Below are 56,280 nucleotides of genomic sequence, written 5' to 3'. Positions count from 1 at the left end.
TGGGTATGGATTGGTGTTCGGCCAAACCGAACGCAAGGCGATCTCCATGGCGCTCGTGGACCGGGCGTTGCGTTGGGAAGAGTTGGGCGAAGACTTCGTCGGCGCACCCGCGCAGGACGCCGAATTCGTGCTCTATCACGCGGACAACATCCAAGCGACAGGGTTCTTGGAGCATATCAAACTGCCCCATTACGTCGACTTTCAGTCGGAGTTGGAATTGGTGCGCAAACTGCGCCGTGAGGCCGAAACGGGCCACGTGCAGGAGGCTGCGGAATGAAACATGTCGTTTTTGACATCGGCGCGGTCCTTGTGGATTGGAACCCGATGCTCGCATGGAGCCATGAGATGGGAGAGGCCGAGACGCAGGCCTTTTTAACCCGCATCAACTTCGACAAATTGAACTTTGCCTGTGACGCAGGGGCCTCCTTTCTGGGTGCCGCGGATGCCTTGCCCGATGCCGAGGATGGCAAGCGGCTGGCCCAATACGTTGAGCGGTACGCGCAAACCGTCCCCAACAAAATCACGGGCACATGGGATATCCTCTATGCGTTGAAACAGGCCGGGGTCCGTGTTTTTGCGATCACCAATTGGTCTGCCGAAACATGGCCAGAAGGGTGCAAGGCGCACCCCGAATTGGCCGAGGTGTTTGAAACCACAGTGGTGTCCGGCCAAATCGGCATGGTGAAGCCAAGCGTGGCGATTTACCGGCATTTTTGTTCCGTGGCCGGGGTCGCGGCGGAGGACTGTGTTTTCACCGATGATGGTTTGCACAATTGCATCGGCGCGCAGGCTGCGGGCATGGATGCGATCCGCTTTACCGGCCCCGACGCGCTGGAACGTGGTTTGAAAGCAAGGGGGCTTCTATGACCGATCAGGCATACAACTTCGCCTATCTGGACGAACAGACAAAGCGGATGATTCGCCGCGCGATCCTCAAGGGGCTTGCGATCCCCGGCTATCAGGTGCCCTTTGCGTCGCGCGAAATGCCAATGCCCTATGGCTGGGGCACGGGTGGCGTGCAGGTTTCTGCGGCAGTGCTGACCCCCGATGACACGTTCAAGGTTATCGATCAGGGCGCGGATGACACCACCAATGCGGTGTCCATCCGGACCTTTTTTGAGCGGACAGCCGGGGTTGCGACAACCACCGCCACGGCGGACGCCTCTGTCATTCAGACGCGCCACCGCATCCCCGAGGATCAGCTGAGCGAGGAGCAAATCCTCGTCTATCAGGTGCCCATCCCAGAGCCCCTACGGTTTCTGGAGCCGCGCGAAAGCGAGACGCGCAAGATGCACAGTCTTGAGGAATATGGGCTGATGCACGTGAAGCTCTATGAAGATATCAGCTGCCACGGACATATCGCGACCTCCTATGCCTATCCGGTCAGGGTTGAGGGTCGCTATGTGATGGACCCTTCGCCCATTCCAAAATTCGATAACCCCAAGATGGCCGATATGGCCGCCATCCAACTTTTTGGCGCGGGGCGGGAACAGCGGATCTACGCGCTTCCCCCCTATACGAAAGTGGTGAGTTTGGACTTCGAGGATCATCCTTTTGAGGCGTCCAAGGCCGATCACCCCTGCGGGATGTGCGGGGCTGAGGATAGCTATCTGGATGAGTTGATTGTCGATGACACGGGCGGGCGGATGTTCGTTTGCTCCGATACGGATTATTGCGAGGCACGTCAGGCGGCGGGCCACAAAGGAAAGGACGCAGCATGACACCTTTGCTGTCAGTCAAAGGCATCACCAAACGCTACGGCGCGCATATCGGCTGTGCGGATGTGTCGTTCGACCTGTACCCCGGTGAAGTAATGGGGATCGTGGGCGAAAGTGGGTCCGGCAAATCCACCTTGCTGAACTGTATGGCCGGGCACCTGGTGCCCGACGCGGGACAGGTCGTGTTCGACACGCGTGTGGCTGGTCCAACGGACACCGTCACCATGTCAGAGCCCGAACGCCGCATGCTCAGCCGGACGGATTGGGCCTTTGTCCATCAACACGCGCGGGACGGTCTGCGCATGGGGGTGAGTGCCGGCGGCAATGTGGGAGAGCGGCTTATGGCCGTGGGAGAGCGTCATTACGGCGATATCCGCGGCAAGGCGGCCGATTGGCTTGAGCGGGTTGAGATTGACGCTGGGCGCATCGATGACCGCCCCACGACGTTTTCGGGCGGGATGCAGCAGCGGCTCCAGATCGCGCGCAATCTCGTTACCGGCCCTCGATTGGTGTTTATGGATGAGCCGACGGGCGGTTTGGACGTCTCGGTCCAGGCGCGGCTGTTGGACTTGGTGCGCGGTTTGGTGCGCGACATGGGGCTGTCGGCGATCATCGTGACCCATGATCTTGCGGTGGTGCGATTGTTGGCAGATCGCCTGATGGTTATGAAATCGGGCCACGTGATTGAGGCGGGCCTGACGGACCAAGTTCTAGATGACCCGCAGCACGCCTATAGCCAACTCCTCGTCAGCTCCGTTTTGCAGGTTTGAGCCATGATTGACCTTAAGAATGTTTCCAAGACCTTTACACTGCACAACCAAGGCAGCGCCGTGATTGAGGTGTTGAACAACGTCTCCTTCAGCGTGGCTGCGGGGGAATGTGTCGCCCTGACCGGCAATTCGGGCGCGGGAAAATCCACCCTGATGCGTATGATTTACGGCAATTATCTGACCCAAGCGGGCGAGATCCGGATTGGCGGCGTTGATCTGGTACAGGCGGAGCCGCGTGACGTGATTGCCCTGCGCCGTGAGGTGTTGGGCTATGTCAGCCAGTTTTTGCGCGTGGTCCCGCGCGTCTCGACGCTGGATGTGGTGGCTGAGCCGCTGCGCGTGGTGGGCGAGTCGGCGCAGGATGCGCAGGCGCGGGCCGAGACGTTGCTGGAGCAACTCAACATCCCCCAGCGGCTGTGGAGCCTCTCGCCCACGACGTTTTCCGGCGGGGAACAGCAGCGCGTCAACATAGCGCGCGGTTTTGCCCATACCTATCCCGCGATGCTGTTGGATGAACCCACGGCCAGCTTGGATGCCACCAACCGTGAGGTCGTGCTGTCACTGATTGAAGAGGCCAAGGCGCGCGGTGCGGCAATCATCGGGATTTTCCACGATGAGGCCGCGCGCGCCCGCGTCTGCGACCGAGAGATCGATGTGCGCACATTCACGCCGGGGATGGTTGCATGACACAGGGACGTCTCATTGCGGTTGTTGGCCCCTCTGGCGTCGGCAAGGACAGCGTTATGCTTGGCATCCATGAAAGCCGCCCGCGCACCCATTTGGTGCGCCGAGTTATTACGCGCGCACCCGACTTGGGCGGGGAAGATTTTGACGCGGTTTCCGAGGCTGAGTTTGAGGCCATGAAAGAAAACGGCGCGTTTACGATCAGTTGGGGCGCACATGGGCTGTTCTACGGTGTGCCCGTGATCGTGAAATATCACCTCAAGCGAGGCAAGGACTGTCTCGTGAACTTCTCACGCAAAGCCTTGCCTGAAGCGGCTGAGTTGTTCCCCAATATGGTGGTGCTGAACATCACCGCGCTGCCTGAAACTTTGGCCCAGAGGCTCACCGCCCGTGGCCGTGAGACGCCAGAGCAGATTGCGGGCCGCTTGGCGCAGGCGGCAAGACCATTGCCCATGGGGCTTGAGGTCATTCACGTATCAAACGACGGCGCGCTGTCGGACACGGTGACATGTGCTGTCACGGCTCTTCAACCGGTGAGTGTGTAGCGTTGGATCACCTCAAAACGTCCGTCTGCCCGTTCTCCACACAGGGCGATTTGATCAATTGTAAAGGGCTGGGGCAGGTGGGGCAGGTGGCTTTTGATGGTGTCCTGCCACGCAGGCACGTCGTCTGCGGGCAATTGCCCCGTCAGCGTCAGGTGAAAGCGGAATTCCTCCATCACGTATGGATAACCCCACTGGATGAGCAGCGCATCTTGGCGCGCGCTCAGGCCCGATTTGCGGCGGCGTTCCAGTTCGGCCACCGTCGCCGGGGCGCGAAACGGGTCAAGATCAATCACACAACGCTCGGCCAAGTGTCGCAGCGCCGCCATCGCGCCATAGGGCGTCAGTGCCAGAAACCGACCCAGCGCGTTCAACTCCAGCCCCTCGCAGGTCGTGGGGTGCAGACGGTCCGCCAGAACAGAGGCCGCAGCCATCAGGCCCGCTTGGTCCCGCCCCTCAGCCAGCCGAAAGGGGGGCTTCAGCGTTCCATGAAACCCATATTTGCGCGGTGTCATAGTGATGTCATGCAAACCGGGCACATCACGCAAACGGGTCTCAGCGCCCTGCACACAATCCCATCCCAGCCACGTGGCACCGAAGTCTGCCAATTGGCCCTCGGGTGGCACATAATAAATCGCAAATCGAGTGTATGACATGAACTCTCCCTTTTCTCCGCCGTCTTTGGCAAAGACTTATGACAGCGATATGTCAGGCAGCCTTATCCTTGCCAATGCTCAGGTTGTTTTGGACGATCAGGTCATCACCGGCGCGGTCACCATCGAACAGGGTATCATCGCTGATGTGGCCGAGGGGGATGCGATGCCCGAAGGCGCAATTGACTGCGGCGGTGATTATGTGATGCCCGGCTTGGTTGAGCTGCACACTGACAACGTAGAGCGGCATATCGAACCCCGCCCCGAAGTCGATTGGCCCCACCTTGCCGCTTTGATTGCCCATGACGCGGAATTGGCGTCCACGGGGATCACGACGGTGTTTGATGCGATGCGCGTGGGCTCCATCCATAGCGGTAAGGGGCGCTATGTCGATTATGCACGCAAATTGGCCGATGAGTTGTTGGCGGCCCGTGCGGCAGGCTATTTCAAGATCAGCCATTTCCTCCATCTACGGGCTGAGGTGTGCTCCGAGACGTTGTTGGAGGAACTCGCCGCCTTCGGGCCCGAGGACCGCGTCGGTATCGTCAGCCTGATGGACCACACACCGGGACAGCGGCAATTCCGCGATTTGACCGCCCTCAAGACCTATGTGACCAAAAAGCGCGGCATGAACGATGTAGAATTCGCGGCCCACGTGGACAACCTGCTTGATTTGCAAAAGCGGTATGGGGCCAAGCATGAGACCGGTGCTGTGGCGGAGGCCAATCGCCTTGGGGCTGTTTTGGCCAGCCACGATGATACCACGTCGGAGCATGTCGCCATATCCGCGCAAAACGGCGTGGGCTTTGCTGAATTTCCGACCACCGTTGAGGCGGCTGAGGCATGTCGCGCGAAAGGGATCGCCGTGATGATGGGGGCCCCGAACTTGATCCGCGGCGGATCGCATTCCGGCAATGTCGCTGCTGAAGATCTGGCGCGATTGGGCCTGTTGGACATTGTGTCCTCTGACTATGTGCCTGCCGCCTTGCTGTTGTCCGCGTTTCGACTGGCCGCAATCTGGGATGATCTGCCGCGCGCGATTGCGACAGTAACCAAAAATCCAGCAAATGCGGTGTTGTTGTCGGACCGTGGTATGTTGCAAAAGGGGCTTCGCGGCGATGTGTTACGGGTACGGCCAGTCGAGAGCACACCACTTTTGCGCGGCGCCTGGAGCCAAGGTCGGCGGGTCGGGTAAAGCTAGGCTGCACTGTCAGACAACACGAGCTAGAGGCGGGCAGGGTGGTTTCGTAGTTTTGCTGAACAACAAAACGCTCTCCATTTCGCGATTACCAATCCAGCCCTGAGACGATCTGCTTGGCGGTCATGCTGTACCTTCGGTGTCCGCTCTCACTGCGCAATGTCGAAGGCGTGCTGCATGAGCGCGGGATCAAGATCAGCCTCGAAATGGTCGGGTTTTGTTGGAGCAGATTTGGTGCCATGCTCGCGGCTGAGACCCAAAGAGGCCGGATGAGTAGAATGCGCTCCTACTCAAACAGGTAGAGGCACCTAGACGGGGTTTTCGTACAGATCAACGGCGAGACGCACTCTCTCTGGCGGGCGGTTGATCATGAAAGCGAGCTGCTAGAAAGCGATGTCACCAAGCGCCCAGACCGTAAAACGGGGTTCTTATGGTCCCGCAATGAAAGTGATCGGCGTCGCGGATATGTCGGAAAAGGACCGATGGGGCAATAATCGGGCTCAGAATTCCCACCTGCCATTTGGAGGACCAGAACGGATGGTGCTGCGCTTCAAGCAAATGCGATCTCTGCAAAAATTTGTCTCAGTGCGGTCATCCGTCCAAAACCATTTCAATCAGGAACGCCATCTCTGCTCACGCGACAATTTCAAGCTCAACCAAACCACAGCTCTCTCAGAGTGGCGCCCGCATTGTTCTGGATAAGGTCACGCATTCCGCAGTGAACTGCGACGGGTTTGAATTGGTCCAACAGCACAAGGGCGGCATCTTTTTGATGCACAGTCCAAGCAAGACGCAAAGTGTATCTTGAGCTGTATCTGTCAACTTTGTGAAATTCGGATTTCAAAATAAAAACAACGACTTGCGAAGTTTATATGGCGGAGACTGAGGGATTCGAACCCTCGGACCGCGTGAACGGTCGCCGGTTTTCAAGACCGGTGCATTCGACCACTCTGCCAAGTCTCCGCACTGTGGTGAGAACGAGTTACGGCAGCGCGTCCGATTCTGCCAGAGGTGCAATGGCCCATTCCGACACCAAGATTTTGTCACACTTGCGTGTGTCCATCTTGCCTTGTGCGCGTGGCCGTTGCACACCGGACGCCCAACGTGCCTCCAACCATAGGACGTCCCATGTTTGACGCCCAAATCCGTCCGCTGATCGATCCGCCGCTCAATCGTTTGGGGCAGGGGTTGGCGCGGGCAGGCGTTGGGGCTGATACGGTCACTCTGGTTGGGCTGGGGTTGGGGCTTTTGTCGGCTGTTCTGATCGCGATCGGTACGCCGGGTATGGCGCTGGTGCCTCTGCTGCTGAGCCGGATCGCAGATGGTCTGGATGGCGCGGTTGCTCGCGCTACGCGGAAAACTGACTTTGGCGGCTACCTCGATATCACGAGTGATTTTCTGTTCTACGGGGCGGTGCCTTTGGCGTTTGTCCTTGCGGACCCAGGTACGAACGGCGCGGCAGGGGCCTTTTTGCTGACCAGTTTCTATATCAATGGGGCCTCGTTTCTGGGCTACGCGATCCTCGCGGAAAAACGCGGGATGCAGACCACAAAACGCGGCGCCAAATCGTTGTACTTTACGGGCGGGCTGCTTGAGGGATTTGAAACCATCGCGTTCTTCGTCGCCCTATGCCTGTTCCCTTCATATTTCGCGCCACTCGCTTGGGTGTTTGGCGCGCTTTGCTTCATCACCGCCGGATCACGCGTTTTGCTTGCGCGCGCGGTGTTCACTGACTGAAAGGACCTACATGAAACATCTTCTTGGCGTCACAGCCGCGCTCGCGCTGACCAGCCCCGCCTTCGCTGATCCGGACCCTACAAATTGGGATGCAGTCACGGCCGAAGCTCGTGGCCAGACCGTCTATTGGAACGCTTGGGGCGGTTCTACCACGACGAATGATTTCATCGCCTGGATCGGTGATAAGGTGCAGGCCGACTACGGCGTGACACTGGAACACGTCAAGCTGACGGACACCGCCGACGCCGTCAGCCGGGTGTTGGCCGAGCAAGCCGCGAACCAAGACACCGATGGTGCGGTCGATATGATCTGGATCAACGGGGCCAATTTCGCCTCGATGAAACAGGCGGGCCTGCTGTTCGGTCCCTTCGCCGAAGATTTGCCGAACTGGTCGTTGGTGGATGTGGACGGCAAGACAGTCCAAACCGATTTCACCGTTCCGACCGAAGGCTATGAGAGTCCATGGGCCATGGCGCAGGTGGTGTTTATCCACGACACAGAGACCCTGCCAGAGCCGCCAAAATCCGCTGAAGCTTTGTTGGCGTGGGCCGCAGCCAACCCCGGTCGGTTCACTTTTCCGCAACCGCCCGATTTCCTCGGAACAACGTTCCTTAAGCAAATGTTGATTGAGCTGGTCGACGACGCATCCGTCCTACAATCCCCTGCGGGCGATGATTTTGACGCTGTGACCGCGCCGATGTGGGCATTCCTCGAGGAGTTGACCCCGCATCTATGGCGTCAGGGGCGGGCCTACCCGCAAACAGGTCCACGTCAGTTACAGCTGATCAATGATGGCGAAACAGACCTCGCGATTTCCTTCTCACCGGGTGAGGCCTCGGCCGCTATCGCCAATGATCAGCTGCCCGAAACCGTGCGCACCTATGTGCTGGACGGCGGCACACTGGGCAACGCGTCGTTTGTTGCGATCCCGTACAACTCTGGCTCCAAGGCAGGGGCAATGGTCGTTGCGAACACGCTTTTGTCGGCCGAGGCGCAGTTGCGCGCCCAAGATCCAAACATTCTTGGCTACGGCACGGTGCTGGACATGGACAAACTGACGCCCGCGCAGGCCGATGCGTTTGAGGCGCTAGATTTGGGTATCGCGACCCTGTCGCCCGCTGAATTGGGGCAGGTTCTGGCCGAGCCGCATCCATCGTGGATGACCAAGATTGAGGCCGAATGGATCGATCGCTACGGCGTCGCCAACTAAAAGCGTGTCGGCCAACATTTCAAATAACGCGAAGGGGCGGCCCAATGGGCGGCCCCTTTTCGCAAGCGGTCGTCGCCTAAGGGCGGTGCCGTTTATCACGGTTCTGGCTTTATTGGTGCCGGTGGCGGCGGGTCTTTGGGGCACGGTGATGCCTGCGTTTGGGCATTTGCCTGCCGCAGGCCACGTGGGCATGTCGCTCATCGCGTGGGAGGCATTGTTTGACTGGCCGGGACTTGGGCGCGCGGTTTGGCTGTCCGTGTCAGTGGGTGTGATCAGCACGCTTGTGGCGCTTTTGCTTGTGATCTTGATTGTTGCGGGGTGGCACGGCACGCGCAGCTTTCAATGGCTTGAGCGATTGTTGTCGCCGCTGTTGTCGGTGCCCCATGCGGCGGCGGCCTTTGGCTTGGCTTTTCTGGTGGCTCCCTCGGGCTGGCTTTCGCGGTTGATGTCCCCATGGGCCACAGGCTGGACACGCCCGCCTGACCTGTTGATCGTGCAAGACCCTTGGGGCGCGACATTGATGGCGGGGATGATCGCCAAGGAGATGCCGTTTTTGCTGCTAATGACCTTGGCCGCGCTGAGCCAAGTGCATCATGTGGAATACGCCCGGGTGACGCGTGCCTTGGGGTATGGCCGTATCAAGGGGTGGCTGATCGCGGTGTTTCCGGCGGTTTATGCGCAAATTCGCCTGCCAGTTTATGTTGTGCTCGCTTATGGGATGAGTGTGGTTGATGTCGCGGTGATCCTTGGGCCCAACACGCCGCCCACGCTTTCGGTGCAAATTGTACGTTGGATGAGCGATCCTGATTTGATGCTAAGGATGCAGGCGGCGGCCGGGGCATTGTTGCAACTGGGCCTTGTTGGGGCTGCCTTGGGGGCGTGGCGCGTGGCTGAGTGGGCAGTAGCCAAATGGGGGCAGGCGTGGGCCACCAGTGGAGGACGCCTGCGTCGCGATTGGCCGCTGCGCGTGGTGGGGCAGTTCGCTGCCGTGGCCTGTAGTGCGGCGGTTTTGGCCGGGCTTGCGGGCCTTGCTGTGTGGTCGTTCGCGGGGCGCTGGCGCTTTCCGGAAGCTTGGCCTCAAACAATCAAATTCTCCAGCTGGATGCGCCATGGGCCAGAGGCAATTGAGGTGGCGGGCGTGACACTATTCATCGCGGCAGTTGCGGTTTTGATCGCGCTTGTGCTGGTCATCGGCTGCCTTGAGGCGGAGCACCGAGAGGGTCGCCCGATGAACCCCGCCGCCCTTTGGGTGCTATATCTGCCCCTGATCGTGCCGCAGGTGGCCTTCTTGCCGGGGCTACAGGGGCTGTTGCTTTGGCTGGGGTGGGACAAAGGGCTGTGGCCTGTGATCGCGGCGCATTTGGTTTTTGTGTTGCCTTACGTGTTCCTCGCGTTCGCAGACCCGTTCCGCGCATGGGATACACGGCAGGCGACAGTTGCGGCTAGCCTTGGGGCCTCGCCTAATGGGGTTTTGTGGCGGGTCCGTATGCCGATGCTGTTGGCGCCGCTTTTGACCGCTGCAGCCGTTGGGATTGCGGTCAGCGTGGGGCAATACCTGCCCACACTTTTGGTCGGAGGTGGCCGTGTCTCGACCCTCGCGACCGAAGCCGTTGCTCTGGCCGCCGGTGGGGATCGGCGCGCTATCGGAGTTTGGGGTCTGGCACAAACCGGGGCGGCCTTGTTGCCCTTTGCGCTTGCCTTGGCCTTGCCCGCGATGATCTATGCGCGGCGCAGGGGCATGCGGGGGGGCTAAAATGGGGCTCAAACTAACAGATGTGACGATCACAGCACCGGGCGCGGATGCGCCGATGTTGGCCGTGTCCGCGGACGTCGCCCCCGGTGCAGTCCTATCGATCATGGGGCCCTCTGGCGTTGGGAAATCAACGTTGCTTGCGTGGCTGACAGGGACGCTGCCCGTTGGGTTTCAAGCGACCGGCAGGGCCGAGCTCGCGGGGCGCGATATCACCAACCTTGCGCCAGAGGCCCGGCGTTTGGGCATTCTGTTCCAGGACCACCTGTTGTTTCCACATTTGTCGGTTGGGGCCAATCTGGCCTTTGGCCTGGCGGCTGGGGTGTCCAACCGCCGCGATGTTGTGGACCAAGCGTTGGTTGAGATCGACCTTGCCGGCTACGCAGATCGTGACCCCGCGACCCTTTCGGGCGGTCAACGTGCGCGCGTGGCATTGATGCGGATGCTCCTATCGGAGCCTGAGGCGCTGTTGCTGGATGAGCCGTTTTCGCGCCTTGATGCCGCACTGCGCGATCAGATGCGGGACCTTGTGTTTTCCCGCGCGCGGGCCAAGCAATTGCCCGTCATTATGGTCACGCATGACGCGCAGGATGCGGAGGCCGCCGGGGGTGAGGTCCTGCATCTCAGGAGCGGCCAAGCAGCTCGGTAATCAGCGGATTGGGAAACCGACGTTCCAACGTGACCGCATAGAAATCCTCCCGCAGCGTCAGATCGCCTGCAACTTGCAGCCGTCCGTCGCGAATTTCCTGCTCGACCACGATGGGCGGGATGACTGCCAAGCCAACGTCTTGGCGGACCAACAGTCGGATCATTGCCATATCATCGGCCTCTGCTGCGATCAGGGGGCGAATGTTCCATTGCTCCATTAGGGCGTCGAACCCGGGGCGGATCGAGCTTTCGAAGGTGGGCAAGATCACCGGATGCTCTGCCAGCAAATCGCGGATATCACAGCCTGTGCCCACACGGGCATGGCTACCCACCAGGACCACATTCTGGCTATCTAGCTTATGTGCCAAATACTTGGTCGCCGCGTCGCGCGATGGCGGAGTGGTGGTGAGAACAACGTCGAGGTTCAACGCCTCTAGGGCAGGGTACAGTTCAGCCGCGCCCCCTGATCGTAGGATAATCTCAACGTCGGGGCGCCCCAGAAGGGGCCGCAAAAACTGTAACTGAAAGTTCCGCGAGAGCGTGGACAAAGCCCCCACGCGCAGCACCTGCTGCGATGCGCCTGCGCCCTTGAGAGTGCTCAAAAGTTCTTCGCCGGCACCAAAAATCGTATCGGCATGTTCAAGTGAAATGCGCCCCGCTTCGGTCAGTAACAACTGTCGTCCGCGCCGTTCAAACAGCTTGTGGCCCAAGCGGGCCTCAAGAGATTTGATCTGCGTCGAAAGCGCGGATTGCGACAGGTTCAACCGCTCCGCCGTGCGGGTGAGGTTGCCATCGTGTGCCACGGCCCAAAAATATCGCAAGTGGTGGTAGTTGAGTTCAGCCATCATTCTATTAAACAGAATGATATCTGATAAACAATGTATTTATTAAATGATATGGCTGCCGCTACATCCTCTCCCAAGCACCAGTGAGGAGAGCGTCCATGTCCAGTGTCATCCTATTCGGTCTCGCGCCGTTGATCTTACTTGCAGGGGGCGGGTTGATGTTTGCGCGCCCACCGGCACGCGGGGGCCAAAGCCTGCGCGTGGTTGAGAGTGCGGCATTGGCGGCTTTGACCGTATGTGTTGTGGGGGCCGCTATCGTGATCGGGCAGGGCCCGCAGACCTCGGCGTTGTTGGGCTTTGCGGAGTTGGGCTTTTCGATCCGGTTGGATGCGGTGTCGCTGACGATGGCCCTGTTGGTCAGCTTTATCGGCTGGGTCGTGTCGCGCTACGCCCGCACCTACATGGACGGAGAGAAAACACAGGCCGCCTTCATGGGCTGGCTCGGTGTGGCCCTCGGGTCTGTCCTTCTGCTGGTGACGGCGGGCAATATCGTACAGTTGATTGTGGGCTGGATTGGGGCAGGGGTCGCGGTACAGCGGCTGCTTCTGACCTATGCCACACGGACCGGCGCGCAACTGGCTGGCCGCAAGAAGGCAATGGTTAACAAAGGTTCAAATGGGGCGTTGGTTCTGGCGGGGGTCATGCTTTACGCGGCTGCTGGCACAGGTGATATCGCCACGCTGTTGGCGGAGGCTGAGACCACATGGATGTGGACCTTTGCCGCGATCCTTTTGGCGATTTCGGCGATGTTGGCCTCGGCGCAGGTCCCTTTTCACGGCTGGCTGACCGAAGTGATGGAGGCGCCCACACCGGTGTCCGCCTTGCTGCACGCAGGTGTCGTGAACGCGGGCGGTTTCTTATTGATCCGCTTTGCCGACCTGATCTTGCTGAACCCGGTTTTGCTCTCGGCGCTGGTGTTCTTGGGCGGTGCGTCAGCCCTGATTGGGTCCATCGTGATGCTGACCCAGCCCGCGATCAAAACAGCACTGGCATGGTCCACGATCGCACAAATGGGCTTTATGATCCTGCAATGTGGTCTGGGTCTTTTTGCTCTCGCGCTTTTGCACATTGTCGCGCACTCGCTCTACAAGGCGCACGCCTTTTTGTCCTCGGGCGGGGCGGTCGGTGCGGTTGCCGCCATCCCGCGGCCCGGTCCGGTGGCTGTGCCCAACGGGCGTGCGGTGCTGCGGGCCTTTGGAATTGCGGTGGTGATTTTCGCCGCCATCGCAACGCTCTTTGGGTTGGGCGGCAAGTCGCCCCAGGCCCTCGCGATGGGTGCGGTCCTCGTGTTTGGCGTGGCCTATATGCTGGCCCAAGGCTTGGCGGATACCGCGCCCAAAGCCCTGACCCGGCGGATGGCCATCGCGTCGCTTGCGACCACGATTGGCTACTTTACACTCCAAACATTGGCTGTGTGGATCACCGCGGGTACGCTTCCGCCTGCGCCGATCCCCGGTGCATTGGGGTGGTTTCTGATCGGGATCACGGTGATCTCATTCGGGCTTCTTGCGATGGCGCAGGCGTGTTTCCCGCTGTGGGTTCATCACCCGGCGGCACAGGGCCTGCGGGTTCATATTTCCAACGGCTTCTACCTCAACGCTGTTCTTGATCGGATGATCGGCAGCTGGTCCAAATCTGACGCGAAAGGTGCCTAAGATATGCTGGTTCAAAACACACAATTTGACGGCCCAACGCTGGAACTGTTTGCAAAAGCGGACATCGCATCGCGCGCCATCCCGCCCATGTGGGCCTTGGCGGAAACCGTCGCGGTGAACCCTTTTCTGGGCCAAACCTCTGAGCCTTTGATGCTGACGGCGGCACGGTTGGAAAAGGTCGCAGGTGTCCGGGTCACGCAACTGCGCGCGGATCTGGTCGCCAAGATCGACAAGGGCGACATTACGCTGGCGGATTTGGATGCCGCCATCGCAGCCAACCCCGACGGGCTGCCCGCGACGGCCGCAGACTTGTATGAGGCCGCGTCGTCACATACCTCCCCGGCGCCTGTCGCTTTGCCAACTATAGCGGGCCTAGCGGCGGATGTGTCTGGCATTGATTGGCCGCGCCTGATCGAAGAGCGGATCGGCCATTGGGCCGCGAGCCACTTTGACGCCGGCCAAGCCCTTTGGCCCGCTCCTGCGATGGCTGCGTTTCCGGCGTGGCACGGGTTTGCCAAACGGGACATCACCCCGGAGATCCAAGGTCTTAAGGGGTTCTCTGAGTACGTCTCGAACCTGCCCCCGTCGGGCGCGCTTGCACTGGCGTATTCGGCTGAAACGCTGGGCGTGATGCCACAAGAGGCGGAGCTGTACTTCCACCGGCTCCTTTCGACCCTCGGCGGTTGGGCGCAACTCGCGCGGCGGGACGCTTGGGCGGCTGAGCAATCGGGCGCGCGGGATGAGGCTGTGACGGACCTTTTGTGCATTCGGATCGTGTGGGAGGCCGCGTTGTTTGAGATGTACCGCGCAGAAATCGGTGCAGTCTGGCTGGATGCTTTGGCTGAATATGCCAAGCCGCTGGCACCAACGGCAGATCATCGGATCGACTGTGCCCTGCAACTCGCGGCGGAACTGGCGGCGCAACGCAAGCTGGTCGCGCAAATGGCAAGCCGCACTCCTGTTGCGGGGCCTGAGCGGGCGGCGGTTCAGGCCGCGTTCTGCATCGACGTGCGGTCCGAGGTGTTCCGGCGTGCCCTCGAAAATCAAAGCGATGAGGTCGAAACCGTTGGCTTCGCGGGCTTCTTTGGGCTGACAATCACCCACCAACCGGTCGCGTCGGATGTGACCCAAGCGCTTGCGCCGGTTCTGTTGTCCCCCGCGCTTAGGGCCAAAAGCGGCCATTCCGCCGAGCAAGACACGGAGCTGAGGCTTGCGGCGCGGGCCAAACGGGCGTGGGGCCGGTTTCGGCAGGCGGCTGTAGGGTCCTTTGCCTTTGTTGAGGCCGCAGGGCCACTATACCTGCCCAAATTGATCAAAGACACCTTTGGTGCGCCTGCCAAGGTCGCAGGGGGTCCGGTCCCGGTTCTGACTACGGATTTGTCCCTTGAGGACAAGGTGACAGCGGCCAAGACGGTCCTTGGTGCAATGTCATTACGCGCGCCCTTTGCGCGGGTGGTCATGATCACGGGGCATGGGGCCGAAGTCGTGAACACCCCCTTTGAGAGCGCGATGCATTGCGGTGCTTGCGGTGGCAACACGGGGGAGGTCAACGTCCGGATCCTCGCCCAACTACTGAACGATCCAGAGGTGCGGGCGCAGATCGATGTGCCGGCCGACACACTGTTCGTGGGTGCGCTACATCACACAACCTCTGACCGGGTGGATATGTTCGACGCGGATATCGACGCGGGTATGCACAGCGACGACATCAAGCGGCTTAAGCTCTGGCTCAAGGCTGCGGGGGCAGAGGCACGCGCAGAGCGGGCAGGTAGCCTGCCGGGTGCCAAAACGCAGGCCGATTTGATTGCGCGCGGTTTGGACTGGGCGCAGGTCCGGCCCGAATGGGGGCTTGCCGGATGTTCCAAGTTTATCGCAGCCCCACGGGAATTGACGCGCGGTTTAGATCTTGGGGGGCAGGCGTTTCTGCATACCTACAACCACCATGCGGATACTGAAAAAGGGGTGCTAGAACTGATCCTGACCGCGCCCGTTGTCGTCGCGAGCTGGATATCGCTCCAGTACTACGGGTCGGCGGTCGCACCTGAGGCGTTTGGTGGTGGCAACAAGTTGGTGCACAATATCACCGGCGGTGTTGGCGTGGTCGAAGGCAACGGCGGAAACCTACGCGCCGGACTGCCCCTGCAATCGGTGCATGATGGCGACACGCTCAGGCATGAACCGCTTCGGCTGTCGGTCGTGATTGCGGCCCCGATCGAGGATATGAACGCGGTGCTGGAAAAACATCCCAGCGTCGCAGACCTGTTCGATAACCAGTGGCTGCACCTCTTGGCCATGGATGATGAGGGGCAGATCACGGCCCGCTACGATGGCCATGGGAATTGGAGCCAGATAGGCGGGCAGGCGGCTTTGATGGCGGCCGAATAAGCCTGAGAGGCTTTCGGATTGGGGGCGGTCTTTGACTGCCCCCTTTTGCTGTCTTGGTGGGTGTTTAAGAGCGCTCGGTGGGATGCGATCGTTGTGCCCTTGCGTGATTGTAGATCTAGAAAGTTACGTTTTGATCTATGGTTTTTATCTTAAGATATGTTTCGGTCGGTTGGTGAGACCACTCGTGCTCCGAAAATACGCGGAGCGTAAAATTTGGCGGCTGTGAGTTGAATTGAAGGTGAAATCGGCGCCAGAATTTGCAGTCAAACCGCCTCATCTATGCAACTTTGGTTAATGTGATACTCCCGAGAAAGCGGAGGTATCTACGTTAATTATTCATGATATAGTGTTGTTAATATTTGTTAAAAAATAAATTATGCTGTCTTTGTGTCTCTGAAGTCAGAGTCTTTCAAAGTATGTTGATCTGTCAGCGTCCGTGGAAGTTCCGTGAAAATTGATTCTAATTTTGGAAACGGCTTAGTGATTTGTTAACCTACATTTACAGCGAATCGGCCTTTTGTGAGTTCGCGTGATTAGTAATTGGAAGGTGGTCTTATGAATTTTAGCATATCTTTAGTGCGCGGGGGAGTGCTCGCCCTAGCGCTGACAACATTTGGGGCCGCCGCTCATGCGGCGGGTTCTGTCGGGTGGCTTAACCCGGCCAATGGGGCGTCGTTTCCTGTCGGAACGATGACAATGCCCGACGGGCAAGCCAACGCGTCCGGCGTTGTTGGTGGCGGTCTTGATCTCGTGCTCGCGCTCGATGGGTCAGGCTCTATGGGGGCTTTCGTTAACTTGCCCGATGGCAGCTCGGTCCGGCGCGACATTCTTCAGCAGCAAGCAGCGAACGCCTTGGTGAACAGTTTGCCTGCTGGATCCAATGTTGGCGTGGTTGAGTTCCAAAGTTCCGGCTTTGTGCGGCAAACGCTGACACCAATTCCAGACGCGGGCGTGACCAGCGCGATCAATGCCATCGTGGCGAGCGGCGGCACCGATATTCGCGACGGGATCGTTACTGCGGATGGAGAGCTTGATGCAAACGGTCGTGCGGGAACCAGCAAGCAAATCTTGCTGATTTCGGACGGAGGCAGCACACAGTCGGTGGCAGTCGCGGCTGCAGCGGCTGCGCTGGCAGATGGCTACACGGTGAATACAGTAGGCTTCCCTGGGGCTGCCAACTCGACACTGGCCGCAGTCGCAACCGCTGGTGGCGGGACGTTCGTTAACTTCTCCAACAATCCTCAGGACATCGTCGATATTTTTGGCGGAAATTCTGGCGGCGTTCTGGTTGGTGTTGATGGGGTTGAGATCACTGATCCCGATGGCAACACCTTTGCGGGGACGGTTGACGCACTGGGTAACTTCAAGGTGCCTGCGTATAACCTGAAGCTTGGTGCCAACACCTGGACGGCTGTGGCAACATTCTCTGATCAAACAACGGCGACCTCTTCGTTGACCCTGTTTGGGACAACCAATGGCGGCGGGGGTAACCCAACTGCGCCAATCCCACTTCCTGCTTCTGGCCTGCTCTTGGGGCTGGCTCTGGCGGGTTTTGGCGTTGCGCGGCGTCGTCGCGGCTAAGCCACGTGGATAACTAAGCAAATGAACCGTCCGTGTGGCTTTCACGCGGGCGGTTTTTGATGTTACGCTTTGATTATTTTATAAAGTTAGGAATTTTCATGCCGCGTCGTGCCGCCCTTCGTTTCGTAATATCAACGTTTCTGCTGTCTTCTGCGTGGCAGCCTGCGACGGCCGGGATTGTTGATCCACTGATGTGGAAGAACGCTCAGCCCTTTGATGGTGCGACGCAGGGACCGGCGTTTCAAACACGGTTGAACAGCGATATTTTGGCCGAGCGCTTGCGCAGCCGGGCGGACTTGGGTGGCATCGAAGCCCGCGCAACAGAATTGCTGCAACTCAATCCCGCTGACGGCATGGCGCGGGTCTTGCTCGCTATCCTGAGGGCGGTGCAATCCGACGTCGAAGCCGCGCGCGCGTTGTTGGAGCCTGATGCGGTGGGCGATGCGCGCCTTCCTGAGGTGGAGTTGTTGATCGCACGAGCCTTGATCGCCCGCGAGGAGGGTACACTGGAGCGCGCATTGATGGCGGCTCGCCGTGCCGTCGCGCTTGATGGATCGCACCCCTACGCGCACAACGTGTTGGCGACAGTTGTGTATCGCCGCGATGGTCCTGCAGCGGCTTTGACACATATGGAGCGGGCCGCAGAACTGGCGCCCGACGGCGCGACCTATTGGGCCAATTTCGGCGCGACCTTAGCGGAGGCGGGCTTTCTTGATCGCGCCCAAAGCGCGCTGACCCGCGCGGTTGAGATCAATCCTGTCGCTTGCGATGTGCTGCTTGGCTTGGGGCGGTTAGATATGTTGCGGGTACAACCTGTGGATGCGGCGCAAAGCTTTTCAAAGTGTTTAGCTGTGCAGCCCGATAACGCAGATGCCGCGCGTGGTCTTGCTGTGGCGCTGATTGAGGCTCGGGATTTTGAAAATACGCGGGCTGTGCTGGATCGTTACGCGGGCTTAATTCCGGACGCGGCAATGCTTCGGGTTGAAGCGGCTCTCCGAGCGGGCAATGCTGATGCGGCTCAGGCGGGTATCCTTAAGATGGAGGAGGGGACCTCGCGGTATCTTGCACGTGGGCGTCTCGCGCTGATGCAGTCGGATGCCGAAGCGGCGTTGTCCGCATTCGAGAGGATTGCAGAAACACCGGCCGGGCGCTTGGGCGTCGCGGCAGCAACGCTGGCGTTGGGCGGTGATGCTCCCGAAGGGCTCGTGGAGGAGGGCGCTGAGCAAGCCTTATTCGCGGCCTACGGGCACCTTGCGAACGGCGCCCCTGAGCAAGCTTTGGCTGCGCTAAATATGGCGTCCTACGCCGTGCCGGGCTTTGCGATTGATGGTCTGAGCGAAGCTGACTTGGCCACCATTGCACCGGAAACTGCGCGTGCCATGGCGGGGCCGTTGTTTTTGCGTCTGTCCCTCACGGGCGGGGCGGCCCCGCAATTGCGCCAGATCGCTGAGGCCAATCCTAATGACGTTTTGGCGGCATTTTTCGCCGCAGAGTCGGCTGCACGTGTGGGCGCGCCTTCGATTGATCTGCTAGATAGTGCGGCCCGCATTGCGCCCGATTTCGTGGTGGTTCAGGTCATGCGCGGTAATCATTTCTTTGCGCAACGTGAGGCGCGCGACGCGTTTGAGGCCTATGGGGCTGCCGCCAAAATCCGTAAGGACCCCGATGTCTTGGTTAGGCTAGGCCTTTTGGGTGAAACGCTGGGTGAGGACGCAGCCGCTGAGGCCGCGTACCGTGCGTTTTTATCCGTGCAGCCAGACAGCTACATCGCGCTGAACCAATTGGCTTGGTTCTTGGCAGTCCGCGCTGACGACCTGTCCGAGGCGAAAGACCTGGCGCAAAAGGCACTGGCGTTTCAACCGGGCAACGCGGCCATTCTTGATACATTGGGATGGATCGCCCTGCGCGAGGGGGATGTGGAATTAGCATTGGAACGGTTGGAAGCCGCCGCACTTGCCGCCGACGGTGGCGCACCTGAGATTGAGTTGAACTTGGTGGAAGCTCTGATTGTAGCGGGTCAAATGGACCGTGCTCGAGCGCAACTCGCGCCAATCGTCATGCGTGTCAAAGACACGCCGCTACAACAGCGTGCAGACGCGCTAACATCGCGCGTAACGCCGTAGTTTTATTTCTGTGCGATTATTTTATGGCTCCGGCGGTAGGGATCGAACCTACGACCAATTGATTAACAGGTATCTTGGTGTTTAATAATGTCAATGGCTTAGGATATAGTTTATAGGTAGGGTATATAACTTTGATTTTGGCTTTTAATAATGTCTAAAGCACCTTCAGCTATCAAGCTTTACAAAGGCTTATCCCTTTATCGTGTTGAGCGTTCAGCCAAGTGGTATGTTCGTGTTTGGGATAAGAAGACCAAGAAATACCTGGTTAAGTCAACTGGTGAAGACACGGTTATACGGGCGAGGGAGGTAGCACAGGAACTTGCTCTATCATTGTTGAAGTCCGAAAAGCCCGTTGAGCGTGAATACACCTTTAGCCATTTTGCTCTCAAGCTGCTGCACAGGTCGAGGCTTCAGTCTCAGACGGGTGAACGTAGCCAAGGCTACATCAAAGCATTGCATTGGGCGGTCCAGAATGAAGATTGGGGCTTGGTCCGCTTTTTTGGCGATCGTGATGTAAGGCAGATCCGGACCCATACTTACCAAGAATATGTTGCCGATCTGACTAAGCGACGGACTGACTTAGCTGCTTCGACTAAGAACACTCTGATGGCAGCGTTTAGGAATGTGATGAAGATCGCCAGAGATGAAGGCGTGATCGACGTTGTCCCGCAAACACCAAGGGTGAAAACAAAGGACAACCCACGACCATTCTTTAGGTTTCACCCATTGGTTGCAAAGGAGGATGATAACTATCAAAAACTCCTATCCACGGTGAAGCGAGCAACGAAAGAGGGCGTAAGCGTCCGGGGCTTTGCGGTAACCGATGAATTCTATGATATGATCTTATTCCTGACGCATTCTTTCGTCCGACCTATCTCTTCAGAGCTATACGCAATCAAGCACAGTGACGTTACTATTGCTGATGATCCTAAGCGGCTCATTGTGACCGTTAGAGATGGCAAGACTGGTTTTAGGGGGGCTAACACGATGCCTGCTGCTGTGTCCGTCTACGAACGCATTCAGAAGCGTTACCCGAATGCAAAACCTGAAGACTATATCTTCTACCCACAGTACACCAACCGAACAACGGCATCAGCAATGGTTCAAAGATTATTTACCGAGGTGCTGAGGTTCGGCGAGCTTCAGACCGATACACCGACAGGCAAAACGCATACGCTGTACTCCTTGCGCCATACAGCGATTTGTATGAGGATTATTAACAGTGAGGGTAAGGTGAACATTTTTAATCTTGCGAAGAACGCTGGGACATCTGTTGATCAGATCGAACGTTTTTATGCTCGGTTCTTACCGCTATCAAAAGAGATGGCGAAGAACCTGCAAAGCTTTGGAGAATAACTTATGTATCAGATTAAACGGAATTTGAATAATATTGTTCAACTTCAAGAATGTTCTTTCTCCGAGCTTGGCTTTCGTGAGAGAGAGCATTTGCAGGAATGGATTGCCAAAAATCCAGATGTTCTGGGCGAAGACCTCCTCATATTACAAAAAGAATTTAATGGGTTTAGTCAAACTAACGAACGCCTAGATTTACTTGCTTTAGATAAAGAAGGTAGCCTCGTTATAATTGAAAATAAGTTAGATGATACTGGGCGTGATGTGGTTTGGCAGTCACTTAAATATGTCTCATATTGCTCAACATTATCAACTTCTCAAATTGTGAAAATTTTTCAGGACTATCTGGATGGTAGTTCATCAGGTGTAAGTGCAAAAACAACAATACTAGATTTCTTAGAAACAGAGGATGATGAATCCTTAGTTCTAAATCGTAAAGATCAAAGAATAATTTTAGTTGCTAATAATTTTAGAAAAGAAGTTACATCAACTGTCTTATGGCTTCGTGACCATGATATTCAGGTTCAATGCTTCAGAGCAAAACCTTTCAGTCTTGATGATGATATATTTTTGCAGGTTGAGCAAATTATACCGGTTCCAGAAATCAGTGAATTTATTGTTGATATTCGAGAAAAAGATAAGGAAGACAAAGGCAAAAGCGCCGTAGTCGCTCAAACTGAAGCAGATCTTTTAGATTTTTGGAAAATGGTAAAGGCTCGACTTAAAGAGCGTCAGATCAACTACTTTGATAACGTCAAAGCACAACCACGTTGGTATTTAGGCTTTAACAAGGGGCGTGGACGATTTGGAATGGTTATTGGGCGAAATGCACTGAGAGTTGAGCTTTATTTTAATAATGATGCCGACAAACAACTTTTCGATGCGATGGATCAATTTTCTTCAGAACTCAACAGTGCATTTAATAACGAACTTGAGTGGCAGCGGCTGGATGAAAAGAAGGCATCAAGAATTAAATTTGAATTATCCAAAGCTGAGCTTGAGAAATTTGGCAATTGGGATGAACCCGAGTCTATAAAATCCAGGGTTGAGTGGTTTTCCATCGAAATAGAAAGATTCTATGAAACAATGTTTCCTTACTGGGAAAAGGCGCAACGTTCGAAGTAAGATACATGATCATCTTGTTTTTTTTAGGGGTAATACTTGTGAGAACTGTTGTCCTAATTTTATGAGTTCATTTGAGTTATTCTAATTTTATCAGAAAGTAAAAAAAAGGAATGATAAAATGAATAATCAAGTAATCGTCAATGAGATCAGAGAAATTGAATCCCAAGTGGGTGTTATGATTGAAAGTGTATTGTCTTTATTGAAGACACGTGCTGAAAAAATTCTTGAAGATCATCAAGAATTTATGCCGGCTGGATTGTATGAAGATATGAAGGATAATCAAGATAAACGATATGCTGAGATCAAAGAGTGGTTGTTTAATGAGTATATCATTCGCTTCAATCACGAGCTATTCTTGGGGCACACTAAATCAGTTCCGATCATCCCTACGCAAACCGATAGCTATGTCGATCAAAGTATCATTGCCGATAATCGTAAGAACTTTGCACAGTATTTCTTTGATGAAGCAATGTTTGGATAAATTATAATATAAATTGAAAAAAAGGCGGGCTTTTGTCCGCCTTTTTTTTGTATGGTTGGTTGTATCTTGTATAAATAAACATGTCAGACAAAGACATTACATACATTGAGGACGTCAAACCTGTTGAGCAACCGAGTAACTTGAGTGGAGCCGGGTGTGGATAATCTCAGTTAGGACCCAGTTTTTATTATTATGCAGCAAAGGCGGATTGGCTGCTTAAATATTTCTGTCACGATGAAGGCGCTGCAACACTGTAACCTTCGATGATTGATCTAAGTCGTCCCATTGGCTGATCGATTATACCGCTGGCATGAAGCGGAGCATAAAAGGAGACCGGCTAACCGCCCTTTCCCGAACTTATCGGGTTGCTCTAATGGGATGTGGACGAAGGCGATAGACACAAGCTTTTTGGACATACCTCACCTGTCGGAAGGTGAAGTGTGTCCAATAACAATTCCACAATAAATCATGATTAAAAAAACATTAGATTGAATGATCCAAAGGATCATTCGTCCCGCAGGGACAGATTAATCAACTCTTATAAATAACTTCAATATTTACATGATTTATTAATCAAGGAGATCAAGATGAACCAAGAAGTATTCCTGATGAATTTCAGGATCCCATCAGGGCTCAAGATGCAATTTGAAGAAACCTGTCATCAGCTAAGGACCAATATGACAGCTGAAATGAATAGGATGATAAGAGACTTTGTTAAACAGTCCAAAGAGGATCTTTATGAGCCTGTAGGATGGTTTTACGGCGATGGAGGTAACGATGATATCTAGCCTTGCAATGCCGAAGACCAAACATGAGCTGATCAGGAACTTGAACAAGATCAGGATTAGCCAAATTGAAGTGATTGAACCTTATGATTTATCGATGGCTGATACATTATCCAAAACCGCTAAAGCCATGGCAGCTAAGTCGGGACAAGTTTCAATCATCATCTTGAGGATGCCATGAAAAGCTTCAAGACGTTTATGATAGAGCAGGAACAGCTTGAGGAAGCCATTGTCAAAAAAGGTGCTGTCGCTGCCTATGCTCTGCAAGGACGAAAGCATGGCAATAATGCGGTCCGATCTTACAACAAAGCCAAGCAGACATTGAGGGCAGCCGTACACGCAAAAAGCACCGACCAGAAGGTCGATGCTGTCGTTATTGGGTTAATTGACTTATTGGATGGGTTGGTTGCTCAACGGCGGCAGATTGGATCTGTGTCTGCTCAAGTGACAGCAAATGCGACATTCAAGTAATTATGATCCGAGGCTAACGAACAGAATATTCCCGTCCAATGCTATGTCTTCAAGATAAATTTCATTCGGATTTTCAAGCTCTGGAATGAGTTCGTCTGTAATTTGGAATATTTCTTTCCAAGAGCAACATGAACCATGTACTTGGGTCGAAACTTGTGAACCTTTTATTTTAATCTTTTTTATGTGTGGAAACGGCACATCGTTGAAATCATTCATGTACGAATGTTTGCGATTGAAATGTACAATTTCATGAGAATACGAGAGACGATTTAGTGTGCGTTCAAATTTTAAAAGGTCGGATAGTTTCATTGATATTTCCTTTCGATTGTTGTGTAAATTGATTGTACGAGTTGAGAGTTTATAAGTTAGGACGAAGGTAGGGTCCTTATTTGTCCGAGGATTTTGATGAAGCAGCCAAAAATCAAGTCAAACAAGCAGTTGTATCGACTCTGGTTCGAGTTCCTAAAGATGGCGCACAAGGAGCCAAACTTGCAGGCTGGTCTTGCTGCTTCAAACGGGTTCTATGAGCAGTGGGGCGACGTTCGTGACCAGTTGTTCGATCCTTGGTGGAGAGAGCACAAACATCTATTTGGCACTACATATGTGCAAGAAGTGCAAAGTGTGTCGGCTGCTGACAACGTTATGTACGTCGCAATACCTCTAAATCAGCCTGCAACCAGGTCAGTGTCAGATGTCAAAGCGCTCATTGAAGATAAGCAAAGAGCCAAGCTGATAGAGCAAGGACAAGATCCTGAGACCGTAAAGTCCTTGAGTGCGGCGTTTGGCAAATACAGTTTTACGCAAGGCGTGGAGATACGAGGTAAGGTTCTTTATGAAATACAGCTCATGTATGGAATTTGGCAGGAGCTCGGTAAGCCGGCTGTTAATACGGCATTTATCACAGAGGTGGTAGATCGCCTAAAAGATCGACCGAGATCCAAATGGACGCCTTATTTACTGCAAATCGATCCAATGCCTGATAAAAAAGGAAACCTCCGCTATGACGAAGGACAAATTCGCCAAGTGCGGAGGTATTTGAAAAAAGGTTATGCAGTTTGTGAAGCGGTTTCTAAATCTCACTTTCCTGGAGCGTCTCGCCTGTGATGTGATTGATTATCTCTCCGGTCATAGGATCGATATCGTAGCCTTGGTTGTAGCACGCTTTCAATAGATTTGATTGTTTGTAATCCCAATATTTATCAAGCGAGCATGGTTCGTGAACATAACCTTTAATTTGAATATGTAACCCATGCGCTTCAAGTTGGATTGCAGACTCCATACCCTCCGGAGTTATAAAATTCGGGTCAGTAATTTCGTTAAATCGGTCCATAACTTCATTTATGTCTGTATCCGAGCAGTATTCTGTTTCGTTTTCTTCTTTTAATAAGCCATACAAAATCGAGAGTACCTTTGAATTACAAAGAAGATCATCAAATAATTTTTCAAAATTGATTTCCATAAGATCCCAGAAATCATCAGGAAGAATGCCTTTTTCAAAGATCGGTTGATCGGGGTAATCTGAAAAATATATTTTCTGATCTTCGATGATGATGTCGAAGTCTAATTTCTTGGTAGTTTCTGAATATTGGAAGGTCATATCTATCTCCTTTTAATTAACCTCTAGATATTCAGAATACTTTGATAACTGCACCAAATTTAGGACGAACTTTGGTATGAGATCTGTCTGACATCACTGATTATTCAATAGATATTTAATAACCAGTAACCCTAACCAATTGATTTGAATCTAACTTTTTTATGCACTTTGCGGTGTCCGTATGTAACTGATTTTATTAATATAAATCAGATATATAACAACATCAGAGGTGCCAAATGGCTCTAGGTAAACAAGCAAAAATTCTGACTAAGGGTCAAGTGGATTCACTGACTGCATTTCTCCTCACACGCCGACATGGTATTCGTGACCAAACTGTTTTTCTGCTGTCTGTACGAGCAGGGCTACGGGCAAAGGAGGTCGCCAACCTTCGCTGGGCGATGGTCCTCACACCGGAGGGCGAAGTCGGTAACGCAATTCATTTGACAGATAATGCATCCAAGGGTCGGTCGGGACGGGTTATACCCTTGAACAAGCAACTTCGTCTTAACTTGGTGAAGCTGTTAGAGGTTGCCAAGCAGGGTCGAGGGTTTGATTTTGAAAAATCCTATGTAATTACTACGGAACGGTCAGCTCAGACATCGCCTCAGGCTGTCGTGAATATGTTTAAGAGGTGGTACAATGACGTAGGTTTACTGGGCTGCTCATCTCATAGTGGACGACGAACATTTATCACCAACGCTGCTCGTAAAATCAGCACGGTCGGTGGGTCGTTACGTGATGTACAAATGCTGGCAGGGCATGCCTCACTGGCGGTCACTCAACGCTATATTGAAGGTGATAGTGAGGCGAGACAGAAGATTGTGGATCTGATCTAGGCTTTCGATATCATCTTAGAAATTAAATTTTGTTTTCGGCTATAAGAAGAAATTCAGCATCGCCACTAATGAATTCAGCGATTTCGAGCTTTGGAAACAGGTCTCGTTTTATACGTGTAAGTTTCGTGCGAACGTCTTGTGTGCTTGGTACTCGGTGGGGCGTAAAGACTGGTTTCTTTGCAGCATTATCTACATCGGTTTTTGTACATGGAACGCCTATCTCGTCGTTTAGAATTTCCGCCATTTCCTTTGCCTTGAGCCTGTAGGTAGGGAAAATACTCTTTCTGCCAAAGGCATGTGGCTTCAGATCATGAGTGCCAGCCTTGCGCAATTTCCATGCGATTAATAACTCCTGACGCAGCCGTTTGAGGTCGCCCTGATCCTTGCGCAGGTATTTCGAGGCATCGCCTTCGGTGCTCAAACTGCTTTCATGAAAACTGGCGAAGGCTTCCAGATCTTCGACCGTTTTCAGGCAATGCCGCTCCGACAGATTGTATTGCTCCCATAACTGACGAGTCTTTTGAAACTGCTCAATGGTCTCCCAAGGTTCAGTCTGAAATTGAAGGTGTCGGTAGCCTTGTCCTTCAGCCATGACAGGCTTGCTTGGTCGCCTTTTCCAGTCGAATTCCATGGAGAGGACTTTTTCCATCTCACGATCCACGAAGTCTGCGCCGAGTACATACATATCACGAATACCGAGACCTAGTTTCATCATCATGGTGTCTGTTGGTTGGCGATTGAAGAACAGATCAATTATTTGACTGTTTTCGGCTGGCTTTGATGCTGGATCAGGTAGTTTGATACCGCCTTTGGCAAGCACATAACGCTCGTCTTCCTTAGGCGTAATGCCCGTGTCTTGCCAGTCTAACATTTCGCTTGGGACAAGAGTGGCTTGAGCCCGTGTTCGCCAGCCAAGCGGCTTTCTGATGATGTGCTTGATTTCGTAAACGTCTTCTTCTCCAGCGGGAACATCTGTGAGAAGACGCCGTGATGATCGATAAAACTTTGCTAATGTCCCCTGTGATGCTGTTGCCATTTGCTCGGCAGTCGCCGTCGTCAAGAAGCCATCCGTCGTCACGTTAAAAATGGCAACATCACGGGGGAGGGCGTTCATGATCTCGCCTAGCACGCCTCGGCAAAATGCCGTTATGAAAGCCGCATAGGCTGGATTGGTGATCGGGCTTTCTGCAAGAGGCTTGGTATCTTGATCCCGTAGGTCATAAATTCGCCGTTCCCGAAGACCCTGTGCCGTCTTCCCATAGGTCGAGTTAACCAGCTCTTTCCAGAACAGGTTATTCAACGTCTTTTTGGGGAATCTCTTGCGCTGCTCAATACAGTATCGGGTAAACCCATCAAAAGGGCGGATTGGACGATCGATACCTTCTTTGAAGTTTCCATGTCGCCCAGAGGGGATGAAACGCCCCTCAATCAAAGTGATCTTTGCGCCAAGGCGATGTGCCAACAGAATCTCGCTGACGTGGGTCGTGCTGTTGCCCTTGCGAGGGAAGATCAAACCGTTCTCGGTTCTGACTGGTAGCACTGGATAAGCAACATCAGCAGGGAATTCAAAGTCGACATTAGCAAACGCCAACTCGGCTGATCCAAAATTAATCAATTCTTCGGTGTCACGAATTGGACGGCATTTGTCCCAATCTGGGCGACCGATCAATGCCATCGCCGATGGGTAGGCGCTGGACAGGTCATAGTCATACCAGACACCGTCAAACGCTGGACCGAACCAAAATTGCTCGTTGCGTCCGCCGTGGTAGCATTCGGTGAAAAAGTCGAGCGACCAATGGATCTTCTTGAGGTAAGTTACCTTTTTCTTTGTCTGGTATCGCCCGAAGCGCTTGCTCCAGTATTTCTCTTTGATCTCTTCTTTGCCGACGATCTCAAGCGGGTTGACGCCTTGGTCCTTCCAGAACTGGCGGATCAGGTCGACGCCAATGGAGGTCAGCGTCACTGGCATACGAAACTTGCCTGTGCGCTCCTGATAGAGCCGGATCATTTTGAGGGTGTATTGGGTGCAAATTTCGGCGTCTCGGATAGCGTATTTTCGGAACGTGTTCCAATCTCGCTCCATGAATGACTTCATGTTTTGCTTAATCGACAGCTCTTCCTGCGGCGTTGCGCCAAGCTCGATTTTCTCGAAGCCAAGGATGTCACCAATCGCTGCAAGGCTCTTTGCACCAGCAGGGGCGAGGGTCATCGTATCTCGGATCTTAACGCTGATAGGGATGAGATCACCTGAGCCTGGATCACCAAGATCCAACCTGATGTCGTTGGCAACGTTCATGAACAGGTTGCGAATATTGTCCAGCTTTAGGGCTGATCGGGTCGCTTCGTCTTTGAAATCAGCAAAGCCTGGCACATCTGCCCGAGTGAAGTGGGCGACAAGGTAGATCGTGCTTGGTATCTTTAGGTTAGGGAAGCGGGTACAGCCGTCTTCAAAAACAGATGTCAGGAACTCTTCAAGCGAAAGGCGGTCCTCAACCTTCGGACCCTTGGGCTTCAACAGCCCTGACCAAACTGGGGCAGAGGTATCATCGCCGTACTGTTCGATTGCGGTACAGCAGTATTGATAGCTGAGTACTTCGTTGTTTAAGGTGCGGGTGTCTTCGTCAGTATATCGCTGATACTCGGTGTCAAAACCAATGATTAGGTAACGGCTGGGGTCAGCACGTCCTGTGTGGATTGGATCAAATTGTGACTGTGAAAAGCGCATGTGGAGTCGTAAATGTTTTTCCTAATTACCCATACCAAACTATTACTACTTAACGACTTAAGCAATATGCTTGTCGATTGTGTGAACATATCACCTTTACGTTTGAATTAAACTGTTTGGTTACTCGATGACTCTCACGTTTACATCGTCGAACATAACTGCTGATTTTTTGTTATTAGAGCCACCCGGACGGTAAATGCCCATTTTCATGTGGGGCTTTGCGCATGATGCATACTCTACAGATGTATTTTCCACTACTGGCTCGCCATTTACATAGACTGATAAATTACCGCCTTTACGGGTGTCAAATTGGATTTCGAAAAGTGTCGTTCGTCCAATCAATTGGTTGATTTTAACAATACGTTTCTGAACAGAACGATGGCTTCCTTGCGACGAGCTCATCCACTCTTTGCCAGCCTCTTGATCTACACCCCTGAGTGCCCAGATATTTAGGGTACCACCACTAAAATGCATCATAACAGGCGGGTATGCGTGACAATCACCATTCCAGCCGTGTATTTGAAAAAAGGTCTCCTGACGTCCCTTGAAGCCCTCCATAAAAGTTGCTTCGAAACTAATGTTGTAAGCCTTACCCAGTTTTAGGTGATCTCGCTGTCTGACTTCTGCACGCTCCCAATATGGAGCAGAATGTCTTTCCATATTGTCTGTTGAGCAGGGTCCAACCTGACCCTTTTCAAGGCTAAACATTAGCTTTTTATCACCTTCAATTTTGACCATGCGAGCAGGTTTCGTACCGTTAACTCTTTTTGGCATGCCGCAATTTGCCCACAAGTTTACATTCCAGTCCTTGTCTCGAAAAGATTGAGCTAGTGTGCTCTGTGAGGATAGGATGAAAATTAAAGCCGAGATGGTAAGAGTTCTTTTAATTTTTATATAACTTGTATCGTGTGTATCAGACATTTTCTGCTTCATTCTAATAAGCCATTTCGAACTCTGAAATAACTTCAGCCTGCCGCAAAACCATTTTTACAGCATCTTTCGATTGATCAGGTGGATATTTGTACTTTCGTAATAGTGTCCGGATAACAATGCGGAGTTTTGCACGAACGCTATCACGAACCGCCCAATCAACTGTTAGGTTTTCTCTGAGCTTTTTGGCAACTTCTCGTGCCATCTCGACGAGCACTTCCTCACCCATCGCCTGCTGTGCAGATTCATTCTTGGCTAAAGCGTCATAAAAAGCTTCTTCTTCGTCACTCAGATTGTGGCTATCTCGCCGAGCTAGATCCTCTCGGAACGCCTTCGCCATTGCGATTAGCTCTTCGATCACCTGTGCAGCCTCAATCGCTCTATTAGCATACTTCCCAAGGGATGCTTGAAGCAGGTCACTGAACTTTCGCTGTTTGACTACGTTAGTTTTAAATTTCGATTTGATCTCGTCTTTGATGAGCTTTTGAAGCAGCTCCACCGCCAGGTTCTTGTGCGGCATCTTCATGACTTCCGACAAGAAATCCTCGGATAGGATAGAAATGTCAGGACTATCCAAGCCCGCAAGTTTGAAGATGTCGGATACACCCTCACCAACCACGGCTTGTGAAACCAACTGGCGTAGTTCGTACTTTACATCCCGAGGAGGCTTGTCGGGATTATCACCTTTGATCAGCGGTGCCCGTACAGCTTGATGGAAAGCAACCTCTGGTGATAGTTCGAGCGCTTCATCAAGGGTGCCACACAAAGCAAAAGCCTTGGTCATCTGAAGCACGGTATCCGCATATCGGCGCTTGCCGTCTTCCTGTCCAAGAACGTGATCCATGCAGTCAGGGATAAGCGCCAAAGCTTTTGTTCGGAATTCGGACCAATCAACGGGGTGGAGGATGTCTCTGGCGACTTGGATCTTCTCTTTTAAGATCCGCAAAGCCTCGCTGCTATCGATTGTTGGACGCCCCTTGCCCTTGGCGGCGCTGTAGGTCGCAAGGGCTTCCTTGAGCTGCGGCGCAATCCCAATGTAGTCGACGACCAAGCCACCGGGTTTGTCCTTAAAAACACGGTTTACTCGGGCAATAGCCTGCGCAAGGTTCGCTCCCTGCATTGGTTTGTCGATATACATCGTTGCAAGGCAGGGGGCATCAAAGCCCGTTAGCCACATGTCACGGACAATCACCAGCTTTAGAGGATCGTCAGGGTTTTTGAACCGCTTCTCTAAGTCCTTCTTCTGCGCTTTGTTCGTGTGGTGCGGCTGTAGGTACGCCTTGTCAGACGCCGAGGCTGTCATCACTACCTTAATTGCGCCCTGCATATGGTCGTCAGAGTGCCAATCAGGCTTCAACTTGATGATCTGGTCGTAGAGCCGAACACAAATGTCACGAGACATGGTGACAATCATCGCCTTGCCCGGTTGGGTCTGGCTTCGGGTCTCGTAGTGCGCAATCAGGTCTTCAGCTATTTCTTGAAGGCGTGCGTCTGTCCCAACAATGGCTTCGAGTGCGGACCATTGTGACTTCGCTTTTTCTTTCTCACGCTCATCTGCCGTTTCGCTATCAAGAATGTCTTCGACTTCGTCATCGATGGTTGGTAGCGCTTCTTGGTTCAGGTTGATCTTCGCAAGCCGGGACTCATAGTAGATTGGAACCGTTGCACCATCTTCGACCGCCTGCTGGATGTCATAGATCGACACATAGTTGCCAAAGACCGCCTGTGTATCTCGATCATCCTGCGAAATCGGTGTACCCGTAAACGCAAGAAACGTGGCATTGGGCAAGGCATCACGAAGTGATTTGGCGAGACCGTATTTGATCACACCCGTTTCACCGTCGATCTTCGCCTTAAACCCGTATTGCGTCCTATGTGCTTCGTCGGCGATGACGACTACGTTGTGTCGATCAGACAGGACCGGAAATTTGTCTTCGTCAGCGTCCAACCCGAATTTCTGGATCGTCGTAAAAATTATCCCACCCGATGGTCGGTTGCGGAGGTGGTCTCGTAGTTCTGACCGTGAATTCGCTTGCTTAGGCGCTTCACCCAACAAGTCGCCAGCACCCGCAAAAACGCCGAACAGCTGACCATCCAGATCTTGTCGGTCTGTCACCATTACTAGAGTCGGGTTTTCCAGCCGTGGGTCGGCAATCAGGCGTCCGGCTAGGCAAGCCATTTCAATGCTCTTGCCCGCACCTTGGGTATGCCAGACAACGCCACCCTTTTTGTTGCCGTCCCAAGACGACGCTTTCACGACGCTCTCCACGGCAGCTTGGACAGCGTGGAACTGGTGATATCCTGCAATCTTCTTGATGACGGTCTTGTCGTCTTCAAACAGGCAGAAGTACCGAAGGTAGTTGAGGAAGACATCCTTGTTGAAAAGCCCCTTGATCAGGGTTTCCAATTCTCGGTGCTTACCCAGCGGATCAACCTCTACGCCGTCAATCGTGCGCCAGTTCATAAACCGCTCTTCATTGGCTGAGAGCGAGCCAAGCCGTGCAAAGATCCCGTCTGAGATCACCATACATGTGTTGTAGTTGAAGAGGTCGGGAATATCCGTCTTGTAAGTCTGAAGCTGATTATAGGCTGCCCAGATGTCAGCGTTTTCGTCGGCAACGTTCTTTAGCTCGATCACCGACAGCGGCAGACCATTGACGAAAACCAGAACATCGGGTCGGCGATTCTGCTTTTGACCGTGGATCGTGAATTGATTGACGACCAGCCAGTCGTTGTTGCTTGGGTTATCAACATCAATGACCTTGAGTTGCCTTCCGACCTCTTGGGTGCCTTCATGGAAGGTTACTTTAACCCCTTTGGTCAGCCATGAATGAACTTGCCTGTTGGCGGACATCAGGGCGGGTATGTTAGGGTTTACAAGCTGCGCAAGCGCTGTGTTGATCGCAGATTTTGGGATATCGGGGTTGATCCGAGTGAGAGCGGAAAGAAGACGGTCTTTGAGAATAACAGAGCGATAGTCATGGCGCTCTGGCGTTTCACCATCTGGTGCAATGTCGTATCCGCAAACGTAGGTATAACCGAGGTCTTTGAACCACTCGATGCTCTGCTGCTCAACAAGATCCTCGGATACCAACGCCATCAGATACCCGCCTCTTCAAGGAACTTCTCAACATCAGGTATGCGGAGTTCACCGGAGATGAGTTTGGGTAGGAGTGTGTCTCTGAGTTCGGCGAGGGTTTCCATTTCTTTTGATGCCACTAATACCCGCTCGTAAATTGGCGATACAATTTGGTGGAATTTCTGCATTGCGCTGTTGCTGGGTTCGATAGCGGGTATGGGGCGAAACGCTGCCTTGCTAATTTCTGCGAAAGTAGTGCCAGATGCCCTGTTTTTGATTTCATCAAGGTTAGTTTCGCACCAGTGGAGTAAGAAATAATTTGAGATTCTACTCTTTGGTTTAAGTGCGATGTAACCTTGGTTTATCGCTGTGGGTTCGGTTGTTAGTGCTAGGTACCCAACTGGCGCTCTTGAGGAAAGAAGGACTGTTCCAACGGGTAACAGTCCAGAGGAGATTTTCTTCAGACCTGCCTCGGTAATTTTTCTGTCTGTCTTGAGAAGATGGATAGTCTTTGAGTCTGACAAATCTTTGGGGGATGTCCATGTATGTTTACCACCTTCCCAGAACTCGGGGTTCTTGGTCGATGGGGTGGCGCCGCCTACGCAATCCGCAAGGTCAGAAATGGTTTTTACTTCCCACCCCCTCGGCGTCTCCCCCATCTCTGAATCCACCAATTCAGCAGGAAACAGATCACAAATCTCAGGGGGAAGACCTGTGGGGCGACCCTCTGCCTTTGCTCGCACAGGATCAAAGTTCACGAACCATGACTTGAAGATTGCTTTGGCTATCCCTTCAAGGGTTTGGTTCATCTTTTGATTATTTCTAATGCGCCCTTCTATGGCATCTAAAAAAGAAGAAACCGCCAACTGCTCTGATTTGGACGGAACCATCAGTTCCAAATGAGCAATAGAGTCAAACGTAATCTGGGGGAACGTTCCGGAGCGTGATTCTGCGATCAACTTCATTGCGTTTTGTAGTTCGGGTGACGTGATCACGTGGTATAGGTACTTGGGTAGGATGGATTTGCCCGCCTCAATGACCATGAACTTCGTGGACACAACCGCATTTGGATACTGCTGCTCTACAAATGCATAACGACCATTACCCGGTCTAATTTCGCTGTAAAGAATATCCCCTTCGACAACTGCCTTTTTCGCTTGCCCCGGTAGACCGTCCCAATCGCTCAGATCGTTGTGAGTAAACCTTCCACCCTCAACATCGCCAGTATTAATAAACCAGACTTTTCCGTCTTCGGGGGGGACAAAGCGTCTCGAGGCATTTCTGCAAATCGCACCCAAAGGCAACATGACGCCGTCACTCATTGATCGAATACCTTGAGTTGCTCAAAGATCAGGTGATCCAAGCGTGATGATTCATCTTTCAAAGATTTAAAGTCACTCAACAGTCCACTTATTTTGTCTTTGAAAGACAGAGAGTCGTCTAAATGTTTCTCAGCACCTACATATCGTCCGGGCGTTAGGACAAACCCACTTTTCTCAATCTCATCCAAAGATGCTGACTTACAAAATCCCGCTATGTCTTCATATTCTTCACCTATTTTCCAAGACTGCACTGTCTCTTGAATCTTTGAAATGTCTTCATCCGTGAAGACCTTCAGAACACGGGTCTCCATGGTTCCCAACTGCCGTGCATCAATGAACAGAGTCTCACCTCTGCGGTCTCGTCCGTTCATAGTCTTGTCGTTGGTTAGGAACCAAAGACAGACTGGAATCTGAGTGTTCAGGAATAACTGACCGGGCAATGCGACCATGACCTCAACAACGTCACCTCGCACCATTGCCTCTCGTATCTGACCTTCGCCACCCGTGTTGGAACTCATCGAGCCATTGGCAAGAACGACCCCTGCCTGACCGCCCGGACGCAACTTCCACAGCATGTGCTGTAACCATGCGTAGTTGGCATTTCCGATTGGCGGGCGACCAAACTTCCAACGTGTGTCGCCCTCGTATTTCTCACCGCCCCAGTCCGAGATGTTAAACGGAGGGTTCGCCATGATGTAGTCGAATTTGAGATCCGGAAATTGGTCCCGTGCAAAGGTATCCGCAGGCTCTTTGCCAAGATCAGCCGAGAACCCACGAATTGCTAGGTTCATTGCTGCCAAGCGCCAAGTGGTTGGGTTGCTTTCTTGACCATAGATCGAAATGTCATCAACACGACCACCATGTGCTTTGACGAACTCTTCGCTCTGAACAAACATGCCGCCAGAGCCGCAGCAGGGATCATAGACCCGCCCTGAATGAGGTGACAACACAGCGACAAGCGTCTTCACCACGTGAGATGGCGTGTAGAACTGACCGCCTTTCTTACCTTCGGCTGATGCAAACTGACCAAGGAAGTATTCATAGACTTCGCCAAGGAGATCGGACGAGTTGTACTTGTCAGCGAAGCCAATGGTCGAGATCAGGTCGATCAACTCGCCAAGTACGCCTTGACTCAGCTGTGCACGACCAAACCGTTTGTCTAGTTTGCCTCTAAGGGAGTTGTTCTCGTTCTCGATCGCTGACATGGCGTTATCGATCATCGAACCGATATCGGGCTGTTTAGCCTTGGCTCTCAGCGCTTCCCAACGTGCCTCCTGAGGTACCCAGAAAACGTTGTCCTGCGTGTAGTAATCTCGCTCTTCCAGCTCTTCTGCGTACTCAGCGGGTTCTTCGCTTATGAAGTAATCCGAGTTAGGGTCTGACACCATCTCTCGGATCTTGTTCTGCTGCTTAACAAAGGTATCTGAAATGTACTTTAGGAAGATAAGCCCCAAGAGGATGTGCTTGTACTCAGCAGCATCCATTTGTGCCCGCAGCTTGTCTGCTGCTTTCCATAGTGTTTGTTTGAAGTCTGCGCTCATCTAACTCGCTGCCAATTAAACATTTTCTTTCCTTATTATAGGTTGGCAGACGCAGACAGAATTACAAGGTTTTTTGATTCTGCTCCCATCATAGTAGATGAGTGTTGGGATACGTCAGCAATGAAGGGGGGCGATGCATGCAAGCCAATAAAAATTTCGTTTGACCGGTTTATAACTGTTTATAACTTTTTGTTATACAAAGCCAAAACGGCGCCTATGGTCTAAGCCATTGACGCCGTTGAATTTTTTGGCTCCGGCGGTAGGGATCGAACCTACGACCAATTGATTAACAGTCAACTGCTCTACCGCTGAGCTACGCCGGACCATGTGAGGGCTATAACAATGGGTGCGGGGGGCGTCCAGAGGCTTTTTGCGACTTTTTCAAAAGGATTTGTTTTTGCCTCTAGATGCTAGCCTGACTGACGCTACGGTAGCCTAAAGTGAGCGTTCAAGCCCGGGGCGGGATCGCTTTGGCAGACGCCTCTATTTTCCAGTTCTATAAGGGTGGCCAACAGGTTGCGCGCTGCGGCGGGCCACATCTTTTGCGGGACATCGGCGTAAAGCTGGGGGATCAGCGCCTCCAAGTTTTGAGGATCACGTGTCAGCGCGGCTTGAGCGGCGCGCAGCCGCTCAGTGCGGTGGCTGCGCAGCCATTCAATCCGTTCGCGTGGTGCGTGAATCGGTGCGCCGTGGCCCGCGAAAAGTATGTCGGCGTTAACACTTTCGAGGCGATCAAGGCTGGTAAAAAACTGGCCAACGTCCCCATCGGGCGGCGAGATGAGCGAACTGGCCCATCCCATCACGATATCCCCAGTGAACAGCGCGCGCCCCTCGTGCCATTCAAATGACAGATGATTTGCCATGTGGCCGGGCGTCCAATGTGCGGTCAGGCTCCAATCGGTGCCAGCGATCTGGGTAAGATCGGGTAGGATGACGTCGGGCGCAAAGTCAGGATCAATCCCTTCGCCGCCCGCCAAAATATTGTCCTGTGCGAGGCGATCCATCAACGCGCTGCGCCCGGCATGGGACGGGCCAAACCCATAGACCGGCGCGCCTGTTGCTTGCGCCAATTCAGGCACAAGGCCGGAGTGGTCATGGTGGCTATGCGTGACAAGGATGTGGCTGATCCGCTGGCCGGGCGATAACGCGGTCAGAATCGCCTCAAGATGTTTGGTGTCCTTTGGGCCTGGGTCGATCAGCGCGATATCGGTGCGACCCAACAGGTATGTATTCGTGCCTTTTTCTGTCATCGGGCTGGGATTAGGCGCGCGGATGCAGCGCAAGTCGGGGGCTAGGGTCTGGATCACGCTTCACTCCGCGCCGGGGGGCCGATAGGGTGCGCCTATGGCCTCTGGTTTTCTCAAACGCGCGCTGCCTCGTGGCTTTTACGGTCGCGCCGCTCTTATCTTGATCGTGCCGATAATCACGATCCAACTTGTCGTTTCCGTCATGTTTCTGCAACGGCATTTCGAAGACGTGACGCTGCAAATGACGGGGACCCTGTCGCGAGACCTCGGACTGGTCCTTGAGGTGCCGGAATTGGCGGACCGCTTGGGTATCACGGTGTCCGAAGGGGGCGGCCCTGTGGACGACAGTCGATTGTTCTATGATTTGTCAGGGCGGGTCGTTGCGCGGCATCTGCGGCAGGAATTTCCAGCCATTACTGGCGTGGATTTGGCCACGGATGACAATTGGGTCGTCTTGGGGGTGGACGGTCAAACGATCCGTTTCGCACGAAGCCGTGTTTCCGCGAGCAATCCGCACCAGTTGTTGGTGTTGATGGTGGCGACTTCGCTTTTGATGACACTTGTGGCGTTCTTATTCATGCGCAACCAAATCCGGCCTCTACGGCGACTGGCCAGCGTGGCGGAGGCGTTTGGACGGGGCCGATCATTGCCGTATTCGCCCGCCGGCGCGACAGAGGTGCGTGCGGCAGGCACCGCGTTTTTGGATATGCGCCAGCGGATTGAGCGGCATATTGATCAACGCACGCTTCTGTTGTCGGGCGTGTCCCATGATCTGCGCACGCCGCTCACGCGGATGCGGCTTGAACTGAGCATGATGGAGCCGACAGACGCCGAAGGGCTACAAAGCGACGTCGATGAAATGGCGCAGATCATCGATACGTTTCTGGATTTCGCACGTGAAAGCGCGGAAACACAGGCGGAACCGCTCAACGCGGTAACCCTTGCGCAAACCGTGGCCGACGGTTTTGCGCGCGGGGGGGATACGGTGGAAGTGATCTTGCCGGATAAACCTTGCGTTGCTCCAATGCAGGCAGGCGCTGTGCAGCGCGCCCTTTCGAACCTGATCAAAAACGGGTTTCGTTATGGCAAACATGTTCGGATGACCGTTCAGGACGCACCGGCGGCCCTGCGTTTCATTGTCGAGGACGACGGCCCCGGTATCGCCCCAAAAGACCGCGCCAAAGCCACCCGACCGTTTACGCGCCTTGACGCAGCACGCGGGGCAGGGAGCGGATCTGTCGGCCTTGGCCTTGCGATTGTGACGGATGTGGCCCGCGCGCATGGGGGCACATTGATGCTTGAACACAGCCCAGACATGGGTGGCCTGCGCGCAGAATTGGTCTTGCCGAAATAGAACCCTTAGCGCGTCGTTTGGGTGCCGCGCTCCCGATAGGGGGTGGTGTTGTAATGCGCACGGTAACACTTGGAAAAGTGCGAGGGCGAGGCAAAACCACAGGCCAGTGCAACGTTGATCACACTCATGTCTGTCTGCATCAACAGGTTGCGCGCCTTGGAGAGGCGAATTTCCATATAATACCGCTTGGGCGAACGGTTGAGGTATCGGCGAAACAGACGCTCAAGCTGCCGGGTCGACATCGCAACCTCTTGGGCCAGAACCGAAGGCGAGATCGGCTCTTCGATGTTCTGCTCCATCTTGCGGATGACGGCGCTTAGCTTGGGGTGGCGCACGCCAATACGCGTCGGGATCGACAGGCGCTGCGTGTCTTGGTCCGTCCGGATAGAGGAATAGATCAGCTGATCGGCCGTGAGACTCGCGAGGTCCTCGCCATGATCCTGCGCAATAATTTTTAGCATCAGATCGATGGAGGACGTGCCCCCCGCCGTTGTGATCCGGTTGCCATCAATCACAAACACCGATTTGGTCAGGTCGACTTCCTGAAACTCTTCAAGAAAGCTGTCTTGGTTTTCCCAGTGGATGGTGGCTTTTTTCCCGTCCAACAGCCCGGCTTTGGCCAAGGTATAGGCCGCCGTGCAAAGCCCTCCAAGCGTTACACCACGACGTGCTTCCCGCCTGATCCAGTTAAGCAGTCGTTTGGTGCTTGATTCTTGGACCCCAATACCACCGCACAGCAACACTGTGTCGTCTCGGTTTGTTTCCTCAAGGTCTTGGTCAACCTGATAGGTGATGCCGCTTGAACATTGAACCGTTTCGCCGCCCTCAGCCGCAAGCGTCCAAGAGTAAAGTTCACGCTCCGCCATGCGGTTAGCGATCCGAAAGGCCTCGATCGCGCAGGCAAAGCTGAGCATCGAAAAGTTAGGCAAAAGCACAAACACAAAGTGGCGTGGCCGTTCTGTTTTGGCTGGCTGTATGACCATGACCGGCCTCCCTTTTCTTATCGCTCCCGCGTTCTCCCGCGCGCAGTGAAATTTACGCAAAACAGGATTTTCTAGCGCTGACAAGCCCGGTTCATGCGTAAAGGACGTCTGGCGGAATAAAAATCATCGGGCTATACAGTTGGGGCCTCATCGATGGGGCGCTTTTACAAGAGGAATGCGGCTATGACACCGTGGAGCAAAACAGACTGGCGGAACAAACCTCGGGTGCAGATGCCTGAGTATACCGACCCAGCCGCTTTGTCGGCTGCAGAGGGCAAGCTTGGCAGCTATCCTCCACTGGTTTTCGCAGGTGAGGCCCGCAGGCTGCGCCGTGCATTGGCGGACGTGTCCGAAGGTAAAGGCTTCCTGCTTCAGGGGGGCGATTGCGCCGAAAGCTTTGCGGAGTTTTCCGCTGATAACATCCGCGACACCTTTAAGGTCATGTTGCAGATGGCGATGGTGCTGACGTACGGCGCAAAAGTGCCCGTGGTTAAAATTGGCCGTATGGCGGGTCAGTTTGCCAAGCCACGTTCGGCACCCACCGAGGTGAAAAATGGTGTTGAGCTGCCCAGCTACCGCGGTGACATCATCAATGAGCTGGATTTCACACCGGAAGCCCGCATTCCGAACCCCGACAAAATGCTGCAAGCTTACACACAAGCGGCTGCCTCGCTCAACCTGTTGCGCGCGTTCTCCAAGGGCGGCTATGCAGACATCCATCAGGTCCACGCATGGACGCTGGGCACCACCGATGATTGGTCGGCGCGCTACCGCGACATGGCCAACGCGATCCAAGACTCGCTTGATTTCATGACGGCGGCGGGGCTGACCGCAGAAAACAACGCTGAACTCAGCACAGTTGATTTCTACACCAGCCATGAAGCTTTGTTGCTTGAGTATGAAGAGGCGCTGTGCCGTTTGGACAGCACCTCGGGCAAATGGATTGCTGGTTCCGGTCACATGATTTGGATCGGGGATCGTACCCGTCAGCCCGACGGCGCCCATGTTGAATTCTGCCGTGGTGTTCAGAACCCAATTGGGTTGAAATGCGGCCCGACCACAACGCCGGAGGACCTCAAGGTTCTGATGGCGAAGCTGAACCCCGAAAACGAAGCTGGGCGTTTGACGCTGATTGCGCGTTTTGGTGCAGGCAACGTGGGTGAGCATTTGCCGCGTTTGATCAAAACGGTTCGGGAAGAGGGCGCAAAAGTCGTCTGGACCTGTGACCCGATGCACGGCAACACGATCAAATCTTCGACTGGGTTCAAAACACGCCCGTTTGAGAGCGTGTTGCGCGAAGTCCAAGAGTTCTTTGCGATCCATAATGCGGAAGGCACAGTTCCTGGCGGCGTTCATTTTGAGATGACGGGTCAGGATGTGACGGAATGCACGGGCGGCGTTCGCGCAGTCACGGATGAAGATCTGTCGTCGCGCTATCACACGGCGTGTGATCCGCGTTTGAATGCCAGCCAGTCGCTGGAACTTGCGTTTCTCGTGGCCGAAGAACTGCAACGCACGCGTGAAGCGCGTCGCGCCGCCGTTTAAGGCATATATCAAAGGTCAGACAATTGGGGTCGGTTGCGATCAATTGTCTGACAAATGAAGGCGCGTCTCGTACGCGCCTTTTTTCTTGCGATTTGCCAAAGGTTTAGCGGACGATCCTAAGCCATGGGACCGGCCCCGGTTTGGATGCGGCCTCTAGATCCGTCGGGATGTGGGGGGTGCCGTCAATACCGGTATTTGGCGTCGATGCCGCGCCCGTTGGCCGAGCCTCAAACGAAGTCGCAGGCTCATTAAATCCCGCCATCGCGGGCGCAGGTTTGGGGGTTTGTGTCACGACAATCGGGGTCACAACATCGCGTTGAATGCGAAACCGACGGGGCGTTTGTCCGATATCACCATGGGTCACCAGGCACCCAAGCGCCTTGTTAACATTCCCTGCGGCATCGCGCATGGGCAGGATCAGCATTTTGCCTTCGATGATCGGCCCAGACCGATTGTTCGACACAAGGTCGAGTTCTAACAGAGCCGGCTTGGTAAAGACCGTTTCCACCAAATCCATCAATCGGCGACGTTCCAACAGGTCAAAGAATGCACGGATTGGCATGCCACGGACTTCCATTCCCATCAGATCGTTCATATGACCGCCAGCGACACGAATCCGAATGGTGCCGGGACGCGTTCGGTCCAAAATGAAGGCGTTGGCCAAGGCCGTTTGGATCACCCGAGGGTCCAGATCGGACCGCGCGGGCAGGTCGGTCCCGACACGCAAAGCATTCCAATATCGCAGCACGTCGCCAAACGTTTTGCTGGTTCTTGTGAGCCGTTGGGTCAAAAAGCTCCACGCCGCCTCACCGCGACCATCGATTGAATTTTGCATCAGCGCAGCACCTTTTTCAAAGCCTCTGTGAAAGACCTCAGAAACCACTCGTTAAACTTTCCGGCCCTCGATTTAACACGAGTTAATAAAAATTAGCGCTAATTTCTTCACCAATGGTTAACGACTTTGAAAAGGGTAAACGTTGTTCTCTGATAGGCCTGAGGGTATGGCAGGTTACGGTAACCGCAGGGGGAGACACCTATGAAGTCGATGACCGGCTTTGCGGCGTTGGAGCGCAGAGATGAGCACAGTCACCGCAGTTGGGACGTGCGCAGCGTAAATGCCCGTGGGCTCGATATTCGTGTTCGATTGCCCGATGGCGTCGATGGATTGGAGAAAGAGGTGCGCGCAGCCCTCAGCGCCGCTGTGGCTCGGGGCAACGTCAGTCTTTCGCTCAAAGTGACCCCGGCGGGGGGCGATGCGCCGCTGCGCGTAAGTCCTGATGCCTTGTCGGCTGTGTTAACCTCTCTGAAGAACGTGGAAGCAGAGGCGCATGCGCATGGTATGACCCTCGCGCCGATGTCTGCGGCCGACATACTGGGGCTGCGCGGCGTGCTTGAGGTCGGCACCGGGGCAATCGTGACTGTCCCGCTTGAGGTTCTGATCTCGGACCTCGCTAACTTGATCGAAAGCTTCAACTTAATGCGGGCCGAAGAGGGCGCCGCGTTGCGCGGCATCCTTTCGGCTCAAGTCGATGAAATCGAACGCTTAACTGACGCGGCCGTTGATTTGGCTCAGGCGCGATCTGACCACATGGCCAAGGTTTTCGCTGAAGCTGTCGCGCGGGTGCAAGAGGCCAACGCCGACCCGGAAAAGACTGCGCATGACATCGCCGCATTGGCCGTAAAGGCGGACGTGACCGAGGAAATAGACCGCCTTCGCGCCCACGTCATCGCCGCGCGCGCGTTGTTGGAAATTGACGGGCCTGTTGGCCGCAAATTCGACTTCTTAACCCAGGAATTTAATCGTGAGGCGAACACTATGTGTTCAAAAGCGCAGTTTTCCGCGTTGACGGAGGTCGGTCTGAGCCTCAAGACGGTGATCGATCAAATGCGAGAACAGGTACAAAATGTCGAGTAATCAAACCTCATTGGCGGGCACACGCCGCGGTCTTCTGATCATTCTGTCTTCCCCATCGGGTGCTGGAAAATCGACCCTCGCGGGTAGGTTAATGGCGTGGGATGCATCGTTAAGTTTTTCGGTGTCGGCTACCACGCGCCCGCCACGTCCGGGTGAATTGGACGGACGCGAATATTACTTTCGCGAGCGCGCGGATTTTGAGGACATGATCGATGCGGGAGAAATGTTGGAGCACGCAGAGGTATTCGGCAATCTTTACGGCAGCCCCCGTGCCCCGGTTCAAGAGGCAATCGAAGCCGGGCGCGATGTGATTTTTGATATCGATTGGCAAGGTGGGCAACAGGTTCGAAACTCGACCTTGTCTAAGGACGTTGTTTCAATTTTCATTCTTCCCCCCTCGATCGCAGAGCTTGACCGCCGGTTGCGGGCGCGTGGCCAAGACAGCCCCGACGTGATCGCGACCCGAATGGCGCAATCAGAGGCTGAGATTAGCCACTGGGCCGAGTACGATTATGTTCTCGTCAACGAAGATATAGATGAGACCGAGGAAAAGCTGAAAACGATTTTGACTGCCGAAAGACTTCACCGTGACAGGCAACCGGGCTTGGCCGGGTTTGTACGCGAGTTGAACGCAGAATTCAGGGAGAGAGTAACATGACAATTTTCGCGCTAGACGATGTTCACCCCGAGATTGACCCCACCGCTTGGGTCGCGCCGGATGCCAACATTATTGGCAAGATTACCCTTTCTACGGACAGCTCTGTTTGGTTCGGCTCGACGCTGCGGGGCGATAATGAGCGGATTACTGTCGGCGCCGGCAGCAATATCCAAGAGGCCTGCGTGCTTCATACCGATATGGGCTATCCACTTGTTATCGGCGCAAATTGTACAATCGGGCATAAGGCGATCCTGCACGGCTGCGAAATCGGTGAGGGGGCGTTGATCGGCATGGGGGCTATCATCTTGAATGGGGCCAAGATTGGCGCCGGTAGCCTGATCGGTGCCGGGGCCCTGGTGACTGAGGGTAAGGAAATCCCACCTGGTTCAATGGTACTGGGCAGCCCCGGAAAAGTCGTCAAAGAGCTTAATCCATCCGTGCGCGCCAACTTGATCAAGTCCGCAGAGCGGTATCAAGCCAACGCGCGGCGCTTTCGGGATGGGATGGTCGCGCTTTAACCTTTGCGCGACCCGCTTAACCTTTGACCTGCTCGCTAAACGAGCAGGGAAATCGAACCATCCGAGAGTGTGACTGACACGGGCCTGCGTGTTTCCAGCGCGGTTTGCGCGAGCAAGCCAAACTGAACCGTGGCGCCCGTGATTTCTGCGTTGGAGCGTGTCCTCCGCAGAGTGTCCCACAGGGGTTCTTCTATTTTCAGCCGCTCTGCGGTGGCGTGCAGGACCCACGCGTCACGAGATCTGCGAACCTCAATGATGCCCCCCCATGCCATCGCGGATTCAAGGCAGGCGATGGCCAAAAACGCGAGCCGCACTTCCGTGCGTGAATAGCTCTCCTCAACCGCCCAAGACACCTTTGTTCTGCTGCCGTCAAACATGGCGTTCAGGGTTGTGCTGACCTCACGGGCGCTGATCAATTGCTCGCCCCTTACGGCGCCAAAAGCGATGCGAAAGAAGGAGATGCGTGCAGACGCGGCCTGTACTGATGCGCGGATCAGCGCGATTTCTTCTGTGGGTGCGCTGCCCGACAGTTCCAACAGTTCAAGGCCATTGCCAATTGCGCCAATAGGGCTAATCAGATCATGACAAAGCCGAGAGCCCACCAGTCCTGCCAAATCGGCATTCTGAGTATCGGCAAGAGGGCGTTCGGTTGTATCGGTCATGAAAGGTCTCCCATGTCTTTAGAAATGAATGCACTGCTTGAGCCCGGCCAGTTGGTCCGCCATCCGCAGGCACCGGAGTGGGGGATTGGGCAAGTCCAATCCAACATTGGCGGGCGTGTCACGGTCAACTTTGAAGAAGAAGGCAAGGTGGTGATTGACAGTGCCAAGGTAATGCTCATTCCAGTTTATGATATGTAGCCGCACCCCGCGGCTGAGAATGTGTGTCGCCCATAAAGGTTAACGTAAAGTTACCACGGCGAGGGGCGTTGGCCCAATCACGATCACAACTTTGCGTCGCGTTGCATCCTGTCGGGTGTCTGATACACCCGGTGCAACAAATGTCCCGAGCCCATCATCAATGTCCCCCACGCCACGCTTTGAAACGCGCCTCGCAACAAGCCCCGAGGATATCCGCGCCGCACAACGGCTACGGTATGAGGTATTTGTGGCAGAATTGGGCGGTGACGGCACGATGGTGGATCACGACGCGCGGCTTGAACAAGACGCCTTCGATGATCACGCTGAGCATCTGCTTTTGCTGGATCATACCCGCGCGCCTGACCCGGTTGTTGGCGTTTACCGCCTGATGATGGCCCCGCAGGCCAAGCAGGCGGGCGGTTGGTACACCGCCAGTGAGTACGACCTGACACCGCTCTTAACGACGGGTCGGAAGGTGCTGGAATTAGGACGATCTTGTTTGCATTTGGACTATCGCGGCGGTGTTGGCATGATGCTCTTGTGGCAGGCTCTCGCGGATTTGGTCCTGACGCGTGAGGTTGAAATTCTCTTTGGTGTTGCCTCATTTCACGGCACCGACCCGGAGGCTTTGGCCGCCCCCCTGTCGCTGTTGCACCACCGGCATCTTGCGCCTTCTCAACTGCGCCCCATCGCAAGGGCCCCTCACGCGGTGGATATGAACCGGCTGCCCGAGGCACAGATTGATCGCCCCGCAGCCCTGCGCGCCGTGCCATCCCTGATCAAAGCGTACTTACGTTTGGGCGGGTGCGTCGGGGCGGGGGCTTGGGTGGATCATCGGTTTAACACGACGGATGTTTGCCTCGTGCTCGACATCGACAATCTGTCGGAAAAGCAGCGGGCACTTTACATGCGGAAGGATCGGCCATGACCCCATGGGACAACGGTGAGCGCCCAGTCCAAACCCCTTTCGGTGCAGCGGGTTGGCTGCGCGTGATTTCGCGGGGGCTGGTGCTTGGCTGTGTCACGTTTGGTGGGCTGATCCTTTTGCTACTCGTGCGCCTGATTGAGCGTCCACTGTGTGGCGTAAGCCGACCCGTGACGCCCTACATTACCCAAGGGGTTTGCATCGCGGCGTTTGTCATCCTCGGGATACAGCGACGGGTTGAGGGCGCGCCCATGCCCGCCCATGGGGCGATTGTGGCCAATCACGCGTCGTGGCTTGATATCGTTACCCTCAACGCGTCCAAGCGGATTTATTTCGTGTCAAAGGCTGAAGTGGCTGGGTGGCCGGGCATAGGTTGGCTCGCGCGCGCGACGGGAACGGTGTTCATCGCCCGCCGTGCCGCTGATGCAAAGGCCCAGCAAAAGGTGTTTGAAGACCGTCTATCTGCCGGGCACAAACTGTTGTTCTTTCCCGAAGGCACATCCACGGACGGGCGCCGGGTTCTTCCCTTCAAGTCAACGCTCTTTGCCGCGTTCTTTGCGCCAGGTGTGCCGCGCGATATGGCGGTACAGCCGGTGTCGGTTGTGTATACCGCTCCGGCTGGCGCTGATCCTGCGTTTTACGGCTGGTGGGGTGATATGAGCTTTGGCAGCCACCTGCTAAAGGTGCTGGCCGCGCCAAAGCAGGGGCAAGTTGTGGTGCGCTACCACGCGCCCATTGCAACGGCCGAGGTCACCAGCCGCAAAGACTTGGCGCGCCAGTGCGAGGCCGCAATTCGTGCAGGCCTCGCCGCAGACGGGATTAGCGAAGCGGCGCAGTAAGCGCCTTCATCGCAGCAGCCGGATCGTCGGTCGCCCAAATTTCTTCGCCGATTGCAAAGAAATCCGTGTGCGGAGCCAGCGCCTCGATCAAAGCGATATCCAAGGCACCTTCGGCAACGATTGGCACCTCAATCACCTCGGACCACCAAACGAACGTGTCAAAATCTGCGGTGCTGCCATCGCCCAAAACGCTGCTGCCCACAGGGCCGAGGCTGACGTAGTCGGCACCGGCTTCGGCGGCAGTCATACCGTCATGGCGGGACGTTCCGCAGAACGCGCCCACAATGGCATCTTCGCCCAAGTCGGCCCGTGTCTTACGCACTGCGCGCGAGCCGTCCGTCAGGTGCACACCATCAAGACCCAACCGCTCGACCAAGCCGATATGCGTGTCGATCACCACGGCCAGATCGCGGGCATGGGCCAGTTCACGGATGCTATCGGCGGCACGGGCGAGGGTGCTTTCGTCCTTGGTCGCAAGCGCGAGGCGCAGGCAGGCCACCTCGTGAACGTCCAAAACGGCGGACAAAAGGTCCGGAAATGTCTCCAGCTCAAACGCGGGGGGCGTCACAAGATAGATCTGCGGCTGTTCGGGAAGTGTGGGGTCGTCTGACATGGGCGGACTTTCTGATACGTTTTCACCGTTCATAGACCCGCCGGGCGTTGCGCTGCAATGGGGCGCGCGGTAGGAGGCGGCATGTCCGAACAGTTTACACCGCCCGCCGCCCACCCCGCGATAATCCTTGTGCGCCCTCAAATGGGCGAAAATATCGGTGCCAGTGCGCGCGCGATGTGGAATTTTGGCCTGCATCACATGCGGGTCGTGGCTCCTCGGGATGGTTGGCCCAATGAACGCGCTGTCGCCTTGGCCAGCGGGGCAGGGCGTGTGTTGGATGCGGCCCGTCTTGTCGATACCACGGCCGAGGCCTGCGCTGACTGCGATTTCGTCTTTGCGACCACCGCGCGCGACCGTGATCTGACGAAGCCCGTGTTCACCCCCGAGGCCGCGATGCAAGAGGCGGCCAAGCGCATGGCCCAAGGCCAGCGTGTGGGGGTGCTGTTTGGTCCAGAACGGGCAGGGCTGGAAAACGATGATATCGCGCGCGCCAATGCGATTGTGTCCGTACCGGTGAACCCTGATTTCCCCTCGCTTAACCTTGCGCAATGCGTGCTGTTGATGGGGTATGAATGGCGCCGCCAAGTGGAACAGGCCGAGGCTACTCAAATGGAAATGGCGGGCACGGTTTGGGCCAATCACGCTGAGATTGACGCGCTGGCCGACCATTATGAGGCGACGCTGGACCGTGCTGGGTTCTTTTTCCCAGAGGCCAAGGCGGCCTCAATGAAACGTCATCTGCGCAATGTCTGGAGCCGTATGCCCCTGACGCGCGCGGACGCCCAAACGTTCCACGGAATGATGCGCCAAATGGTCCGCTGGAAAGAACGCGGCTAGGCCCGCGACCTTGCGGCGCATGGGTTGCCGCGCGCAACTATCTGAATAGATAAGACGAGAACGAAATTCTGGAGGGCAGAATGGCCGGACGCTCGATTTTTGAAGATGTGACTGGGGCCGAAAAACCGGCCACACAGGCGGGTGTGATTGATCGCACCGGCCGCTCGGGTGGCCGCAAGGCTGTACGCGCTTGGTTGGGCGTTTTGTTTGGTTTGGTGGTACTGATGATCGCCGTGGGTGGATTGACCCGCCTGACGGATTCCGGGCTGTCGATCACGGAGTGGAACCCGATCTCGGGTGCGGTTCCCCCCCTTAATGCCGCGCAGTGGCAGGCGGAGTTTGACCTCTACCGCGCGATCCCCGAATACCAGTTGCAAAACCAAGGCATGAGCATGGCTGAGTTCAAGGTCATTTATTGGTGGGAATGGGGGCATCGCCAGTTGGGCCGTGTGATCGGGCTTGTCTGGGCCGTGGGCCTTTTGGGCCTATTGCTGGCGCGTAAGGTGCCCGCTGGCTGGACGCCCCGGCTTGTAGTGCTAGGGGCCCTTGGTGGGCTGCAAGGCGCGATTGGCTGGTGGATGGTGTCATCGGGCCTAACGGGCACCATGCTCGACGTGGCCTCGTACCGTTTGGCAACACACCTTGGATTGGCCTTTGTGATCTTGTCGTTGATCGCGTGGTACATGCTGATGCTGTCGCGCCCACAGTCAGAGCTGCTGGTGGCCCGCCGTGAGGGCCACGTGCCTTTGCGCCAATTCGCAACCGTCTTGCTGGTTATGACATTCGTGCAAATCCTTCTGGGTGCGTTAGTCGCGGGCATTGATGCCGGCCGCAACTACGTCGACTGGCCGCTGATGGCCGGGGCGTTCACCCCGCCCGAGATGTGGGTGCTAGAGCCCGTTTGGCGCAACCTGTTTGAGAATGATGGCACGGTTCAGTTCTTCCACCGCATTGCGGGCTACGTTCTGTTCTTAGGGCTGATCTGGGGCTGGCTGCGTGGGCGCAAATCGGGCAATTCTGCCACGTCTGCGGCCTTTGCTGGGGTTCTGGCCATGGGCGTTGTCCAAATGCTGATCGGGATCGTGACGGTGATGAACTCCGCGCCTTGGCATCTTGCCATTGCGCATCAGTTTGGGGCGGTTGTTCTGATCGTTCTGGTCATGCGTGCCCGTCACCGTGCCGTATATCCCCTGCCACAATCCGTTCGGAGCTAAACCATGCCTGCATTTGACGACCTGATGGCGCACCAACGCGAAACCGAGGCTTTGGGGCAGGTCGCGGATCGGCTTGGCTGGGACCAAGAAACGGTCATGCCCCGTGGCGCGGCCCCGCAAAGAGCCGAGGAAATGGCCGCAATGGAGGGCGTTTTGCACGCCCGCCGAACCGATCCGCGTATCGGTGATTGGCTGGACGTGGCCAAGGCCCCCGATGCGGTGGGGGATGCGGCCCTGCGGTTGATCCGCGAAAGCTATACGCGCAACAACAAGGTGCCCGCACGTTTGGCAGCGGAACTGGCCCGGGTCACATCGCTGAGCCAAGGGGAATGGGCCAAGGCCCGCGCAGACGAAGACGTCGCGGCCTTCTTGCCACGCCTCAACGAGGTCGTCGCCTTGCGGCGTGAAGAGGCAGCGGCGCTGGCCACCGATGGTGACCTTTATGATGCGCTTCTGAACGATTATGAGCCGGGCGCGAACGGCGCTGAGATCGGTGCGATGTTTGACGCTATGCGTCCGCGCCTGGTCGATCTGCGGGCGCGCGTGCTTGCGGCAGAACCAGCCCCCAAGGTGCAAGGCACATTCGCAAAGGCCGCTCAGTTAGCTTTGTCAGAGAAAGTCGCACGGGCCTTCGGCTACAACTTTGACACCGGACGCATTGATCTGGCCGTCCACCCCTTTAGCTCGGGCTCCGGGCGGGATGTGCGGATCACCACGCGCGTGGCGGAGGATGATCCGTTTAACTGCCTCTATTCGACGATCCACGAGGTCGGCCATGCCTGCTATGAACAGAATATCGACCAAAGCTACCTGCTGACGCCCTTGTCACGGGGCGTATCGATGGGTGTCCACGAAAGCCAAAGCCGCATCTATGAAAACCAAATGGGCCGCTCAGAAGCGTTTACCGGCTGGTTTTACGGACAAATGCGCGATGCGTTTGGTGATATCGGCGTGCAGTCTGAGCGCGATTTTTACCGGGCCGTGAATCGGGCAGAGGCGGGATATATTCGCACTGAGGCTGATGAGGTGAACTACAACCTGCACATCATGCTGCGCTTTGATCTGGAGCGCGCGTTGATTGCGGGCGATTTGGCCGTTGATGACCTAGAGGCCGCATGGAATGACCGTTTTGCTGCGGACTTTGGGATTGTGGTGGATAAACCGTCCAACGGGGTTTTGCAGGATGTCCACTGGCCAGTGGGCCTGATGGGGTATTTCCCAACCTATGCGCTTGGGAACGTTTTTGCGGGCTGTTTGAACGCGGCGATGCGCGCGGCAGTGCCTGATGTTGATGCGGGCCTCGCGCGGGGTGATGCGACGGCTGCAACCACATGGTTGCGGGATGCCGTACAAACTCATGGTGGTCTGCGTACCCCAGTTGAAACGATCAGCCACGCCACGGGTGCAGCGCCGGGACCTGAGCCTTTGCTCAGCTACCTCGAAGCGAAATTCAGTGATCTCTACAAGCTCTGAGCGCGCACGGTCTTGGCTTTGTCCAAGGCCTCACTCACCAAATCCAGTTCCTGCGCGGGACTGGTAACGCTTTTGCGCGCGAGCGTATGGCGGGACAGGTGCCGGACTAGGGTTCTGCGATCGCCCTTGATCAGTTTTTTGAGCAAACCTTTGATATAGGGGCGGTAATCGCGACGGGCGCGCCAAAGTTTTGCAAAGGTTGGCCGTGTTAGAGAACCGGTCATCGCCGCCTCACACAGAGGCGTCAGAAGGTTCATTCCGTGCAGCGTCGTCAAGACGCGCGGCCCCGCGTGGGGGATGCGCAGATGCGTGGTGTGGTCGTCTTGGAACAGGCTTGCGTGCATCGCATCCAATGTCTCGGTTGGATCCGAGATAACAGTCACTTGGTTGGCCGCCTGAACCGACCGAGGCGCATAGCTGTAGCGCGGGCCCCAGCGGAGCGACCAAGCCTTGCGGTTACGCACCTCCCACGGGACCTTGGCGCGTTCAAGCGTCGCGATAGGCTGCATCAGCAAAACCTCGGCCCCTGGGGCGGCCACGCAAAACGCCCCCGCGCCATAAGCCCCCATACCGGCCCCAGCAAAAAGAACCGTGTCAAAATCATCGAAGAACCCCTCATCCGTGAGGTCATCGATAAAATCGAATAGGTCGGGACTGCGAAACCACGTCGGCCCATCCGCGTGGATCATCAGGAGTGACGCATCGAGCGCAGTCGCCACATCCGGCCCCCACAGTTTGGCACCACTCTCGAACGTGACCAAAAGGGTATCTCCGGCGGTCACATGAAAGGCACGGTGCTGCGCGTCAATGGCTTCAAAAAAGCCAAGCTCATCGCTGAGGATTTGCAACGCTGCAATCTTGTCGCTGTTCTGTTCAAACATCTGTGCCCCCACAGGCAAATAAATTGATGATGCCGTCTCAGCACCCGCAATTTGGGTGAGGCGCTGACAACTGTGGCCGAATCTTGTCGTTACCTAGCGCGGAAATGTGGCCGGAATTGGGTTGTATGCTGGGATAATCCTATCGTCTGGGCAGGTTTTTGGGAGGTCAGCATTGTTGCGTGAGTATTGTTTCCAATTTCATAACGGACAACCCCGGCATTAAAAAAGTGCTGTAAAGTGACGGGCAGGACCTCTTCTAGCTCCATAACAAACCCCACCCACAGGGCTCAGCACCCCTTTCGTCTCGCAAAAGGCTGGCGTAGGGTTCACGCAACACTGTGAGGGAGCATCGATCATGAACGTCACACGAGAAATCAAAGCCAAAGACGCGCCAGACATGGGGACCTTTGACTGGGCCGATCCGTTTTACTTAGAAGATCAGCTGAGCGACGATGAGCGCGCGTTGCGTGATGGGGCCGCGGCCTTCGCGGCCGATAAGCTCGCCCCACGGGTGATCGCCGACTACGCCCAAGAGGTCGAGGCCCCTGAAATCTTTGCTCAAATGGGCGAGGCGGGTCTGCTGGGCATCACCATCCCCGAGGAATACGGTGGCCTTGGTGCGTCCTATGTCACCTACGGCCTCGTCGCCCGGGAAATCGAGCGCGTCGACAGTGGCTATAGGTCGATGATGTCCGTGCAATCGAGCCTCGTGATGTATCCGATCTATGCCTATGGCAGCGAAGAACAGCGGGTGAAATATCTGCCGGGTCTGGCTGCGGGCAGCTTAATTGGGTGTTTCGGCCTGACCGAACCTGACGCTGGCTCTGACCCCGCTGGTATGAAAACCCGGGCAGAGAAAACCGCGACCGGGTACCGGATTACGGGCTCGAAAATGTGGATTTCGAACGCGCCATTTGCGGATGTGTTCATCATCTGGGCCAAGTCTGAGGCGCATGGGGGCAAAATCCGCGGCTTCGTGCTGGAGCGCGGCATGGACGGTCTGTCCGCGCCCAAGATCGGCGGCAAACAATCGTTGCGGGCCTCTACCACGGGTGAAATCGTGATGGACGGTGTTGAGGTCGGCGAGGAGGCGCTGCTGCCGCATGTCCAAGGGCTGAAAGGGCCGTTTGGCTGTCTGAACCGGGCCCGATATGGCATCGGCTGGGGTGTGATGGGTGCTGCAGAGTTTTGCTGGCATGCGGCCCGCACCTATGGGTTGGATCGCAAGCAGTTTGGCAAGCCTTTGGCGGAAACACAGCTGTTCCAAAAGAAACTGGCTGACATGCAGACCGACATCACCTTTGGGTTGCAAGCCGCGCTACGGGTTGGTCGTCTGGTGGATGAAGCCCGCGCGGCACCAGAGATGATCTCGATGATCAAACGTCAAAACTGTGGCAAGGCGCTAGAGATCGCGCGCATGGCCCGCGACATGCACGGCGGCAACGGTATTCAGGAAGAATACCAAGTCATCCGTCACATGATGAACCTTGAGACCGTCAACACCTACGAGGGCACCCATGATGTTCATGCCCTGATCTTGGGGCGTGCACAGACCGGTTTGCAGGCGTTTTTCTAGAAAAACACGGCCTAGGGTCGGCTAGCTGAAGTCCAGACTGTCTGTTTTGTAAAGCAGCGGTCTGGTCAGCGACGAAAGCGAAACCCTAGGTCGGTTTTCACTGTCGAAGTTGTCGGGTGACAGATAGCGCTCGAAACACGCGCGCAGGGCGGGCCATTCGCTGTCGATAGCGGCGAACCAAGCGGTGTTTCTGTTGCGTCCCTTGCTGATCGTCGCCTGTCGAAAAACACCTTCATAGGACAGCCCAAGGCGTTGCGCGGCCGCGCGGCTTTTGACGTTGAGGGCGTGGCATTTCCATTCGTACCGCCGGTAGCCGCTGTCAAAGGCCCACTTCATCATCAAAAACAGCGCCTCGGTCGCCTCAATCGTGCGCTGCAGAAGCGGTGAGAAGTGGATATGGCCAACTTCTATTGAGCCGTCACCGGGATTGATCCGCAGAAAACTCGCGACGCCAACGGGGCGATTATCAGACAGGCGTATGATCGTGAAAAACACAGGGTCTTCGCGCCCGGTCTCACTCTCAAGCCATGCTCTATAGCTGGGAAAATCGTGGAAGGGACCGTAGGGCAAATAGGCCCAGTTGCGGTCATCTGTATCGGTGGTGTTGGCCTCATATAACCCGAGGGCATGGCGATCCGGGTCCAAAGGCTCTAGTCGCACGGTCTGGCCGTGTAGGGTGATGCCCGATGGGCGCGGAGGTGCGGAAAAACCCTCGACACTGAAATCCTGTTTCATGGGCAATTCCGCACTCCTTTGGGTATCGTTAGGGAATTATTCCCACTCAGTAGTAACGTAGATATTTAATTGTTTAATATCAATCATTTACCACCTACAAATAGTTTGTGTGCAACTTATGTGTAACTCACCATTCACTTTGCACGTTTTATTTACGCTTGTGCAACTATTGCAATTCAATAGTTTACGCAATCGTCTGTTGCACATTGTAAGACGAAGAACGTGCTATAACCACACACGTTCTTGTCTTCTTTCGTTCACTTGTTCTTTTGTGTCACTCGTCTGCCAAACTGCGCTTGCTTTTCTATCAGCGCATCTAACTCACCAAGTTCAGCAGCTTCGCGCACCTTAGCTAGCACATCAGCAACCTCTGCTTCACTAGCTAGTTCGATTGCATTCTTACCTTTGGCGAACTCTAAAGGCTTGCTTCCATAGCGCACTACAAGATTTATCTTTCCATCAACACTAGCACTCCACCAACGCTTAACTCGTTTAGCAACTTCTACTTTGCGTTGGTTACCATGTTCGTCAGTAACCCACTTTTGCTGCGTAGGTGTGTAGTCTTTATTAGCTGCAAGTTGTATTTGTTCATCAATCTTTGCAATCAGCTTGCGACGACGAACAGCGATAGGGTTGTTGTTTTGAAGTGGGTTAAAAGCAACGAAATTCAGTGTATCAAGTACAGTCATAACAGCCTCCTTATTAGCTAAAAGCATTGTGCTTTCAGAGTTCGAAGGCTGTCATCCGAAAAGATTAGTTAGACGAACTTTCCTTTAACAACGTTAGCTATTGCATCTTTAGCTAACTTCTTACGTCTCCAAACTTTAGTGTTAATCAGTTCGCTTTGGTAAGAGTAATCTTGCGCTTGTTCGTCAGTTTTCTTTTGCTGAACTTCTATGCCAACAGCTTTAGCAAGTTTTAGGTTTGAAATCTTAGTGCCGTTAATCTTTGCATCACGTTCTAACTCATAGACTTCAAAAGCTTCTTTAAGACTTTCTACTTTCACTGGTTTAGACAAGTGATAACGTGCGTTACTTCTGCTTGGATTTCTTACTTTTCTACCACGTTCAAAATGCATTTCAGAAGCAAGGATTCTATCAATTGCTTCATCAATTCGCTTTCGATTAATGATTTTAGGAATGCGAATTAACAATACGCTTTCGTCATTAGCTGCATTAGTAGCGTCACCACCATCTGTAACTATTTCAACCTTAGTGCCAGTAAATGGTTCAGCAAACAAATACGTTCCACGTGTATCAAACTCATCAATCTTTTCAATCCACCACTGAGTAAATGCAAGATATACGCAACCTTCATATCTTACATCACCAAAGTCTTTGTAAACTTGATGGATGCTGTCATTCGTTTTGAAACGATTATTCGATGGATTTGCACAGTACTCAACGTAGTCGTCATTCAGCGTCAATGCCTTAACCCAATAAAAGTACGGAGACTTTTCAATCTTCGACTTAATAGGGTTTGCATAGCTACCAAACGTAGGATGCTGAGTGATAAAGAATCGCTTTGCCATATCATCCATCAAAATTCTTATTCATTGATATGAACATAGTACATATTTCCATATCAACCACCAAACCTTCTATTCAGTGATTATTACTGAAAAAGCACTTTCGCCATATTCTGTACATATCGTTAATCACAGCGATAAAACACAAATCAATGACAGAAAAGGTGAATACTATGTCTACTAAATCAAAAGCTAACGCACAAGCTGAAGCAGCACTTGCACTTCAATCGTTTCAAAACGAAATTGCAGTACTTAAACAAACTGCAACAGATTGGTACGGAAAAGAGTACGCAACGTCTAACGAACGTCTGTACTCAATCTTTGCATCAATTTACAGAATGTACGAACAGCTTAGCATTGTTGGAAGTAACAACACTGAAAAGCGTAAATGGATACAAAGTGAGATTGAACGAAAAGGTGTAAAACTCAATAAGAAGCCAACTATCGTTCAGCTTCTTACAGTCTATTCTTTTTACGTTGATGGTGTTGAATACACAAAACAACAGAAGCGTATTAGTGCTTATGTGCGTGTAATGACGACTGCAATAGAAAACAAAGAAGTGTATGCAGACAACATTGCAGATTGGATTAATGCAGAAGGTGGTGTTGAAAACATTCGTCAGAAAGCAACCAAATCTGCTGTGTCAAAGACAGAACGAAGCACTGAAGGTGAGAAGCTACTTAAAACCTCTAAGGAAATTGGTTCTTTAAGTACTGAAAAGTCACTGGCTTACGCTGCGCATAAATCAAATCAAGTAGTTCTACTTGTTGGTGTATTACGGCTTTGTTGCACAAACCCGCTTGGGGACGTGTTTCCCCTGACCCCGGACGGATT

General features: G+C 54.4%; 53 protein-coding genes, 2 tRNA genes and 1 pseudogene (1 of these 56 only partly in view). 36 read left to right on the top strand and 20 right to left on the bottom strand.

Annotated elements, in window-relative coordinates:
• The 6 genes in view from THS5294_RS10960 to phnN are tightly spaced (at most 3 nt apart) and all read left to right on the top strand, a layout consistent with a single transcriptional unit that may run on beyond the window.
• On the top strand, positions 1 to 277 hold the end of the coding sequence (locus THS5294_RS10960) for a carbon-phosphorus lyase complex subunit (protein ID WP_058123796.1). Its footprint begins 815 nt before the window's first position; the window shows 277 of its 1,092 coding nt (coding positions 816-1,092); its start codon lies off the left edge, out of view; its stop codon occupies positions 275 to 277.
• Complete coding sequence (locus THS5294_RS10955) at positions 274 to 867, top strand: HAD family hydrolase (RefSeq protein WP_058123795.1); 594 nt, start codon at positions 274 to 276, stop codon at positions 865 to 867. Before THS5294_RS10960 ends, THS5294_RS10955 begins: the two co-directional genes overlap by 4 nt.
• Complete coding sequence (locus THS5294_RS10950) at positions 864 to 1,721, top strand: alpha-D-ribose 1-methylphosphonate 5-phosphate C-P-lyase PhnJ (RefSeq protein WP_058123794.1); 858 nt, start codon at positions 864 to 866, stop codon at positions 1,719 to 1,721. Before THS5294_RS10955 ends, THS5294_RS10950 begins: the two co-directional genes overlap by 4 nt.
• Positions 1,718 to 2,488 (top strand): phosphonate C-P lyase system protein PhnK, encoded by a 771-nt coding sequence (gene phnK, locus THS5294_RS10945; protein WP_058123793.1) that lies wholly within the window; start codon positions 1,718 to 1,720, stop codon positions 2,486 to 2,488. Before THS5294_RS10950 ends, phnK begins: the two co-directional genes overlap by 4 nt.
• A gap of 3 nt (positions 2,489 to 2,491) precedes the next feature.
• Entirely contained in the window at positions 2,492 to 3,175 is a 684-nt protein-coding gene (phnL, locus tag THS5294_RS10940; protein ID WP_058123792.1) for a phosphonate C-P lyase system protein PhnL, read from the top strand.
• Positions 3,172 to 3,717, top strand: coding sequence for a phosphonate metabolism protein/1,5-bisphosphokinase (PRPP-forming) PhnN (gene phnN / locus THS5294_RS10935; RefSeq protein ID WP_058123791.1), 546 nt, complete (start codon positions 3,172 to 3,174; stop codon positions 3,715 to 3,717). Before phnL ends, phnN begins: the two co-directional genes overlap by 4 nt.
• Here the strand turns inward: phnN and THS5294_RS10930 are convergent.
• Positions 3,699 to 4,370, bottom strand: a complete 672-nt coding sequence (locus tag THS5294_RS10930; protein ID WP_058123790.1) for a DUF1045 domain-containing protein — start codon at positions 4,368 to 4,370, stop codon at positions 3,699 to 3,701. The two genes, phnN and THS5294_RS10930, sit on opposite strands and share 19 nt — an antisense overlap.
• A gap of 49 nt (positions 4,371 to 4,419) precedes the next feature.
• Between THS5294_RS10930 and THS5294_RS10925 the strand changes: the two genes are divergently transcribed.
• Both THS5294_RS10925 and THS5294_RS18080 read left to right on the top strand, forming a co-directional pair.
• On the top strand, positions 4,420 to 5,562 hold the full coding sequence (locus THS5294_RS10925) for an alpha-D-ribose 1-methylphosphonate 5-triphosphate diphosphatase (protein WP_058123789.1): 1,143 nt from the start codon (positions 4,420 to 4,422) through the stop codon (positions 5,560 to 5,562).
• Between the two features lie 113 nt (positions 5,563 to 5,675).
• A pseudogene (locus THS5294_RS18080) lies at positions 5,676 to 6,267 on the top strand (DDE-type integrase/transposase/recombinase).
• A 171-nt stretch (positions 6,268 to 6,438) separates the two neighbouring features.
• Here the strand turns inward: THS5294_RS18080 and THS5294_RS10920 are convergent.
• Positions 6,439 to 6,528: transfer RNA gene (locus THS5294_RS10920), tRNA-Ser, on the bottom strand.
• A gap of 165 nt (positions 6,529 to 6,693) precedes the next feature.
• On the opposite strand from THS5294_RS10920, the gene THS5294_RS10915 reads away from it, so the two are divergent.
• The 4 genes from THS5294_RS10915 to THS5294_RS10900 all read left to right on the top strand — a co-directional run bounded on the left by THS5294_RS10915 (position 6,694) and on the right by THS5294_RS10900 (position 10,911).
• A complete protein-coding gene (locus THS5294_RS10915) occupies positions 6,694 to 7,302 on the top strand; it encodes a CDP-alcohol phosphatidyltransferase family protein (protein WP_058123788.1) in 609 nt (202 codons plus the stop codon).
• Positions 7,303 to 7,312: 10 nt separating this feature from the next.
• Positions 7,313 to 8,512 carry an ABC transporter substrate-binding protein gene (locus tag THS5294_RS10910; RefSeq protein ID WP_058123787.1) on the top strand — a complete coding sequence of 400 codons (1,200 nt, stop codon included), beginning with the start codon at positions 7,313 to 7,315 and terminating at the stop codon, positions 8,510 to 8,512.
• A gap of 85 nt (positions 8,513 to 8,597) precedes the next feature.
• On the top strand, positions 8,598 to 10,265 hold the full coding sequence (locus THS5294_RS10905; protein WP_058123786.1) for an ABC transporter permease: 1,668 nt from the start codon (positions 8,598 to 8,600) through the stop codon (positions 10,263 to 10,265).
• A gap of 1 nt (position 10,266) precedes the next feature.
• Entirely contained in the window at positions 10,267 to 10,911 is a 645-nt protein-coding gene (locus tag THS5294_RS10900) for an ATP-binding cassette domain-containing protein (RefSeq protein ID WP_058123785.1), read from the top strand.
• On the opposite strand, the gene THS5294_RS10895 is transcribed toward THS5294_RS10900, so the two are convergent.
• The gene (locus THS5294_RS10895) at positions 10,886 to 11,755 is read right to left on the bottom strand and encodes a LysR family transcriptional regulator (protein WP_058124175.1); all 870 of its coding nucleotides are present in this window, start codon (positions 11,753 to 11,755) and stop codon (positions 10,886 to 10,888) included. The genes THS5294_RS10900 and THS5294_RS10895 overlap by 26 nt on opposite strands.
• Positions 11,756 to 11,853: 98 nt before the next feature.
• Between THS5294_RS10895 and THS5294_RS10890 the strand changes: the two genes are divergently transcribed.
• The 9 genes from THS5294_RS10890 (at position 11,854) to THS5294_RS10840 (ending at position 23,714) form a co-directional block, all read left to right on the top strand.
• Complete coding sequence (locus THS5294_RS10890; protein ID WP_058123784.1) at positions 11,854 to 13,410, top strand: proton-conducting transporter transmembrane domain-containing protein; 1,557 nt, start codon at positions 11,854 to 11,856, stop codon at positions 13,408 to 13,410.
• A gap of 3 nt (positions 13,411 to 13,413) precedes the next feature.
• The gene (locus tag THS5294_RS10885) at positions 13,414 to 15,795 is read left to right on the top strand and encodes a YbcC family protein (protein WP_058123783.1); all 2,382 of its coding nucleotides are present in this window, start codon (positions 13,414 to 13,416) and stop codon (positions 15,793 to 15,795) included.
• A 555-nt stretch (positions 15,796 to 16,350) separates the two neighbouring features.
• A complete protein-coding gene (locus THS5294_RS10880; protein ID WP_058123782.1) occupies positions 16,351 to 17,376 on the top strand; it encodes a vWA domain-containing protein in 1,026 nt (341 codons plus the stop codon).
• Positions 17,377 to 17,474: 98 nt separating this feature from the next.
• Positions 17,475 to 19,499 (top strand): tetratricopeptide repeat protein, encoded by a 2,025-nt coding sequence (locus THS5294_RS10875; RefSeq protein WP_158508596.1) that lies wholly within the window; start codon positions 17,475 to 17,477, stop codon positions 19,497 to 19,499.
• Positions 19,500 to 19,649: 150 nt separating this feature from the next.
• Entirely contained in the window at positions 19,650 to 20,855 is a 1,206-nt protein-coding gene (locus THS5294_RS10870) for a site-specific integrase (protein ID WP_058123780.1), read from the top strand.
• 3 nt (positions 20,856 to 20,858) lie between these two features.
• Positions 20,859 to 21,977, top strand: a complete 1,119-nt coding sequence (locus tag THS5294_RS18075) for a DUF4268 domain-containing protein (protein WP_072936616.1) — start codon at positions 20,859 to 20,861, stop codon at positions 21,975 to 21,977.
• A 118-nt stretch (positions 21,978 to 22,095) separates the two neighbouring features.
• The gene (locus tag THS5294_RS10855) at positions 22,096 to 22,458 is read left to right on the top strand and encodes a hypothetical protein (RefSeq protein WP_058123777.1); all 363 of its coding nucleotides are present in this window, start codon (positions 22,096 to 22,098) and stop codon (positions 22,456 to 22,458) included.
• 587 nt (positions 22,459 to 23,045) lie between these two features.
• Positions 23,046 to 23,246 carry a hypothetical protein gene (locus THS5294_RS10850; RefSeq protein ID WP_038009556.1) on the top strand — a complete coding sequence of 67 codons (201 nt, stop codon included), beginning with the start codon at positions 23,046 to 23,048 and terminating at the stop codon, positions 23,244 to 23,246.
• A 174-nt stretch (positions 23,247 to 23,420) separates the two neighbouring features.
• A complete protein-coding gene (locus THS5294_RS10840) occupies positions 23,421 to 23,714 on the top strand; it encodes a hypothetical protein (RefSeq protein ID WP_058123775.1) in 294 nt (97 codons plus the stop codon).
• On the opposite strand, the gene THS5294_RS10835 is transcribed toward THS5294_RS10840, so the two are convergent.
• On the bottom strand, positions 23,715 to 24,023 hold the full coding sequence (locus tag THS5294_RS10835) for a hypothetical protein (protein ID WP_058123774.1): 309 nt from the start codon (positions 24,021 to 24,023) through the stop codon (positions 23,715 to 23,717).
• Between the two features lie 96 nt (positions 24,024 to 24,119).
• On the opposite strand from THS5294_RS10835, the gene THS5294_RS10830 reads away from it, so the two are divergent.
• Positions 24,120 to 24,818 (top strand): hypothetical protein, encoded by a 699-nt coding sequence (locus tag THS5294_RS10830; protein ID WP_058123773.1) that lies wholly within the window; start codon positions 24,120 to 24,122, stop codon positions 24,816 to 24,818.
• Here THS5294_RS10830 and THS5294_RS10825 read toward each other — a convergent pair.
• Entirely contained in the window at positions 24,784 to 25,311 is a 528-nt protein-coding gene (locus THS5294_RS10825; RefSeq protein WP_058123772.1) for a hypothetical protein, read from the bottom strand. The two genes, THS5294_RS10830 and THS5294_RS10825, sit on opposite strands and share 35 nt — an antisense overlap.
• Positions 25,312 to 25,547: 236 nt before the next feature.
• Between THS5294_RS10825 and THS5294_RS10820 the strand changes: the two genes are divergently transcribed.
• Positions 25,548 to 26,147 (top strand): tyrosine-type recombinase/integrase, encoded by a 600-nt coding sequence (locus tag THS5294_RS10820; protein WP_058123771.1) that lies wholly within the window; start codon positions 25,548 to 25,550, stop codon positions 26,145 to 26,147.
• 22 nt (positions 26,148 to 26,169) lie between these two features.
• Here THS5294_RS10820 and THS5294_RS10815 read toward each other — a convergent pair whose 3' ends face one another.
• From THS5294_RS10815 to THS5294_RS10785, 7 genes are all read right to left on the bottom strand, one after another.
• Positions 26,170 to 28,872, bottom strand: a complete 2,703-nt coding sequence (locus THS5294_RS10815) for a DNA polymerase (protein ID WP_139278623.1) — start codon at positions 28,870 to 28,872, stop codon at positions 26,170 to 26,172.
• 120 nt (positions 28,873 to 28,992) lie between these two features.
• On the bottom strand, positions 28,993 to 29,793 hold the full coding sequence (locus tag THS5294_RS10810) for a heparin lyase I family protein (RefSeq protein ID WP_158508595.1): 801 nt from the start codon (positions 29,791 to 29,793) through the stop codon (positions 28,993 to 28,995).
• A gap of 13 nt (positions 29,794 to 29,806) precedes the next feature.
• A complete protein-coding gene (locus THS5294_RS10805) occupies positions 29,807 to 32,902 on the bottom strand; it encodes a type I restriction endonuclease subunit R (RefSeq protein WP_058123769.1) in 3,096 nt (1,031 codons plus the stop codon).
• Positions 32,902 to 34,203: a restriction endonuclease subunit S gene (locus THS5294_RS10800; protein WP_139278621.1), complete on the bottom strand. Its 1,302-nt coding sequence runs from the start codon at positions 34,201 to 34,203 to the stop codon at positions 32,902 to 32,904. Before THS5294_RS10800 ends, THS5294_RS10805 begins: the two co-directional genes overlap by 1 nt.
• A complete protein-coding gene (locus THS5294_RS10795) occupies positions 34,200 to 35,744 on the bottom strand; it encodes a class I SAM-dependent DNA methyltransferase (protein ID WP_058123768.1) in 1,545 nt (514 codons plus the stop codon). The genes THS5294_RS10800 and THS5294_RS10795 overlap by 4 nt, the downstream gene beginning before the upstream one ends.
• Before the next feature lie 248 nt (positions 35,745 to 35,992).
• A tRNA-Asn gene (locus THS5294_RS10790) sits at positions 35,993 to 36,067 on the bottom strand.
• Between the two features lie 102 nt (positions 36,068 to 36,169).
• Positions 36,170 to 37,051 carry an MBL fold metallo-hydrolase gene (locus THS5294_RS10785; RefSeq protein ID WP_058123767.1) on the bottom strand — a complete coding sequence of 294 codons (882 nt, stop codon included), beginning with the start codon at positions 37,049 to 37,051 and terminating at the stop codon, positions 36,170 to 36,172.
• Positions 37,052 to 37,088: 37 nt separating this feature from the next.
• Between THS5294_RS10785 and THS5294_RS10780 the strand changes: the two genes are divergently transcribed.
• Positions 37,089 to 38,345, top strand: a complete 1,257-nt coding sequence (locus THS5294_RS10780) for an ATP-binding protein (RefSeq protein WP_058123766.1) — start codon at positions 37,089 to 37,091, stop codon at positions 38,343 to 38,345.
• 5 nt (positions 38,346 to 38,350) lie between these two features.
• Here the strand turns inward: THS5294_RS10780 and THS5294_RS10775 are convergent, their stop codons facing one another.
• Positions 38,351 to 39,328, bottom strand: coding sequence for a GlxA family transcriptional regulator (locus THS5294_RS10775; RefSeq protein WP_038003313.1), 978 nt, complete (start codon positions 39,326 to 39,328; stop codon positions 38,351 to 38,353).
• A 183-nt stretch (positions 39,329 to 39,511) separates the two neighbouring features.
• Here THS5294_RS10775 and THS5294_RS10770 point away from each other — a divergent pair, with 183 nt between their 5' ends.
• Positions 39,512 to 40,873, top strand: coding sequence for a class II 3-deoxy-7-phosphoheptulonate synthase (locus THS5294_RS10770; RefSeq protein ID WP_038003311.1), 1,362 nt, complete (start codon positions 39,512 to 39,514; stop codon positions 40,871 to 40,873).
• 103 nt (positions 40,874 to 40,976) lie between these two features.
• Here the strand turns inward: THS5294_RS10770 and THS5294_RS10765 are convergent, their stop codons facing one another.
• Positions 40,977 to 41,708 carry a PAS domain-containing protein gene (locus THS5294_RS10765; protein ID WP_133244374.1) on the bottom strand — a complete coding sequence of 244 codons (732 nt, stop codon included), beginning with the start codon at positions 41,706 to 41,708 and terminating at the stop codon, positions 40,977 to 40,979.
• Between the two features lie 201 nt (positions 41,709 to 41,909).
• Here THS5294_RS10765 and THS5294_RS10760 point away from each other — a divergent pair, with 201 nt between their 5' ends.
• Genes THS5294_RS10760 through THS5294_RS10750 form a run of 3 tightly spaced genes read left to right on the top strand, consistent with a single transcriptional unit; the run spans position 41,910 to position 43,964 of the window.
• A complete protein-coding gene (locus tag THS5294_RS10760; RefSeq protein WP_306434227.1) occupies positions 41,910 to 42,788 on the top strand; it encodes a YicC/YloC family endoribonuclease in 879 nt (292 codons plus the stop codon).
• Complete coding sequence (gene gmk / locus THS5294_RS10755) at positions 42,778 to 43,446, top strand: guanylate kinase (RefSeq protein ID WP_058123764.1); 669 nt, start codon at positions 42,778 to 42,780, stop codon at positions 43,444 to 43,446. The genes THS5294_RS10760 and gmk overlap by 11 nt, the downstream gene beginning before the upstream one ends.
• Positions 43,443 to 43,964 carry a gamma carbonic anhydrase family protein gene (locus THS5294_RS10750; RefSeq protein WP_058123763.1) on the top strand — a complete coding sequence of 174 codons (522 nt, stop codon included), beginning with the start codon at positions 43,443 to 43,445 and terminating at the stop codon, positions 43,962 to 43,964. Before gmk ends, THS5294_RS10750 begins: the two co-directional genes overlap by 4 nt.
• Positions 43,965 to 43,999: 35 nt before the next feature.
• On the opposite strand, the gene THS5294_RS10745 is transcribed toward THS5294_RS10750, so the two are convergent.
• A complete protein-coding gene (locus THS5294_RS10745; RefSeq protein WP_052068397.1) occupies positions 44,000 to 44,626 on the bottom strand; it encodes a histidine phosphotransferase family protein in 627 nt (208 codons plus the stop codon).
• Between the two features lie 12 nt (positions 44,627 to 44,638).
• Between THS5294_RS10745 and THS5294_RS10740 the strand changes: the two genes are divergently transcribed.
• The 3 genes from THS5294_RS10740 (at position 44,639) to olsA (ending at position 46,588) form a co-directional block, all read left to right on the top strand.
• Positions 44,639 to 44,824, top strand: a complete 186-nt coding sequence (locus THS5294_RS10740) for a DUF3553 domain-containing protein (RefSeq protein ID WP_038003305.1) — start codon at positions 44,639 to 44,641, stop codon at positions 44,822 to 44,824.
• A 160-nt stretch (positions 44,825 to 44,984) separates the two neighbouring features.
• Positions 44,985 to 45,752, top strand: a complete 768-nt coding sequence (olsB, locus tag THS5294_RS10735; RefSeq protein WP_058123762.1) for an L-ornithine N(alpha)-acyltransferase — start codon at positions 44,985 to 44,987, stop codon at positions 45,750 to 45,752.
• Entirely contained in the window at positions 45,749 to 46,588 is an 840-nt protein-coding gene (gene olsA / locus THS5294_RS10730) for a lyso-ornithine lipid O-acyltransferase (protein WP_058123761.1), read from the top strand. Before olsB ends, olsA begins: the two co-directional genes overlap by 4 nt.
• Here the strand turns inward: olsA and THS5294_RS10725 are convergent.
• Positions 46,569 to 47,201, bottom strand: a complete 633-nt coding sequence (locus THS5294_RS10725; RefSeq protein WP_038003300.1) for a thiamine phosphate synthase — start codon at positions 47,199 to 47,201, stop codon at positions 46,569 to 46,571. The genes olsA and THS5294_RS10725 overlap by 20 nt on opposite strands.
• Positions 47,202 to 47,282: 81 nt before the next feature.
• Here THS5294_RS10725 and THS5294_RS10720 point away from each other — a divergent pair, with 81 nt between their 5' ends.
• From THS5294_RS10720 to THS5294_RS10710, 3 genes are all read left to right on the top strand, one after another.
• Entirely contained in the window at positions 47,283 to 48,038 is a 756-nt protein-coding gene (locus THS5294_RS10720; protein WP_058123760.1) for an RNA methyltransferase, read from the top strand.
• Between the two features lie 80 nt (positions 48,039 to 48,118).
• A complete protein-coding gene (gene ctaA, locus THS5294_RS10715) occupies positions 48,119 to 49,252 on the top strand; it encodes a heme A synthase (RefSeq protein ID WP_058123759.1) in 1,134 nt (377 codons plus the stop codon).
• Between the two features lie 3 nt (positions 49,253 to 49,255).
• A complete protein-coding gene (locus THS5294_RS10710) occupies positions 49,256 to 50,725 on the top strand; it encodes a carboxypeptidase M32 (RefSeq protein ID WP_058123758.1) in 1,470 nt (489 codons plus the stop codon).
• Here THS5294_RS10710 and THS5294_RS10705 read toward each other — a convergent pair.
• Positions 50,713 to 51,606: a hypothetical protein gene (locus tag THS5294_RS10705; RefSeq protein ID WP_058123757.1), complete on the bottom strand. Its 894-nt coding sequence runs from the start codon at positions 51,604 to 51,606 to the stop codon at positions 50,713 to 50,715. The genes THS5294_RS10710 and THS5294_RS10705 overlap by 13 nt on opposite strands.
• Before the next feature lie 355 nt (positions 51,607 to 51,961).
• On the opposite strand from THS5294_RS10705, the gene THS5294_RS10700 reads away from it, so the two are divergent.
• Positions 51,962 to 53,182: an acyl-CoA dehydrogenase gene (locus THS5294_RS10700; RefSeq protein ID WP_058123756.1), complete on the top strand. Its 1,221-nt coding sequence runs from the start codon at positions 51,962 to 51,964 to the stop codon at positions 53,180 to 53,182.
• Positions 53,183 to 53,203: 21 nt separating this feature from the next.
• Here the strand turns inward: THS5294_RS10700 and THS5294_RS10695 are convergent, their stop codons facing one another.
• From THS5294_RS10695 to THS5294_RS10685, 3 genes are all read right to left on the bottom strand, one after another.
• On the bottom strand, positions 53,204 to 53,917 hold the full coding sequence (locus THS5294_RS10695; RefSeq protein ID WP_058123755.1) for a GNAT family N-acetyltransferase: 714 nt from the start codon (positions 53,915 to 53,917) through the stop codon (positions 53,204 to 53,206).
• Positions 53,918 to 54,174: 257 nt separating this feature from the next.
• Positions 54,175 to 54,633, bottom strand: a complete 459-nt coding sequence (locus THS5294_RS10690; protein ID WP_306434226.1) for a DUF6641 family protein — start codon at positions 54,631 to 54,633, stop codon at positions 54,175 to 54,177.
• 41 nt (positions 54,634 to 54,674) lie between these two features.
• Positions 54,675 to 55,457 (bottom strand): hypothetical protein, encoded by a 783-nt coding sequence (locus THS5294_RS10685; RefSeq protein ID WP_058123753.1) that lies wholly within the window; start codon positions 55,455 to 55,457, stop codon positions 54,675 to 54,677.
• Between the two features lie 161 nt (positions 55,458 to 55,618).
• Between THS5294_RS10685 and THS5294_RS10680 the strand changes: the two genes are divergently transcribed.
• Positions 55,619 to 56,280, top strand: a 662-nt coding sequence (locus tag THS5294_RS10680; protein ID WP_058123752.1) for a hypothetical protein, incomplete at its 3' end; no start/stop codon positions are given.

Source organism: Thalassobacter stenotrophicus (assembly GCF_001458315.1).
Taxonomy (GTDB): domain Bacteria; phylum Pseudomonadota; class Alphaproteobacteria; order Rhodobacterales; family Rhodobacteraceae; genus Thalassobacter; species Thalassobacter stenotrophicus.
Note: the sequence above shows the minus strand (reverse complement) of the source record. Positions and strands in the feature narration are given on the sequence as shown.

What these genes read in the sequence shown, in the direction of transcription:
- THS5294_RS10955 (WP_058123795.1), top strand. Translation starts at nt 274, where the DNA reads ATGAAACATGTCGTTTTTGACATCGGCGCGGTCCTTGTGGATTGGAAC.
- THS5294_RS10950 (WP_058123794.1), top strand. Translation starts at nt 864, where the DNA reads ATGACCGATCAGGCATACAACTTCGCCTATCTGGACGAACAGACAAAG.
- phnK (WP_058123793.1), top strand. Translation starts at nt 1,718, where the DNA reads ATGACACCTTTGCTGTCAGTCAAAGGCATCACCAAACGCTACGGCGCG.
- phnL (WP_058123792.1), top strand. Translation starts at nt 2,492, where the DNA reads ATGATTGACCTTAAGAATGTTTCCAAGACCTTTACACTGCACAACCAA.
- phnN (WP_058123791.1), top strand. Translation starts at nt 3,172, where the DNA reads ATGACACAGGGACGTCTCATTGCGGTTGTTGGCCCCTCTGGCGTCGGC.
- THS5294_RS10930 (WP_058123790.1), bottom strand. Translation starts at nt 4,370, where the DNA reads ATGTCATACACTCGATTTGCGATTTATTATGTGCCACCCGAGGGCCAA.
- THS5294_RS10925 (WP_058123789.1), top strand. Translation starts at nt 4,420, where the DNA reads ATGTCAGGCAGCCTTATCCTTGCCAATGCTCAGGTTGTTTTGGACGAT.
- THS5294_RS10915 (WP_058123788.1), top strand. Translation starts at nt 6,694, where the DNA reads ATGTTTGACGCCCAAATCCGTCCGCTGATCGATCCGCCGCTCAATCGT.
- THS5294_RS10910 (WP_058123787.1), top strand. Translation starts at nt 7,313, where the DNA reads ATGAAACATCTTCTTGGCGTCACAGCCGCGCTCGCGCTGACCAGCCCC.
- THS5294_RS10900 (WP_058123785.1), top strand. Translation starts at nt 10,267, where the DNA reads ATGGGGCTCAAACTAACAGATGTGACGATCACAGCACCGGGCGCGGAT.
- THS5294_RS10895 (WP_058124175.1), bottom strand. Translation starts at nt 11,755, where the DNA reads ATGGCTGAACTCAACTACCACCACTTGCGATATTTTTGGGCCGTGGCA.
- THS5294_RS10890 (WP_058123784.1), top strand. Translation starts at nt 11,854, where the DNA reads ATGTCCAGTGTCATCCTATTCGGTCTCGCGCCGTTGATCTTACTTGCA.
- THS5294_RS10885 (WP_058123783.1), top strand. Translation starts at nt 13,414, where the DNA reads ATGCTGGTTCAAAACACACAATTTGACGGCCCAACGCTGGAACTGTTT.
- THS5294_RS10880 (WP_058123782.1), top strand. Translation starts at nt 16,351, where the DNA reads ATGAATTTTAGCATATCTTTAGTGCGCGGGGGAGTGCTCGCCCTAGCG.
- THS5294_RS10875 (WP_158508596.1), top strand. Translation starts at nt 17,475, where the DNA reads ATGCCGCGTCGTGCCGCCCTTCGTTTCGTAATATCAACGTTTCTGCTG.
- THS5294_RS10870 (WP_058123780.1), top strand. Translation starts at nt 19,650, where the DNA reads ATGTCTAAAGCACCTTCAGCTATCAAGCTTTACAAAGGCTTATCCCTT.
- THS5294_RS18075 (WP_072936616.1), top strand. Translation starts at nt 20,859, where the DNA reads ATGTATCAGATTAAACGGAATTTGAATAATATTGTTCAACTTCAAGAA.
- THS5294_RS10855 (WP_058123777.1), top strand. Translation starts at nt 22,096, where the DNA reads ATGAATAATCAAGTAATCGTCAATGAGATCAGAGAAATTGAATCCCAA.
- THS5294_RS10850 (WP_038009556.1), top strand. Translation starts at nt 23,046, where the DNA reads ATGAACCAAGAAGTATTCCTGATGAATTTCAGGATCCCATCAGGGCTC.
- THS5294_RS10840 (WP_058123775.1), top strand. Translation starts at nt 23,421, where the DNA reads ATGAAAAGCTTCAAGACGTTTATGATAGAGCAGGAACAGCTTGAGGAA.
- THS5294_RS10835 (WP_058123774.1), bottom strand. Translation starts at nt 24,023, where the DNA reads ATGAAACTATCCGACCTTTTAAAATTTGAACGCACACTAAATCGTCTC.
- THS5294_RS10830 (WP_058123773.1), top strand. Translation starts at nt 24,120, where the DNA reads ATGAAGCAGCCAAAAATCAAGTCAAACAAGCAGTTGTATCGACTCTGG.
- THS5294_RS10825 (WP_058123772.1), bottom strand. Translation starts at nt 25,311, where the DNA reads ATGACCTTCCAATATTCAGAAACTACCAAGAAATTAGACTTCGACATC.
- THS5294_RS10820 (WP_058123771.1), top strand. Translation starts at nt 25,548, where the DNA reads ATGGCTCTAGGTAAACAAGCAAAAATTCTGACTAAGGGTCAAGTGGAT.
- THS5294_RS10815 (WP_139278623.1), bottom strand. Translation starts at nt 28,872, where the DNA reads ATGCGCTTTTCACAGTCACAATTTGATCCAATCCACACAGGACGTGCT.
- THS5294_RS10810 (WP_158508595.1), bottom strand. Translation starts at nt 29,793, where the DNA reads ATGTCTGATACACACGATACAAGTTATATAAAAATTAAAAGAACTCTT.
- THS5294_RS10805 (WP_058123769.1), bottom strand. Translation starts at nt 32,902, where the DNA reads ATGGCGTTGGTATCCGAGGATCTTGTTGAGCAGCAGAGCATCGAGTGG.
- THS5294_RS10800 (WP_139278621.1), bottom strand. Translation starts at nt 34,203, where the DNA reads ATGAGTGACGGCGTCATGTTGCCTTTGGGTGCGATTTGCAGAAATGCC.
- THS5294_RS10795 (WP_058123768.1), bottom strand. Translation starts at nt 35,744, where the DNA reads ATGAGCGCAGACTTCAAACAAACACTATGGAAAGCAGCAGACAAGCTG.
- THS5294_RS10780 (WP_058123766.1), top strand. Translation starts at nt 37,089, where the DNA reads ATGGCCTCTGGTTTTCTCAAACGCGCGCTGCCTCGTGGCTTTTACGGT.
- THS5294_RS10775 (WP_038003313.1), bottom strand. Translation starts at nt 39,328, where the DNA reads ATGGTCATACAGCCAGCCAAAACAGAACGGCCACGCCACTTTGTGTTT.
- THS5294_RS10770 (WP_038003311.1), top strand. Translation starts at nt 39,512, where the DNA reads ATGACACCGTGGAGCAAAACAGACTGGCGGAACAAACCTCGGGTGCAG.
- THS5294_RS10765 (WP_133244374.1), bottom strand. Translation starts at nt 41,708, where the DNA reads ATGCAAAATTCAATCGATGGTCGCGGTGAGGCGGCGTGGAGCTTTTTG.
- THS5294_RS10760 (WP_306434227.1), top strand. Translation starts at nt 41,910, where the DNA reads ATGAAGTCGATGACCGGCTTTGCGGCGTTGGAGCGCAGAGATGAGCAC.
- gmk (WP_058123764.1), top strand. Translation starts at nt 42,778, where the DNA reads ATGTCGAGTAATCAAACCTCATTGGCGGGCACACGCCGCGGTCTTCTG.
- THS5294_RS10750 (WP_058123763.1), top strand. Translation starts at nt 43,443, where the DNA reads ATGACAATTTTCGCGCTAGACGATGTTCACCCCGAGATTGACCCCACC.
- THS5294_RS10745 (WP_052068397.1), bottom strand. Translation starts at nt 44,626, where the DNA reads ATGACCGATACAACCGAACGCCCTCTTGCCGATACTCAGAATGCCGAT.
- THS5294_RS10740 (WP_038003305.1), top strand. Translation starts at nt 44,639, where the DNA reads ATGTCTTTAGAAATGAATGCACTGCTTGAGCCCGGCCAGTTGGTCCGC.
- olsB (WP_058123762.1), top strand. Translation starts at nt 44,985, where the DNA reads ATGTCCCCCACGCCACGCTTTGAAACGCGCCTCGCAACAAGCCCCGAG.
- olsA (WP_058123761.1), top strand. Translation starts at nt 45,749, where the DNA reads ATGACCCCATGGGACAACGGTGAGCGCCCAGTCCAAACCCCTTTCGGT.
- THS5294_RS10725 (WP_038003300.1), bottom strand. Translation starts at nt 47,201, where the DNA reads ATGTCAGACGACCCCACACTTCCCGAACAGCCGCAGATCTATCTTGTG.
- THS5294_RS10720 (WP_058123760.1), top strand. Translation starts at nt 47,283, where the DNA reads ATGTCCGAACAGTTTACACCGCCCGCCGCCCACCCCGCGATAATCCTT.
- ctaA (WP_058123759.1), top strand. Translation starts at nt 48,119, where the DNA reads ATGGCCGGACGCTCGATTTTTGAAGATGTGACTGGGGCCGAAAAACCG.
- THS5294_RS10710 (WP_058123758.1), top strand. Translation starts at nt 49,256, where the DNA reads ATGCCTGCATTTGACGACCTGATGGCGCACCAACGCGAAACCGAGGCT.
- THS5294_RS10705 (WP_058123757.1), bottom strand. Translation starts at nt 51,606, where the DNA reads ATGTTTGAACAGAACAGCGACAAGATTGCAGCGTTGCAAATCCTCAGC.
- THS5294_RS10700 (WP_058123756.1), top strand. Translation starts at nt 51,962, where the DNA reads ATGAACGTCACACGAGAAATCAAAGCCAAAGACGCGCCAGACATGGGG.
- THS5294_RS10695 (WP_058123755.1), bottom strand. Translation starts at nt 53,917, where the DNA reads ATGAAACAGGATTTCAGTGTCGAGGGTTTTTCCGCACCTCCGCGCCCA.
- THS5294_RS10690 (WP_306434226.1), bottom strand. Translation starts at nt 54,633, where the DNA reads ATGCTTTTAGCTAATAAGGAGGCTGTTATGACTGTACTTGATACACTG.
- THS5294_RS10685 (WP_058123753.1), bottom strand. Translation starts at nt 55,457, where the DNA reads ATGGATGATATGGCAAAGCGATTCTTTATCACTCAGCATCCTACGTTT.